We start from the raw sequence: 57671 nt of genomic DNA, 5'->3' as shown, positions 1-57671 counted from the left end.
GAGATTTTTCACTCACTACTGACTCCGCCTTTTAATGTCCCGTTCGGGATCATTAGTTTCGGACTTTCGTAAAACCGTGTACATTTTTTTAGATAGTTGTTTTAAAATTAAATTAAAAATCTGAAGGAAGACGAACCTAACAATCACGAAGAGGAGTATACCATGAAACCAACCATTTATGATGTAGCTAAGGAAGCCAATGTGTCGATTGCAACAGTATCCAAAATAATAAATAATACTGGAAGAATCAGTGAGAAAACGAAAAAAAAGGTCTTTGATATCATGCAAGAACTTGATTATCATCCGAGCAGTGTAGCTGCAGCGTTAACGGGAAAGAAAACGTTCACAATTGGTGTACTTGTTCCTGATATAGCTAACCCCTTTTTTGCTGAAGTCGCACGGGCTCTCGAAAACAATGCTCGGATAACGGGTTACTCGATGATATTGTGCAGCACAGATTATCATCGAGATCGTGAGCAGGACTATTTGGATCTCTTAATAAAAAAGCAAGTTGACGGCATTATCATAGCAACTGAACCAGTAGAGTTGAATGTACTGAAAAAGCTTAACAATCGGAAAATTCCTTTCCTAATGTTTTCAATTGGCCATCTAGCTTTAACTTCACAAGTTGTTACTACTGATGACTTAAAAGGGGGATATCTTGCGGGCCGATACTTATTAGAGAAAGGTCATCGAAATATTGCCATTATCACAGAAATCGAACGTGCCAGCGGTAAATTGAGATTAGACGGCTTTATTCAGTCACTTGTTGATGAAGGAATTAACATTGATAACACATTGGTTATCCAATCAAAATCTATCATTGAAGAAGCGAAAAAAGCTTCCCATCAAATATTTATGTTGGAGGAAAAGCCAACTGCCGTTTTTGCTTCTACCGATTTAATTGCTGCGGTTTTTATTAATGAAGCCCGGAAAGCAAAAATATCTATTCCGAATGATCTATCAATCATTGGTTTTGATAACACGATTCACGCGGAAATAACGGACCCAGGCTTAACGACAATTGCACAGCCTATTTCTGAATTAGCTCATTATGCTATTCATCAACTGCTGCAGTCGATTGAAAACCCCGCTCTTCCTAAGCATCGGATAATGCTTGCGCCAACAATTGTTGAGCGGGAGTCAGTAAGAGATTTAAATGAAAAAGATTCATCTAAACAAAGCTGATCGATGGTAACGGAAGCTTTCCATTAGCTTTGGGTTAAGCGCTTAACTAAAATTTTTTCAAAAATCAAAATAATTTTGAGATTGAAATAAGAATATGTATAATTATACTAGAGAAAGCGCTTAACTTTATTGTTCTACCATACATAAAAGGAGGATAAAGTAATGACATTGACTGTAGGAATTATCGGAGCCGGACGGATTGGGAAAATACATGTAGACAATTTGAGAAACATTCCCAATATCAGGGTGAAAAGTGTGTCAGATGTCGCAATTGTGCACCTTGAATCATGGGCAAGAGAGAAACAAATTGAAGTGTTAACCACAAATTATCAAGACATCCTGAATGATCCCGAAATTCATGCTGTATTTATTTGTTCACCGACTAATACACATACAGCCATTATTAAAGAAGCTGCCGCAGCAGGGAAACATATCTTCTGTGAAAAACCGATTAGTTTTACCGTGGAAGAAACCGAAGAGGCACTTGCTGCAGTTGAAAAGGCGGGTGTAAAGCTTCAAGTTGGTTTTAATCGCCGATTTGATCCTAATTTCCGCAAAATCCGCCAGCTCGTTAAAGATGGTGATATTGGTTCGCCACATATTTTACGAATAACGTCAAGGGATCCCGAACCGCCGGGTGTTGAATATATAAAATCGTCAGGTGGAATGTTTATGGACATGACCATTCACGACTTTGATACGGCCCGCTATATCATGAACAGTGAGATCGTGGAGGTAAATGCCATCGGGGCTGTGTTAGTGGATAAAGCTTTTGAAGATGCGGGAGATATTGATACAGCTATTATTTCTTTAAAATTCGCGAACGGAGCACTTGGAGTGATTGATAATAGCCGTCGTGCAGTTTATGGATATGATCAGAGGCTGGAAATATTTGGTGAAAAGGGGGCTGCGCAAGCGGACAACAACCGTGCTAATACAGTAGAGGTTTCAACTGCTGCCCATGTTTCAAAGGGAAAACCGCTGTACTTTTTCCTAGAACGTTATACCCAGGCCTATATTGACGAAGTAAAGGAGTTTACTAATGCCATCCTCGAGAATCAGCCAATTAGCTGTACGGGCTTTGATGGCTTGCAGGCACAACGCATTGCAGAAGCAGCAAAAAAATCGCTTGAAACCGGTCTGCCTGTTCAGTTTAAGCACGTTCAGCAATCAGCTGTTATCTAGTAACCTAGTTAAAATGTTTGCAATAACATAATATTTTTGAGGGAAAAGGATGGGAGAATATGAACCCGCTAGAATTACAAATGATGCCTTTCGTTCTGTGAGTAAGTATTGGGACCGTGTCACCCGTCCGAAGCAGTTAATGTCTACCATGCTGAATGCAATGCGTGTGTTAACCAATCCTGCTGAGAACGGTGCTGTAAAGATTGCGGAGCCGGAGAAAGAAGTATATGCGATGACGGGCGATGGCAGAAGTATCGGAAAAAGAAAGCATCCTGAAAGCATTTAAAAACAAACAATCAAATATTGAAAAAGCGCGTGCGTACTAAGGGGGTGGAGATACATGTTTGAGGGTAATCAAGTAAAATTGGCGATTGCGCCAATTGGCTGGACGAATGATGATATGCCTGAGCTCGGCGGTGACATCACATTTGAGCAATGCATCAGCGAAATGGCACTTGCCGGTTTTTCAGGAAGTGAGGTTGGAAATAAGTATCCGCGCAATACTGCAGTCCTTAAGAAAACATTGTCATTGCGTGGCTTGGAAATCGCAAGTGCTTGGTTTAGTGCTTTTTTAACCTCCAGACCGCTGGAAGAAACAGCGGAAGCTTTTAAAGCACACCGTGATTTTTTACTTGAAATGGGTGCAAAGGTCATCGTAGTTTCTGAACAAGGCAATAGTATTCAAGGACAAATGGAAACCGCATTGTTTGACAGGAAGCCTGTCTTTTCGGATGAGGAGTGGCAGCTTCTAGCCACCGGTTTGCAACATCTTGGTGATCTGGCGGCTGAAAAGGATATGAAAATTGTATACCACCACCATATGGGCACAGGGGTACAAACGGCAGAAGAAATTGACCGGCTAATGGCTGAAACGGATCCTGTGAAAGTGTCGCTTCTTTATGATACCGGCCACCTTGTGTTTTCCGGTGAGGATTATTTACAAGTTTTATATAAACATATTGATCGGATTCATCATGTACATCTAAAGGATGTCCGTATTGATTTGGCCAATAAGGTCAGAGAAGAGAAACTGAGTTTTCTTCAAGCAGTTAAAGCTGGAGTATTTACTGTTCCGGGAGACGGAGGCATAGACTTTAAACCGGTGTTCGAGGCATTGGATGCAGCTGGTTATAAAGGATGGATGGTAGTTGAAGCTGAACAGGATCCTCATTTGGCGAATCCTTTTGAATATGCAGTAAAGGCACGCCAATATATCCGTGAAACGAGCGGATTATAAAGAAGGAACTGATGAAATGGTAAAACGACATATGCACATGTTTCAAAGTGTTGGGCATGAAAAGGAGGTTTCACTAGATGTATGAAAAGCTTGGGGAGTTAAAACAAGGCTACACCACGATAACAGATATGGTTAACAAGCATCCTAATATGCTGCAGGATATCGGCATTTTCAATTTGGTAGAGGGAGAAGCAGAGGTTCTTTTAGACAGCGGAAAAGAAACGGCTATCCTGCTTCTTGAGGGAGCCGTTCGTTTAGAATGGAACGGGAATTTTCAGAAAGTGAAGCGCGATAATTTGTTCGAAGAAGACCCATGGTGTCTTCATATTCCAAAAGGGGTTGAGCCCTACCCTCTTTTCGCAATTATTTAACAAAACATTGTAAATAGAATCATAGGATTCGATTAAATCACTATTTTACCAAATTACTAGGAACTTTGATTTCATTATTATGAAATGGGGGAAAACATATGTCCAAAACTGTTCGGATTGGCATTATCGGAAGTGGTGGAATTGCCGGTAAACATGTAACTGCATACAAAAAGATGGCTGACGTTGAAGTCGTGGCTATAGCAGACGTGATTCCTGGAAAGGCGGATGAGTTTATCCAGAAATTCGATTTGAAGGGAGCTCTGGGTTTTGATAATTATAAGAACTTGCTAGAATTAAATTTGGATGGTGTCAGTATTTGTACACCCAATAATTCACACCATAGCGTCAGTATCGATTCACTGCAGGCAGAGAAACATGTTTTAGTGGAAAAACCGATGGCTATCACTCTTGAACAAGCTACTGAGATGGTAAGTGCCGCGAAAAAAATAGAAAAGATCCTGACGATTGGATTCCAGCCTCGTTATGATCCGAATATGAAGGAATTGAAACGAGTAATCCAATCTGGTCAATTAGGTAAAGTTTATTACATCCAAACAGGTGGTGGGAGAAGGTGTGGGATACCCGGTGGTACGTTTATCAGAAAGGAGTTGGCCGGTGCGGGTGCTCTTGCTGATATAGGATGTTATTCCCTTGACATGGCATTAAATGCACTAGGCTATCCAAAGCCTCTGACAGTATCTGCATATGCTTCCAATTTTTTTGGAACGAACCCGAAATACCATCCAGAATCGGATGCGTTTGAAGTGGAAGACTTTGGTGTGGCGTTGATTAGACTTGAGGGTGGAATAGCACTCAACTTTAAAATCTCCTGGGCGATGCATATGGACTCTCTCGGTCCTACACTATTTTTAGGAACGGATGCAGGATTAAAAGTGACACCAGCAGGTTCTGGACCATGGAGCGGAGTATGGGACGGTGGGATCGGGTCGATCACTATGTTCCATGATATTTTAGGACATCACACGGAAAGTCCCATTCCAGTTCAAAAACATCAAACTGATATTTTTTATGAAAAGGTTCGAGATTTTGTGGTAGCGATTCAAGAAGGAAAAGAAGCTCCAATCCCTGGTGAGCAAATTTTAATAAACCAGGCTATTATCGATGGTATTCTCCGGTCCGCAGCTATTGGAAGGGAAGTTGAAATTGATATTCCTACAATCAGAATGTAACTATATGTATGCAATTTAGAGAGTTGTATTTGTTAAAAACAGTTTATTCTATCACCTCTAGTGTACCAAAATCGGTTTTCTCCAAACTGTATTTTTAGTACATAAGAGGTGATTTTTATTTATAACATGATATAAAATATGATATATTTAATATACCAACTCTCTATTGACAGGATGATGTAACGATGGATATACCTTTGTATGAAAAAATTTTTGTTGATTTATTCAATCAGATTAAGTCCGGACAATTAAAACCGAATAATCGCGTTCCTTCAGAAAAAGAGTTAGCAGATCAGTATCATGTAAGTAGAATTACATCCAAAAGGGCATTAGAAAAACTTGCGCAAATAGGTCTTATTGAACGGATTCGCGGAAAGGGGTCCTTTGTAGCATCGTCATTACCAGATTTTGAAGTGTTAAAACAACCGATGTTGCAGGATCAAAGTGATGAAACGAGTGAAGAACCAATCGGATTGATAGGACTGATCGTGCCTGACTTTTTTTCAGAGTGGTACGGAAAAAAGCTTTTACAAAGTATTGAGAAGCGTTGTTCTGAGATGAAATATCATTTAATCATTAAGTTGACATATGGTGATCAGCACGAAGAGGAAAAAGCGATACACTCTCTCTTGCAGCAGGGGGTGGCAGGAATTATCGTTTATCCGGTAAGTGGACAACATTATACCGCAAACCTGCTAAAACTGGTTTTGGATGGTTTTCCGTTGGTGTTAATTGATAGATATTTGAAAGGAATACCTGGCTGTTCGGTAGTAACAGATAATAAAGCAGCTGCACAAGAACTAACAGATTATCTGCTAAACCTGGGGCATAAAAACATTGCATTTATTTCTCCGCCTGAGGAATATACGTCCTCGATCGAAGAGAGAATTCAAGGATATACTGCTGCTTATGTTCAGAAGAGATTAGGGATAAATTCAAATTATATATTAACGGAATTGTTTAGTACCTTAACATCATGTCAGCAATTAGATGAATTTGAGGAAGATGAGATTAAATTAAAACAATTTATACAGGAAAATCCAAAAATCACTGCGTTTGTTGCTTGTGAATACGGAATTGCTCTTGTCATTGCGCAAGTCTTGAGATCCCTGGGAAAACAGATTCCTGATGATTATTCTATTGCCTGTTTTGATCATCCCGATTACCATTACAATGATTATTTTTTTACACATATAAAGCAAGATGAAATGAAAATAGGACGAAAAGCGATTGAATTATTAATTGATCAGATAAAGAATCATAGTGTAGAGGTTAAGAACATAATAGATTATTCACTAATTGAAGGAAAGACAACATCATTATAAATTATCAAAAAAATTAGATAATTAGAAAAATAAAGATGACATATCTATTTGAGTATGTTAATATGTCAATATGATATTTAAACATAAATGGTATATTAAGTGATCCTTTCGATTTTAAAGTACAGATGTATAATTTTTTTTTCGAGAGAAATGAAAGCGATTGCATTTTGGTTTGTCAAAGAGGGCTACCTAGTCCTTCTTTACATAAAAAATGGTAAAAAGGAGTTGATATGGCTTTAATACTGAATGGTTTTAAGTGGTTAGAATTGATGTTTGTCTGCCACCGACATCTTATTTGAAAAATAATTTATGAGGGGGATTCAAATGAAATCTGTATGGAAAAAAGGCCTTAAAGTTATGATGCTCACAGCATTACCTTTATCTGCGGCAGCTTTAACAGCATGCGGAAATAGTCAGCAAACTTCAAGTTCAGCCACAAATCAATCATCGAATAATAAGGTCATTAAAGTAGCATATCAGCAATTTGGAGCACCGCCAATCTGGTCGGAAGAATGGTTGAAAAAAGCAAAGGCCGGTTTTGAAAAAGATCACAAAGGTGTAAACATTCAATTAGAGCCGATCCAAGCATCTGAAAACGATTTCTATACAAAGATCGATTTGATGATGAAATCTGAAGGTACCGCACCCGATGTTGTTACAGAAGATACTTTCCTCATCAATTCAGATGCTTCCGCAGGATACCTCTCTCCATTGAATGATTATGTAAACAAGTGGTCTGATTGGTCGCAGTTTAGCGATGCAATGAAAGCGGGAAGCACGGGTAGTGACGGTAATGTATATGGAGTACCTTACAGTACGGATACACGTGGGATTTGGTATAACGTGAATCTCTTCAAAAAAGCAGGGCTGCCAGTTCCATTTGCACCGAAAAACTGGGACGATGTTTTAACTGCAGCAAAAACAATTAAAGAAAAAGCCCCTGGTGTGATTCCGTTTTGGGCACAAGTAGGAAAAGCAACCGGTGAAGCAACCACCATGCAAACGTTTGAGATGCTGCTATACGGAACAAACGACACATTATATGATGATTCCTCTAAAAAATGGGTTGTGAAAAGTCAAGGATTCTTGGATTCTCTCAATTTCATTCACACACTCTATTCAACAGGCTTAGGACCGCAATTATCCCAAGTGTTGAATGGGCAGGCAGGAAATACAGAATCCCAACAATTGATGCCAAAAGAACAAATCGCTATGGCTCTTGATGGTAACTGGGTACCGGGATCTTGGCAAAAGGGCGGTGCTGCAGCTTGGCCAGATGGAACAAAAACCTATCAATTAGCAGCCATGCCGACACAAAATGGACAATCACCTGGTTTTACCTCCATGTCTGGTGGTTGGGCACTCTCCATTTCGAAATTGGCCAAAAATAAAGATTTAGCAGCGCAATTTATCGAATACGCTGTTAACAAAGAAAATGATCAGTGGTACGACGTACATCAAGGGAACCTATCGCCTCGTAATGACGTCGCAGCAGATCCTGACTATGCAAATGCACCAGGTCAAGCATTCGCCGCTGCAACTCAGTTTACAAAATTCACCCATTTCCGACCAGCTAACCCTCAATACCCATCTGTTTCTACAGCCATTCAAACGGCAGTAGAGTCCGTTGCTACAGGAGCAGCTACACCACAGCAAGCTATGGATCAATATGCAGCGGACGTTCAGCGTATTGTAGGAGCAAGTAACACCGTGACCAAATAATTTAGAGTACGAAGCAACGCTGGAATACTCCGGCGTTGCCGTTCCAATAAAGGAGGATAAGGTATGGAAGTGGTCGTTGAAAAAACCGTTACAAGGAAATCGCGCTCAAAACTGAAGGGAAACGATTCATTCCGAGCTGCCTTGTTTTTACTACCGACATGGCTTTTGTTGCTCGTTTTTTTCTTCCTCCCTATTGCTCTTACATTCTATTATGCTTTTACGAATATGTCGTTAACAGGAGCAGCCTCGGCACATACGCAGTTCATTGGATTCCAAAACTTCACCTCTATGTTTGCCGATCCAAGTTTTCGTATAAGCGTCATCAATACAATTGTGTTTTTGATATTATCAGCTATCATCGGACAACAGGTGCTTGGCTTAATTATTGCCTTGTTGATTAATGAGAAGAAGCAATGGTTCCGGAGTATTATCGGTACCTTGGTCATTGCGGGTTGGGTCACTCCTGAAATTGTCGTAGCATTCATTTGGTTTGCTTTTTTAAATGACCAAGGAACAGCAAACGTCATGCTAGGATGGCTTGGAATCAAGCCGATTCATTGGCTGACAAGTTTTCCAATGGTAAGTGTCGTTATTGCGAACATTTGGCATGGTACGGCGTTTTCGATGTTGGTATATCAAGCGGCTTTAGGCGATGTTCCAAAAGAAATCCAAGAAGCTGCAATGATTGATGGAGCAGGCGGTTGGCAGCGTCTATGGCGTATTACGTTACCGATGATTCGAAGTTCAATCGTGACGAACATGGTTTTAATCACACTACAAACATTAGGATTGTTTACGTTGATCTACGCCTTAACAGGTGGTGGTCCAGGGACGTCGACCGAAACACTTCCGATTTATATGTATCAAGCTGCATTTTCAAGTTATCAACTGGGGTATGGTACAGCGATTTCTCTAATTCTATTATTAATTGGCATTATTTTTAGTGTTGGTTACATCAAAGTATCCAAAGTTGATTTGTAAGGTGAAGGAGGGAATCTAGTGAAAACCTTGAAATGGAACAGATATGTAGCAGCACGAATAATACCATACATCATTTTGACTATCATAGGCTTATTATTTATCGTTCCGCTATTGTGGATGATATTTGCTTCGTTTGATGATCATGCATCGTTAACAGCAGCACTTCCCAAACAAGTGACATTGAATAACTTTGTATCGATCTTCCATAATCCAGCAAACATTCAGGCCTTTGCAAATGGAGTGGTTCTTTCATTAGGTCAAGCAATTCTTGTTGTAATCATCGCTGCTCTAGCGGCCTATCCGCTGTCAAGGTATCAATTAACCTATAAAAAACCATTTTTGTATACGATTTTATTTGCGACTGGACTTCCTATTACAGCGGTGATGGTTCCAGTATATGAAATGTTTGTGTACTTCAAATTGCAGGATTCAATCTTTTGGACCATGATTTTTCTGACGGCATCGTCTCTCCCTTATGCTATTTGGATTATGAAAAACTTTATGGATGCTGTTCCCTTGGAGTTAGAAGAGGCCGCTTGGGTAGACGGGGCTTCCATATTGCAAACGTTACGCAGAGTGGTAACACCTTTAATGCTTCCGGGAATCTTTACGGTTGGAATCTTTACCTTTTCAGGAAGCTGGGGTAACTTTTTTGTCCCATTCATTTTAATTCAAAGCCCAGCAAAATTACCTGCATCTGTAAGTATTTATCAGTTCTTCGGACAATACGGGATGGTCCAATATGGACAATTGGCCGCATTCTCGTTTATCTATACACTTCCAGCTGTCATCTTGTACATCATTTCACAACGATTCATGTCGACTGGATTTAACTTTAGTGGTGGAACCAAGGGATAAAGGTTCTAGGAGGAGATAACCATGTTTTGGACGGAAGAAAAATTAGCCGCACGTATCAAAGAATTAGATAGGTACCGGTATCGAGAAGTTGTTTCCATTAGTTCGTTTCAATCAATGGAGGATGAAGAGGGGGCAGTTGGGTCGCGTCCTCCATCTGAAGGTACTTGGCAAACTTTTCAAGTAGGTGATCGTTGGCAGGGACGCGACCGCTATCTATGGCTTCGTGTAAAGGTGGAGATCCCATCGGAGTGGCAGGGACGTACCGTCTTAGGTTTATTTGACTTCGGAAAAACAGGTGGAGGCGGAAATTCAGGATTTGAATCGCTGCTCTATCTTAATGGAGAGCCCTATCAAGGCGTGGATATGAATCATCAGGAAGTGTTTTTAGATGGAAAATTAGCAGGCACGACAATTGAGTTGTGTTTTAGGCTCTGGTCTGGACTTGAAGGTGGAGGTAAGCCGACAATCCAGGAACACCAATTGAAAACGGCTTTTATCGCATGTCTTGATGAAAAGGTAGATGATCTTTATTATACCGCAAGGGCGGCTTTAGAGACGGTTAAGTATTTAGAGGAGACTCAGCCTGAAAGGCAAACCTTATTAAAAGCATTAGACAAGGCTTTCTTATCGGTTGATTGGTCTTACCCAGGCACAGGAAGTTTCTATGATTCCCTCTATCAAGCACAATTGGGATTAAGTGAAGATATAGAGCAAATTCCGAAAAATTATCCTGTTACTGTAATCGCTATTGGACACACTCATATTGATGTAGCCTGGCTGTGGCGCTTGAAGCATACTAGGGAAAAAGCAGCACGATCGTTTTCAACGGTGCTCCGTTTAATGGAACAATATCCCGATTACGTTTTTTTACAAACCCAGCCTCAACTATATGATTATATTAAAAAGGATTATCCGGAAATTTTTAAGCAAATTGAAAAAAGAGTTCAAGAAGGCCGTTGGGAAACGGAAGGTGGAATGTGGCTGGAAGCGGATTGTAATCTAACATCAGGTGAATCACTGGTCCGTCAATTGCTGTTAGGTACAAAATTCTTCCGGGAAAACTTTGGGAAGGAATGTGAATATTTATGGCTTCCAGATGTATTCGGATACAGTTGGGCACTTCCGCAAATTTTGGTGAAGTCAGGCATTAAAACATTTATGACCACAAAAATCAGCTGGAGCCAATTTAATAAAATGCCCCATGATACCTTTAAATGGAGAGGAATCGATGGAACAGAGATTTTAACTCATTTTGTCACTACTCCTGAGGATGAATACTGGTTCTATACATACAACGGGCGAATTACCCCACGGTCCGTAAAGGGGATTTGGGAGGCATATCGTGATAAAGCTGTAAACCAAGAGTTATTACTTTCCTATGGATATGGAGACGGCGGGGGCGGCGTTAATCGTGAAATGTTAGAAATGAGAAGAAAATTAGATAAGATGCCGGGGTTGCCATCTGTTAAGACAGGCAGGACAGATGAATTCTTTAACCGCCTGCATGAAACCGTGAATAAAACAGACCAATATGTTCATACATGGGATGGAGAGCTCTATCTTGAGTATCACAGGGGAACATATACCTCTCAGGCATATAATAAACGAATGAACCGTAAAATGGAGCTGCTTCTACGTGAAACTGAATGGCTTACTACCTTTAACAGTGTTCTTTCAGGAAAATGGGAGGCATATCCTGCACAAGAATTAGAAGATAGTTGGAAAATTGTCCTGAGGAACCAATTCCATGATATCATTCCAGGATCATCGATTCGAGAGGTATATGAAGACAGTAAGCTTGAGTATGCACAAGCATATGAGTTGGCTTCTCATTCTTGGAATAATGCTTCTCAATCCTTGGCAGTAAATACTGGTCAGCAATCGATCACAATTTATAATTCTTCTTCGTGGAAGCGAAATGATACAGTTAAAATAAACACGAAAACAAACGGAGAATTATTGTGGAAGAAGGAGACAGGAGAGGTACTTGAAGCCCAACAAACGGCTGATGGAGAATGGCTCGTGAATATAGATCAAGTACCTTCACTAGGAAAAGGCTCTATTTTTTATGAAAAGGGACCAAGTGAAACTGCTTCATCCTTCAACGTTTCTGGCAATAGTGTTTCTTCCAACTATTATGAGATTTCGTGGAATGAGAATGGGCAGCTAACGAAAATATATGACAGGCAAAACTATAGGAATGTTTTAGCTCCTAATGCCCGTGGGAATGTGTTCCAGGTTTTTGAAGATAAACCGATGCAATATGATGCATGGGACATCGATATTTTTTATCAAGAAAAAATGAAAGAGATTTTGGCTTTACAAGAAAGCAAAGTCATTGAAAATGGCCCCATTCGTTGTGTGATAGAATTTTCATGGGCATACGCAAACTCGAGAATCAATCAGAAAATGGTCTTGTATGCGAACAATCCGCGGATTGATTTTGAGACAAAAATCGACTGGCATGATCGAAATCAATTGTTAAAGGTAGCATTCCCTGTAGAAGTTCGTTCAACAGAGGCTACGTTTGATATTCAATATGGAAATGTAAAACGCCCAACTCATTGGAATACCAGCTGGGATTACGCCCGCTTTGAATCAGTCGGTCATCAATGGGCTGACTTATCAGAAAGAGGATATGGAGTAAGCTTACTAAATGATTGTAAGTACGGACACGATATAAAAGATAATGTGATGAGGCTTACACTGTTAAAATCTGCTACTTATCCAGATATTGAAGCTGATCAAGGTGAGCATTTGTTTACCTATTCCTTATTGCCTCATAGTGGTAGCTGGTTTGAAGGAAATACGGTCCAGCATGCATGGGAACTAAATAATCCTTTGACATACGTGGAAGGCCAGACGCAAAGTTTTTCGTTGTTTAGCGTTAACGCACAGAATGTTATGGTGGATGCTGTTAAAAAAGGAGAAAACGACGATTGTGTTATTATCCGATTACATGAGTTTGCCGGTGAACGAGGCACAGTGGAGATAACGAGTGATTTCAATATAAAATCTTGGCAGGAAAGTGACTTATTAGAAAGATGCATATCAGAAAAAAGAGAGAATGAGGAATTTTCTTTTCACATTAAACCATATGAGATTAAGACGTTCATTGTCAAAATAGAATTGTAGAAAACATGCCAAAAAGGGGAGCCCCCTTTTTTGGAATAGAAGGTAGTTTGGGGGTGGGGAATATAATAGCATTATATGAAAAGGTTTACCGATCGTTAAAGCATGAAATCTTAGGTGGGATTTACAAACCTGGTGATCGGATTCCTTCAGAAAAAGAGCTGACAAACTCATTTAAAATTAGTCGAATTACTAGCAAGAAAGCGTTGGAGAAATTAGTTGAAGAGGGAATTGTGTATCGACAACAAGGTAAGGGAACGTTTGTTTCTCAATATAAAGAAGTTAATAATATATCCCCAACTACTTCCTATCGTAAACCTTTATTTGGTCTAATTGTAACAAATTTTGACGATAGTTATTCTTCCAAACTTATATCAAGTATTGAGATTGCATCGGAAGGACAATGTTTAATCATCTTAAAGCAGTCATTCGGTTTGCCCGAAAAAGAAGAGAAAATTATAAAAGAGTTACTCGAGTACGGAGTTGACGGAATGATTATTTATCCTGCTCAAGCAGAACACTTTAGCTCAGAAATTTTAAAAATGGTGGTGAATAAATTTCCATTAGTTTTAATTGACCGTTCATTTAAAGGAGTTGCTGCAACAGCTATTTCCACCGATAATGTCAATGCAGCAAAGATGGGAATGAATTATTTGTTTGAATTAGGCCATGAACAAATCGGTGTTTTATCACCAAGAACGATTGAGACCACAACAATTAAAGACCGTTTTGATGGGATTTTTCAGGCTTATGCTGAACGAAACTCAATGGTAAACCGTGATTTCTGGTGCACGAAATTAAAGAGTACCCTTTCAGTTCCTGGAGAAACCCTTGAACAAGATGTTGAAGTCATTACCAAGTATTTAAAGAAACACCCTGAAATTACGGCCTTATTTGCTCTAGAATATCATATCGCCTTACTGGCAAAGAGAGCTATAGAAAATCTCGGACGCCGAGTACCAGAAGATATATCGATCCTTTGTTTTGACGAACCAGGAAATACTTTAACAGGCTTTATTTTCACACACCTAAAGCAAGAAGAAGACCAAATTGGAAGTATGGCACTTACGAGACTATTAGAAATGGTCGATGGAGAATGGTCATATATAAAAGAGTACGTTCCCGCAAGTTTGGTAAAAGGAAATTCAACTTGCAGCCTTAATATGTAGGAAAACCGCTAAGTATGCTAATCGGTTTATAATAACTCCAATAAATCTCCCATTAAAACTAAAAAATTCCCTATCTATATTCCCCATTTAGGAGAGGGAAAAAGTCACATATTACTAAAAGGTAAGATGATTAACAAATAAGATAGTAGTAGCAAAATAGAATGGAGGAATAAAGTTTATGATTAATGTAGCCCTATTAAGTAAATGGCATGTTCATGCAGAAGATTATGCAAAACAAGCAACAAAAAATGAGTTACTTTCTATTCAAATGGTGTGGGATGAAGATGAAAAAAGAGGCAGGGAGTGGGCAGAACAGCTGGGAGTGCCATTTGAACCGAATTTACTGGAGGTTCTAGCCAATTCATCTATTGATGCAGTAATCGTAAACACCCCTACGAATCTACATAAAGAAGTAATTATTGCTGCGGCTAAGCAAAAAAAGCATATTTTTACTGAAAAGGTGTTAGCACTTTCCACTCAGGATTGTGATGAGATTTTTGCTGTCGTTGAGGAAACAAACGTTCAGCTCATGGTGTCTTTACCGAGATTAACAGAACCTTACTACCTCTATGCACAGGAAGTGGTGGACCAAGGGCTGATTGGAAGTATGACGGGAATTCGCTGCCGCCTTGCTCATAATGGGGCTGTACCTACACAGGATAAGACTACCGGATGGCTGCCTGCTCATTTCTTTAACCGTGAACAGTGCGGTGGTGGTGCTTTAGTGGATTTGGGGGCACATCCGATTTATTTGACGAACCGGCTCGCAGGAAAAGCAAAAGCTGTAACAGCAAGATTTCAACACACAAATGGTTATGAAGTTGAAGATAATGCAGTGGTTCTTGTGGAGTATGAATCAGGGGCACTAGGAACAATTGAAACGGGATTTCTATCTTTTGGAAGTCCGTTTCAACTTGAAGTTTACGGAACGGAAGGAACGTTGCTGATCAAGGATGATCAAATTCGTATTAAAAGTAGTCGGATACCGAAAGAGGGATGGGTCGTTCCGGAAGGATTGCCAGCCCGATTGAATTCAGCGATGGACCAATGGGTACAGGCAATAAATGGGGATGCTGTACCATCCATTACAAGAGAGGATGTACGTAATTTAACTCTTATTAACGAAGTTTCTGCGTTATCCAATGAAATAGGTTGTAGAGTGGTAGTTTCTGAATTAGAAAATCAGTAATGAGACGATAACAAAAGTGTAAAATTTTTTGAGGTAAATTAGAGAATAAGAGATTATGAAGAGGAGGAACCATTGATGTCAAAAAAGGTTAAAGTAGCAATTATTGGCTGTGGAGGTATTGCAGGCGGCAAGCATATGCCGAGCCTTGCAAAATTAGAAAATGTAGAAATGGTGGCATTCTGTGATGTTATTGCTGAACGAGCACAAAAAGCGGCAGCTGATTTCGGAACTCCTGATGCAAAAGTATACGAAGACTACAAGGAGCTATTGAAAGATTCCACCATCGATGTGATTCATGTTTGTACGCCGAACGATTCACACGCAGACATTTCCATAGCGGGGCTTGAATCAGGGAAGCATGTTATGTGTGAAAAACCTATGGCTAAAACAGCTGCTGATGCCAGGCGCATGGTAGAAGCAGCGAAACGTAAAGGTAAGAAATTAACCGTCGGCTATAACAACCGTTTCCGCCCAGACAGCCGATATTTAAAGGGAGTCTGTGAAGCAGGAGAACTTGGTGAAATCTACTTTGCTAAGGCTCATGCCATACGAAGACGTGCGGTTCCAACCTGGGGGGTGTTTTTGGATGAAGAAAAACAAGGCGGAGGACCGCTTATCGATATCGGAACACACGCATTGGATTTGACACTTTGGGCAATGAACAATTACGAACCTAAAGTGGTACTGGGAAAGTCACATCGTAAATTAGCAGAAACGGAAAATGCTGCTAATGCCTTTGGTTCGTGGAATCCAGAGGAATTTACGGTGGAAGATTCTGCATTTGCCATGATCCAAATGAAAAATGGTGCAACCATCGTTCTTGAAACAAGCTGGGCTTTGAATATTCTTGATGAAAAAGAAGCCAAATGCACACTTTGCGGAACGCTCGGTGGAGCAGATATGGACAACGGTTTGCGTTTTAACGGCGAAAAGAACAGTCGCTTATATACGAACAGTGTCATGTTAAATACTAGCGGAGTTGCCTTTTTTAATGGGGAAGCTGAAAGTGATGCTGAACTGGAAGCAAGATTATGGATTGAATCGGTTGTGAATGATACGGATCCTGTTGTCTTGCCTGAACAAGCTGTTGTTGTTTCTGAAATTTTGGAAGCTATCTATGAGTCTTCTAAAACAGGAGAAGCTATTTACTTCTGAAAATTGTATACCTGATTATATAGGATCATGTCTATGGATGGGATATCCCTTTCACAAGATAGCACCATGAAATAGAACAAATCGGAGAGTCTTTTGCATCCCATGAGTCATTACAGATATAGAGAATTAGCGAAGTCATTTGTGATATTTTCAAATGACTTTTCTTATGTTTAATCAACAACTAAACATTATCGATAATGGATCGATGTACTTAACAAACTCTTTAAGTTCGGTTATGTTGTTTGAATTTTATCATTTTCATTTGATTTTGTTTGTTTTTGATAAAAATTAATTTCAGTAATTAATATTTATGCATACAAAGGAATTGTTAATATGTCAGCTTAATTGAAGTTATAATAAGTAGCTTAATGAATCAAGGTACTTACTTGAACATTGTAATTAAATGACTTGGAAGCAGGGGTGTATCCTATGAGTTTATTTGAAAAAAAGTTATCAGATTTAAAAAGTCAAGAACCGCAGGGTTATTGGGGAGAACGAATTCTATCACAACTTGAATATGCAAATCAACTATTTAAAATGAATAAACATGAGGATCTATCACTGCTTGAAGCAACAGTAAGTTTCCTGGTTGATAAAGTAATAGAGGAAGGAACAATCACAAAAGGTACGGCGTTGGAGGCGGAAAAATATATTCACAAGCTTTCACCCATTGCGAAAGAATATAAAATGATTTGTGCATCTCATGCCCATATTGATATGAACTGGATGTGGCCGTGGGATGAAACGGTAGCGGTTACCATTGAAACGTTCCGGACTATGCTTGACCTGATGAAGGAATATTCTGAGTTCAAATTTTCGCAATCGCAAGCATCAATCTACCAGATTGTTGAAGAGTACGCGCCATTGATGCTTGCAGAAATAAAGGAAAGAGTAAAGGAGGGTCGATGGGAAGTCACTGCTTCTCATTGGGTAGAAGCGGATAAAAATATGCCAAATGGCGAAAGTTTATCTCGACATTTATTATATACCAAACGCTACCTTTCTAATTTATTAGAAATTGATCCCCAAACGTTAAATATTGATTTTGAACCGGATACGTTTGGCCACAGTGTGAACGTGCCAGAAATTTTGTCAAACGGAAACGTAAAGTATTACTATCATTGTCGCGGCTATGAAGGTCATCATCTATATAGGTGGTACGCACCTTCAGGAAGTTCAGTAACCGTATACCGAGAACCCGTATGGTACAATGCAGAAATCGATCCGTCAATGGCACTCTACGTACCGGAATTTTGCCAGTCACATAACATTGATACAATGTTAAAAGTTTACGGGGTAGGCGATCATGGAGGCGGTCCAACTCGGCGCGATATTGAGCGAATCATCGATATGAATACATGGCCAGTTTTTCCGCAAATCCAGTTTGGGACATTCGGAGAATTTTTTACATTGGTTGAGAAGATTTCTGGGCAATTACCAAAGGTTGAGGGTGAACTGAATTTTATATTTACTGGTTGCTATACCTCCCAAAGTCGAATAAAAATGGCAAATCGAGTTGCAGAAGCAACATTAAATGAAGCAGAAACATTTTGTACGCTTTCAACATTGACCGATCATTCGGATTATCCGAAGAACTCATTTGAAAAGGCATGGCGAAACGTATTATTTAATCAATTTCATGATATTATCCCGGGGTCTGGAATTGTTGACACAAGGGAGTATGCCATGGGTTTATTTCAAAATACAATGGCGATAGCTAATACGAACAAAAGTTTAGCACTTCGTCAGATTGCTTCGCAAATTGATACATCAGAATTAGTTACGGCTCATGAATCAATTGCTGATTCTGTTTCTGAAGGGGCTGGAGTTGGATTTGGAATTAAAGAATTTAAAAACATGCGGGCAGAAAGAGGTCGGGGAAAAACTCGTATCTTCCAATTTTTCAATAGTTCTGCGACTGCACGTCAAGAAGTTGTGGAAGTGACGGTGTGGGATTGGAAAGGAAATACGAAAGCTATTGTCTTCAAAGATGGTACTGGTAACATCACAGATCATCAGTTGCTCGATGAAGGATTTAATCAATACTGGGGACATGATTATATTCGTGTTCTGGTCAAAGTTCATGTTCCGGCATGCGGCTATAGTACATATGTCATGTCTGAACGAGAATATGGAACACAACTTGAATATCCGGAACAACCCCGTGTTGATCAGGTAGACCAGTTTGTGCTGGAAAATGATTTGATCAAGGTTACCTTTCATACAAAAAATGCGACAATTGTTTCATTGATCAATAAAAGTACCGGAGAAGAATTTATTGACCCCAATCGTCCTGCAGGCGTATTTAGATTTATTGAGGAAGACAATAAAAAAGGAATGACCGCGTGGTGGGTAGGGAGGTATATGAATGTTCGGGAATTACATCAGAGCGTTAAAATCAAACTCCTTTCCAATCGTTCGAACAACTTAAGAGAGGGTATCCAATACGAAATGGAATTTGAAAACTCTAGTCTAAAAGTTGAAGTCACCTTGGACCATGGTAAAGCACGTCTGGATTATCATGTAGAATGTGATTGGCATGAAATAGGTAAACAGGGAACGTGTATTCCACAACTCAATTTTTATGTACCTATAGCATACAATTGCCATTCTTACAGATATGATGTTCCGGCAGGTTCCATTGATCGTGGAGAACTAGACATGGATGTACCTGGAAATGGCTGGATGTTAGGCGTTAACGAACAAGGCGACAAAAATTCCGTAATGATTTTGACTGACAGCAAGTACGGTTTTCGTGGCCAAGATCATTCAATGTCGGTAACCTTAATCAGGAGTTCATTTGATCCAGACCCATATCCTGAACAAGGAATTCATCGCTTTAAATTGGCGGTTGGCATCGTTTCTTCCCAATCGAATAAAGATTTGATTGAGTATGCATATCATTATAATCATTCATTAAACGTTATTTCAGATGTTGCCCATAAAGGTACACAACCATTATCTAAAAGTTTTGTAGAACTCTTAGAAGGAAGTGTGGCTATTTCAGCGGTTAAAATCGCAGAGGATGATAAAAATAAGTTAATCCTCAGGCTATATGAAACTGATGGTGCACAGACGAGTGCAACGTTGTATTTTCCTAATAAATCTGTAGATTCTGTGAGTCTTGTTAATGTAAATGAAGAAAGACAAGAACGAAATTCTAAACCTTTAGTACAGAAAAATCATGTGACCGTAGCAATTCATCCGTATCAACTAATGACATTATGTATAGAATTTAAAAATTCTTGAATTTTTTGATAGACTCATAACTTCTCGAAAAAACCAATTAAGGTCCGTGAAGTTCAGTGTGATATTTTAGGGATACTCTACATTCAAACTTCTATGATTCTTTTACGATTAAAAACATATGGATTTTGTATCATTGATAGATCTTTTGATTTTGGACACGAGGAGATGAAAATAATTGTCAATAACTTCTAGGTTTAATCGATTATTTGGATCAGATGGAAAATGTTTTGATGTTGCCATTGATCATGGATTTTTTAATGAATATAATTTTCTTTCTGGAATTGAATCTATTGAAAAATCAATAGAAGTAATCGTTCAATCGAATCCGGATGCTATTCAACTTAGCCCGGGTCAAGCAAAAATTCTTCAGAAAATCCCTGGTAAAGATAAGCCGTCACTTGTATTACGTTCAGATATTGCGAACGTGTACGGGAATAAACTACCTATCTATCTTTTTAGTCAACTCATTGATCGGCCAGTTGAACAAGCTTTAACTTTAGATGCAGCATGTATTGTAGTCAATTTGTTTTTCATTCCGAATCAACCAGAATTGTATCATCAATCTATTAGAAATATTTGTAAATTAAAACCGAATTGTGAACGTTATGGCTTACCATTAATGGTAGAACCTTTAGTCATGCTTCCAAACGATCATGGTGGATACATGGTGGATGGGGACCTTACGAAAATTGTACCTTTAGTTCGTCAGGCAGTTGAATTAGGGGCTGATATTATTAAAGCTGATCCCTGTGATAATGTAGAAGAATACCATAAGGTTATTGAAGCAGCATCGGGTAAACCTGTTTTACCACGTGGCGGCGGCAGGGCTTCCAACGAGGAAATCCTTTCGAGAACCTATCACTTAATGCAGCAAGGTTCTTCTGGCATCGTGTACGGACGAAATGTGATTCAACATGAAAACCCATCTTTAATGACAAAAGCATTTATGGCAATTGTTCATGAGAATGCAACACCAGAGCAGGCATTAGCAATTTTAAATAGGAAGGAGGCAGTATTATGAAAGCGGTTAAGTTTGGAGTGATCGGCTGTGGATTAATGGGCCGCGAATTTGCAAGTGCCGTTTCAAGATGGTGCCATCTGTTAAATATGGAAGTGAAACCGGAAATCATTGGAGTATGTGATGCCAATTCTACAGCAATGGACTGGTTTAAGGAACAATTACCTTCTGTACGGTTCACACCAACTGACTATCATGAGCTTTTGAAGAATGAGGAAGTTGATGCGATTTACTGTGCGGTTCCACATAACCTTCACAAACAAATTTATATAGATATCATTCATTCCGGAAAACATTTGCTTGGTGAAAAACCTTTTGGTATTGATCAACAAGCAAACATGGAGATACTAGCTGCAGTAGAACAAAATCCTACTGTTATTGTTCGTGGTTCTTCCGAAATTCCATTTTTTCCAGGTGCATTTCATTTGTTTGAATTAGTGCGTGATGGATTTGTTGGTCAGATCATTGAAGTGGAAGCGGGTTTTTGGCATAGCAGTGATTTAAATCCGGAAAAACCAATTAATTGGAAGCGTCGAATTGAAACAAATGGAGAATATGGCTGTATGGGTGATTTAGGAATGCATGTGCTTCATTTGCCTCTTCGTCTAGGATGGAGGCCCAATTCAGTAAGAGCACTGCTTTCAAATTTAGTTAAGGAAAGACCAAACCAAGCCGGGGAAATGGTCCCGTGCAAAACTTGGGATAACGCTATTTTAGCTTGCGACGTGAGAACAAATACCCAAGAATTTCCTATGGTGCTTTCCATGAAACGAATTGCTCCAGGTCATGCAAATACCTGGTTTATTAGAGTCGCAGGAATGCAGGGTTCTATAGAATTCTCAACTAAAAATCCAAAACAACTCAGGACCATGAAATATAAACCAGGTGGACAACAAGCTTGGAATATCATTGATGCACCTTATGAAAGTGCTTATCGTTCTATTACTGGCAGTATCTTCGAGTTTGGTTTTTCTGATTCCATTCTACAAATGTGGGCTGCTTTTTGCGATGAAGTTGTAAATGGTAAGTTTAATCAATCCCTACATTGTGTAACACCTCAGGAGACGGCTGAAAGTCACGCAATTTTTACCGCAGCACTTGCATCTCAAAAATCTGGTCAAACGGTTCAAATTGATTATGGACTCAAAAGTCATGTTGTCTAATAAATCGGAAGTTATTGTTGCTGGACATATTTGTTTGGATATCATACCGGATCTTTCTATACATCAAAGTCCTGAACGGATGTTTGTTCCAGGTCGATTAAGTGAAGTAGGGGGCATTCAACTCTCTACGGGGGGAGCCGTATCGAATACAGGATTATCTCTTCATTATTTAGGTGTTCCAACCCGGTTAATGGGGAAGGTCGGAAATGATCAATTTGGCGAAGTCATTTTAAATCTATTAAAACAAATTAATCCCTCTTTAACTAGCGGGATGATTAAAGCAAAAGGGGAACATAGTTCATACTCTATCGTACTAAATTTCCCAAACGTTGATCGTATTTTTCTTCATTGCCCTGGTACTAACCATACCTTTTCTAAATCCGATGTAGATAGTATTAAATTGGAAGACAACCTTCTTTTCCATTTTGGCTATCCTCCATTAATGAAGAGAATGTATGAAAATAATGGAGAAGAATTAGTAGAATTGTTCCAAAGCGTTAAGAACAAAAATGGTATCACTTCTTTAGATATGGCCTTGCCGGATGCGGATTCTGAATCCAGTAAAGTAGATTGGAAGAGGTATTTAAGCATTGTGTTGCCATACGTGGACATTTTTTTACCGAGTCTAGAAGAAATTCTATTTATGATAAGACAAAATAATTATGAAACGATATTGTCTGAAAATCCAGGGGAATCAATCGATAAAATAGTTCCAATCAATGTTATTCAAGAAATAGCTGAAGAACTGCTAGATATGGGCTCTAGAATTGTAGCAATCAAGTTGGGAGAGATGGGAATCTATCTTAGAACTGGAGATGAGGAAAAAATACATCATCTTTCCGAACAATTGGAAGGTATTGCACAACAATGGGTAAATCGTGAATTATGGATGCCTTGTTTTAAAACTAAAGTGGTAGGTACTACAGGTGCCGGTGATAGTACGATTGCAGGCTTTTTAATGGGAATTTTAAAGAATCGTTCACCAATAGAGGTACTGAATGCTGCGGTTGCTGTTGGAGCATGCTGTGTGGAAAAAGCGGATGCTACAAGTGGAATCCTCCCATGGGAACAAGTACAAGAGCGCATTGATAATGGTTGGGAGAAACTTCCTGTTACACGAAGTCTTGAGGGATTTACTTGGAACAATGAGTATAACGTCTGGATAGGACCGAAGGATAGTAGGCAGTTGATGCCATAATTACAACAAATGAGTTAGTTGAAAAAATTGAAAGCGATATTAAAGACCTGACTTAAATAGAACTTATTTTAGTTTAAAGGGGGAGAATAATCTGAAGACTTTAGAACAAATTGTTTTGCAAACGATTGAAATATTGGACCAAGCAGGGATTGTATTGACGGATCCAGAAAAGGAAAATGTGGAAATTGCGGAATTTGGTTTAGGACACCTACATGTAGAAGGATTGCAGCTAGTTACTTATGTGAATAATGATCGATACTGTGCCAAGGATTTAGTATTATTTCCAAAACAAACCTGTCCGGAACATTTGCATCCACCTGTAAACGGTGAACCAGGAAAAAAAGAAACTTTCCGTTGTCGCTGGGGTACTGTATACCTATATGTAGAAGGAGAACATACTTCAGAGATACAAGGAAAGATTCCAAAAGGTAAGGAAGAATATTATACGGTTAAGCATGAAATTATCCTAAATCCTGGAGAACAATATACAATCCCAACGAATACGAAGCATTGGTTTCAAGCAGGTGAAAAGGGGGCAATTGTGTCTGAGTTTTCGAGTACCAGCAGAGATGAAGCTGATGTTTTTACTGATCCAAATATAATAAGATAATAATTTAAGTTTAAGGCTTAATCTTTTTTTCACAGAATTATTTTGTAGCCAGAGATCTAAAATTAGATCTCTGGCATTTGGTCGTGATCATATGTCTTTGAATTTCCAAATATTCATTCTGGAAAAAATTGACTCTTTAAAATTTTCAGAATTTAATTAACCTATCAGATAGGTAAACAGTCGTAAAGCTGTAAAAAATAAGACTATTAGAAGGTGCACGTCTATGAAAAGCATTAAAAAAGTGTCTTTACATGAAATGATTGCAGAAGAAATTAAGAAATACATAAACGAGCATCAATTTAAAAGGGGCAATAAACTCCCTTCTGTGGGTGAATTAACAACCATTTTAAGTGGAAGCCGATCAAGTATTCGCGAAGCCCTAAGATATCTTGAAGGGATAGATGTCCTTGAGGTGCAAAACGGGAAAGGGATTTTTGTAAAAGATGGTGATGCATTAAAAATAGAAGCTAATATTCTATTCAATATCCACCATTTGATCTGTTTTCTTTTCCAGGATATAGCGGTAAGCGGAAATTTGAGTCATATGCCGATATTCCTCAATCGTCTTTGCTTCCGGGAAGTAGTATTTCATCAATTGGACAAAGGGCTGCGGAACACGGTCACTTACAAAGGTGTGATCCAATTCAGTCGGTTCATCTTTACGTTTAGTTATCTTTTGATTTTTAGTTTTTAAAAGATTAATGGTTTCTTTATGGTGGTCCAGTATTTCTTCTTTGGGTGGTTCATTCGCGGGAAAACGATTAAACACCATAAATTACTGGACTGGGACCCGTTTTTTCGTACTGTTTCATAGACAGTGAATATTCCTAATTCTCTTACCTTGATTATCATCCGTTTAAAAGTGGAACGGGAAATTCCGTTATTGTTGTATTCTTCATTAATCGCTTTTAATACAGTGCCTATTTTGGCATTGCAGACACCCGGGACTTTTGCAGCAAAGCGGACTAAACGTTTTAATCCTGCCAATTCTCCTTTTGAAAAATCATAATAAGATGAAATTTTAATTAGTGCCAGATGATTGAAATAATTGATTGTCATTGGCACTTTTTTTGTTACAAATGAAAAACTATTTAAACCCCTTGTAACATCAATCCAATTTTTTAAGTGGTATAATTTGAATCAAGAAAAACGCCGACCAGCTTAATTGTGTCCTTACATTTAATTTAAGAAGGGTAGTATATACTTTTGGTATGTGAGTTTATTCACATATAAAATCATGGATTTTCATTTTTATCTCCTTTATGAGTCAACATCCGTGATCCATACTAGGATAGAGGAGGAGTACTATGCATAAAAGAATTGATTGGTTAGATGTCGGAAAGGGATTGGGAATTCTTCTGGTCATGATTGGTCATACAAATATTCCAGCCCAGATAAAAACGTATATCTATACATTCCATATGCCATTATTCTTCTTTTTATCAGGATACTTATTCAAATTAAATAAATTTCCTAATTTAAGAGTCTTTTTATCAAAAAGGACAAAGTCATTGATCTTTCCCTATTTGTGTTTTTCCTTTGTTGCCTATATTTGGTTTGTTCTCTTATACAACTTTGGACAAGTCGATTATCAGCATAATCTTTTGATGCCATTATTAGGTTCTTTCATCGCTACAAGAAAATCTTTTTGGACCGTTCAGAGCGGACCCCTATGGTTTGTGAATTGTATACTTTGTACAGAAATGCTCTTTTACTTCATCTCGAAAATAGGGCGTACAAAAAAGGTAATAGGAATCTCCTTGATTTTCATTTCTGCTCTTGGATGTGTTTATAACAAAATGGTCGGAAAACCACTTCCGTGGAGTATCGATGTTGCCATGATCAGCGTTGGATTTTATGGACTGGGGTTTTTATATAAAGAATACCGGGAGAAATTAGAGCGTTTTATAAATTTCAAAGCTTTTCTTCTTCTTCTTATCATAAATATTGTAACTGGCTATCTAAATTTTGTTCATTCGGGGGAAAGGGTAGATTTCTATAATAGTAGTCTAGGTAATATCTTCCTGTTCTATATATCCGCACTATCCGGTATAGGAGCATTTGTCATCCTCATCAAACGAATGAAAAAATATAAAAGTCTCCAGTTTATTGGAGAAAATTCATTCATTTATTTAGCCTTGCACCAAAAAATTGTCTTTGTTTTATTTAACCTGGTTATTCAAAATACCCTATTAAATTCTGAAAAATTATTAGGAATCCCAATCATAAAAGGCTCACTTTACACCCTTTTGGCCGCTCTTATTATAGTACCGGCAGTGTATTCCATCAATCATTATTTTCCTTTCATGCTGGGGAAATCAAAGAAGCGAAACACAAGGCAGTTGTTAGAAATGTAAATTTCTTAGATTTATCCTTTATCTATTCATTCAGTTAAGCAACAAATAAAGGAAAATTCAATTTAACATTCGAACCGAAGTCTTTCGGTGTCTTTATTTAATCATAATAATATTATGTAAACTATTATTTTACTCCTTTTATGGTAAAATAAATAAACGAATTTTCTTGATACCTTATTACTATCCAGTATTAATTTTCTTTGAGATAATATAGAATAGTTCTGTTATAACACCGTTAATAAAATAAGATGATGGACAAGGTTTAAAAATTTGAATAAAAAAAGCGTGGGGGATAAAAAGTGACTTATCGACTTAAAAATGATTTTAAAATGTTTACATTAAATTCAAACCGCGAGCTGGCAGGAGAGATGGCAAAGCTTTTGGGCTGTGAGCTAGGGAAATGCTCAGTCACACAATTTAGTGATGGGGAAATCCAAATTAGTATCGATGAAAGTGTGCGAGGAAGTGATGTCTATTTAGTTCAATCCACTTCAGAGCCAAATAATGAGTATATTATGGAGCTTCTTATCATGCTTGATGCCTTGAAACGAGCTTCAGCCAAATCGATTAACGTTGTTATGCCTTACTACAGCTATGCCCGCCAAGATCGAAAAGCAAGATCTCGGGAGCCGATTACAGCTAAACTAATTGCCAACCTTTTAGAAACGGCAGGAGCTACCAGGGTGCTTACCATGGACTTTCATGCTCCGCAAACTCAGGGCTTTTTTGACATACCGGTGGATCATTTAACGGGTATTCCAATCCTTTCAGAGTATTTTGAGAAAAAAGGATTAGAAGATATCGTCATTGTTGCACCGCATAATGGCGGTGTAGTAAGAGCAAGAAAAATGGCCGGTATTTTACATGCCCCAATTGCCTTAATTGATCGACGACGCCCTGAACACGATGAGTCCGAAATCATGAACATCATTGGAAATATTGAAGGGAAAAATGCGATTATTATCGATGATTTAATTGATACAGCGGGAACCATTACAACCGGAGCCAATTCTTTAATCGAGAAGGGGGCAAAAGCGGTATATGCTTGTTGCACGCACGCTGTTCTCTCCGGGCCGGCGATTAGTAGAATAGCTTCTTCGTCAATTGAAGAATTAGTGGTGACGAATACAATTAAGCTAACGGAAGAAAAATTGATCAATAAAATTACTGCTTTATCCGTAGCTCCATTGCTTGTCGAGGCAATTGATCGTATTCACAATGAAAAAGCAGTAAGTCCTTTATTTGAATAAGTTTTCATACTACAAGTTTCTTAAAAAAAGGGTCTTAGACATCTTATAAAAGATGTCTTTTTTATCGTGGATTTGTTGTAAAAATAGAAAAGGGAAAAGCACCCAAATAGAGTGCTTCCCTTGTGAATCCTATTTACTTACTGAATAAGCTTTTTACACCTTTATAAATCAAGACTAGTGAGAAGACTAGGACTGTTAGTATGCCAAGAATATTTGAAACCGGTGAAACGCTTTCAAGAAATGAACCAGCTAAAGGAACTTTAATAAGTGCAAAACCAGAAAAAATTGTAGCAAGGAATAAGAAAATCCGATTATCCATTTGTCTCTCCTCCTTCCTATGTGATTGATAAATTATATGACATTACTATTACAAATATGTCAGTTGTGTAATAAAAGTTATATATTATCGCAAAATGAGAATACATATTAGATTACTAATTCGGTTAGGATGTCTCGTCTGGCTATTCTTTTTCTAAAAGTTATGTAGGCACAATAGAATCGCAGAACAAAAAAAGAAACATTAACGTAAAAAAGACTTAACCCCTTGGTTAAGTCTCTATATAAATTGATTAGCTTATTTCTCCTTAAAGAGAAATAGTCGAAGCAGCCTATTATTTACTCCTTTCCTAATTATTTTCGATTATATACTATCGAAAAGGATTATCCTTTTAATCCTTTTGTTTCGATCAATTTACCAGTATGAAGTTGTGGATTCCTTTTATGGGTAAGCCCCTTCACCATCCCCTCATGATAAAAATGGTTTGGTTGCGATCACCTGGACCGATAAAATCTAATGCGGCAGGAGAAAATACGGTAACTTTTCTTTTAACTCCCTCCAAAAGAATTCGGATTGGCTCAAAAACTTCATTATCCTGAAAGACATAGCCTCCCAAGAATATCCTCTTTTTGACCCTCCCTCCGAAGATAGCCATATTTTTCTTATTATTAGTGTTAACTGCAACAAGCGCTTTCGCTTCCTCTTTAAGTTGCAATGATACTTGCTTTGTTTGTAAAACTTCTTCTTCAATCGAAGCGACGATTCCGATTTCACGGTTATTTAACACCAAGACGAAGTTATATCCTGATTCCGTTTTCTTTTGCACAACAACCACTTCATCTGTTATATACGTGACGAAATCTTCGGATTTATTCGTGGGTGAGTCATGAGAGGGTTCTTTTTTCTTGATGACTCGATAAAATGCTTTTGCTCCAATTTCTTCATCTGTGAAGTCAAAGGGTTTTATACTCTGTGTGCGTACGAGGTACAAATTATTAACCTTTTCTTTGTTGTTTAATTGGACACATAAAGCAACATCTTCTTTCACCACCTTTCCCTCGCCGCTCGAGAGCATAGGGGCATTCATTTTCATTCCTGGAAATTGAACGAAGATGTAGCTGCAGTTATTCTTAGGTTGTACATCCAGAAGTCTCATAAACTCACAACCTTTCCGATTGGTTACAAGGTTATTTTCCTTGTAGGAGTATAATTCAACAACTTTTCTTTTCTTTCCTGTATGAGTATGAACAGTTTTCATCGTCACTTTCTTATGAAATGTGATATTTCCTGCCTTATGTTGAGTAATTATGAGCAAATCTACTATCGAAAAACATGATTGAAAAAAGTTTTTTGTCGATTCATTCGTAAGAATCCCATTTTTAGAGGATGCTGATTAAAAGATTGAAATAAAGGAGAGCCGTTTTTTTTGTGAAAAGCGGCTTTTTCGTGTTTCAGACAACCTCCATATGAAACATGAGCCCATTTCATACATATAATGTTTTGAGGGACTCAATGTAAGGAATTATCGTTTGTCTTTGACAATGGGAATTACTCCAACTTAGAGCTGCACCCGGAATACCATTCCTCTTACTGCAATACCTGCTGAGAAAACCGAAGCTGCTGCCAAAATTAAGGAGGCGGGAATGGACTCATCAAAAAAACAGGAGGGGATAAATATGAAATTCACGATACAGTATATACCACTAAATAAAATTAAACCTGATTTATCGTTGAAAATTTCGGAGCACATTAAGAAGCTTCAGAGATTAATGTGGGACTGTATGTTTGTTTTGGTTGTAAGAAAAAATAAGAAAGACGACAGCTATATTATTGTTAGCGGCCAAGATCGATTCGAAAGCCTTCGAAAACATACAAAAAGTATTTATGCACCATGTATTGTTGATAAAAGCACTTCGTCCGGATTTACCTCTTGGTTTTATCGTTTACGGAATAAACAACCTATGGATGATTTTCCTTTAATGCCGAAAAGCTGGTCAATCGTTCGATCCTTTATGAAACAAGAGCCCAGTTTTAGAAATTTATCACGATCCCAACAAATAAGAGTGCTTATTTTGGCAGTTAGATATAAGAAAACGGTCATTTCCTCCATGAAAACGATGGTGAATGAAATGCTAAGAAATTATGAGTAGTCGATCCTATTTAAGAGCCGCCAAAAAGAAAAAGCCAGGTTAATGCCTGGCTTTTTGGCTTACTATGATGTATTTGAATTTATGATGTTGGTTGTCCAGAAACTTCCTCCTTTTTATTGACCGGCATCTGAAGTCTTTAAAAGATCTTTAATGACTAACTGGAAGTGGATCGATAGAATAACAGCTAGCCATACATAAATAAAAATGGATTAACAAACACTACCTTACAAAAGGTGGTGTATTAATGCAAAAAGGTAATCAAAATTCTCCTCAGGAATTTCAAAATAAGGGGAATACAAATGAAAAAATGAATAAAAATATTGAAGTGGACTTAGATAATAATGATATTCGGGCAGAAAGCGCTATTATTAACGGTGGCGGCGATCCAAATCTTTCTCCTGATGCAGGAAAACCTTAATTTAGGATGTCAAAAGTACCAAAACGAAGATTACAAAGGAGGGAATTGAAAATGGACAAAGAAAATCAATATGTTGCAGCTTCACTTTCGACGAATTTGATAAATGAAATTCAATCATTAGAAGAAAAGTTAAGTGAGCAAACTCATAAGAAAGTAGTGGTTATCGCTTACGAAAATGATAAAAATTAGGTATGAAATAAGATTCTCGAGGAAAGAAATTTAAAATCAAAAGTTTGGTTTATTTGCTAATAGTTGAAATTAAGGTTAGGACTTCCATATAGGAGGTTCTATTTTTTGTTGATCCCAATTGGGGTCGCTTTAAAGTTACCGTTAGTTGTTTCAAATTCACAATAAGCTCAGCGAAGCAGTTGTCAAATCAACTGTTAAGAAAAGGCCATTTATCGGAAGCTGAAATTTATTTTAAAAAATATATAAACGGCTGAAATTTATAAATGGAAAACAAGTTGGAAAATAACAGATATTTTAAAAAGAGAATATTAAGCTTTATGGTTATAAAGATGTTTTTTCAAGATTATATATAAATATATTTTAATAGCTTAACGTAAATACAGTATGTATATGTACTTTTAGCGTGATATCCTAACTGATGTTTTCATGTGTTCGGTAATTTATTTTTATTCCATTAGGATTTCGTTTATCAAAGCTTAGATTTTTAATTTAGGTGAAGTATATTGCAATAAATATATAAGAGACCATTAAGTAGAGGTGATAGTATGAAGGAGGAATTAATTAAAAATGCCGATGCATGCTATCAGCTGGCTGAGCAGAAGGCTGCTCATTATTTTAAATCACTTTATGTTCTGGTCTCAGAAAAGGCGTATATCCCTACTCTAACAAAAGATATTCAATCGTGGAAAACCAACCATATTCATCCTCATCCATTATTATCCTTTTTTTCGCGTGGAAAGGGAAAACCTGATTCCCGTGGGTATTACAATTATATCCGATGGTTGGATTATACAGGTAAACTAGATCATTATCTTGATCGTAGTATCTCCTATCTTTTCATGCGGGACCTGGGCAAGGCACTGGACACACCCGATACACAGACAAGGGTTCGACGTGTAGTTGACAGTTTAAAAAAATCCCTAACTCGTTCTACCGCAACAGACAAAGGAGACAAAACTGAGACCACCAGCATGGCCCGGTTGTACCGGTATGCTCAGAGGGAAAGCATTGAATCCACCATGATCTGGCTGATTAACAAACTAAAGACTGTATCCTCCAATATTCCAAAAGGGATGGAGGCAGAACAAGCCCAGCGAAAACTAATCAAAATCATTGCAGGGGTATTTATGCACGTGGTAGTAGAGATGGACGATGAGATATCGCCTGAAGAACGGTCTCGGAAACTTGATGCAGCTATAAGGCTAGGCTATTCATATGGTCTGACCTATCCCTTTATTGATGATCTTCTTGATTCAGAAGTCTTGTCCGATAAAGAGAAAAAACAATATTCCAATTTGATACGTACCACGCTTATCACAGGAGAAGTTCCGGAATTGAGTGAGTGGCCCGGAACTAACTTGAACCTGATCCGATATATTCATTCGGAACTCCGTGATGCTTTTGAGTATATAAGGGCCCATCAGCGGCCTGAGACAAGAAAAAATTTTTTCGAGCAATCTTATGTGTTTTTTCATTCTCAGGAAGTGGACCGGGTAAAGGATCTATCTAATGCAAATTACTCCAATGAAGAGCTTTATATCCCGATCATTTTAAAATCCTCTTCTTCCCGATTGATTGTCCGTTCGGTAATCAGTGCCCCTCTTGATGAGGACTTTAACAATCGAACATTCTTTTATGGCATTTACAACCAGCTGGCTGATGATTTTGCCGATATGTTTGATGACATGAAGGATGGTGCCGTAACCCCCTATACTTATTATATGAAATATCATGATAAGCGTGGGGACCTTATAAATCCCTTTGAACTATACTGGGCGGTCATCTCCAATTTGATCCATAATGTGTATCACTCGGATACCAAGACCTGTGAGGTGATTCTGGACCGTGCCATAAATGGTTTAAAACGATTTAAAGAACGAATGGGAACAAAAAAATACAATGAAGTTATGCAACTATTTGCTTCTGGAATTCCGGAATTTAATCGTGTCATCCAAACGATGGTTCGAAAAGCAGATGATGTGGATTTCTTTGATAAACTCCTTCGGGATCATATGATCACCATTCTGAAAAATGAACGGAAGGAACAGGAAGATTTTATAGATACGATCGAAACCGTACGCAATCAGATTAACAACATCTTAATGATTCCTAAAATCGATCAACTTTCTTTGATGAAAGAGCCAATCATTGATGCGGCAAATTACAGTCTGGCAGGTGACGGAAAGCGATTGAGGCCCATCATGACATGGGTCATGGGCGTTAACGAATATGGATTAAATCCGTCTTCAATCGTCCCGCTGCTAAGATCATTAGAATATATGCATACAGCATCCCTAATCTTCGATGATCTGCCATCCCAGGATAATGCGTCCACCCGTAGGGGTCGTGCAACCTTACATCAGGTTTATAACATTGCTATCGCGGAATTGACCGGTCTCTTTCTGACCCAGAAGGCGATTGAGGAACAAGTATCACTTGACCAGTTTGATTCAAAAACGGTGCTTAATTTGATACAATATTCGACTCAAGTTACAGCGGCTATGTGTAACGGACAAGCGATGGACTTGGATTCCAAAGGGAAACCCTTGACACTGGAACAGCTGAATATAATGTCCTTTTATAAAACCGGGATCGCATTCGAAGCTTCTCTCATCATGCCTGCCATTCTCGCCAAGGCAGAAGCGTTCGAAAGGGAAGCTTTGAAAAAATTCGCTCATCATGCCGGCATTGCGTTTCAGATTAAAGATGATCTGCTTGATGTTGAGGGAAATCAAGCTTTACTCGGAAAACCCATCGGCAAAGATGCTGAAAACAACAACACGACTTTTGTGTCAATCTTAGGTCTGGAAGGTGCTAGAAAAGAAATGTGGGAACATTACTGTCTTGCAATGGAAACGTTGCAAGAGGTGCCGCGCAATACCGCTTTTCTGAAGCATTTAATGAATCATATTGTGAACCGCGACCATTAAGAGTTTGTCATACCTTAGGATACTCCTTCGCTAATAAGCCGCAATAAAGGCAAGAACGGTAACCATAAAGGGAAAATATGGATCTATCAATAAAAAAGCAATGCGAATTCAGATGTGAATTGCATTGCTTTTTAAGTTTTGAGAAAGGATTTTTTTGAAAAAAAGGGTGATTCCAAATGTTGTAATAAGGTTTAGCATAATTGACGCCAAATGGTAGTGCTATTAACGACTGAGTTATTTTCAATAAATGAGTAGGCTGCATTTGTGATTGCTTGTGATAACGTTTCGCCAGTTGCCCGTACGTCATTAAAGGAAACCTCTGAAACGCCATTTGTTTTATAGGTATATCCAAACTTTTTTAACTTTTCAACGATTAGCATCGCATGATCAAGGTTTTGCTCGGGTTGAAATTCTGATTCATGAATGAAAATTCCCTTTTCATAATCATACCATCTATCCCACCTATTTAATTTCCAACCCAGTATTCTACGTGCGATTGAGTCTGTTTTATTCATTTTCGTTTACCCCTTTTCCCAAGTTTTTTTACATATCCGCTTGTTTTATTATAGAACAGATTAAGTTTAGTTGCTTTTATTATATAACAGAATGTGAATAACGACTACAATTTAATTGTGTATTTTTTTGCCAAGGTAAAAAAGATGTTTTTTCCAAGGCAAAAAGGATGCCCCTTTGAAAAATGGCATCCTTATATACATAATAGGTCTGTTCCATCGATCATATTTAATACGTTCGCTTAAGGAGAGATACAAAAAATGTCGTTTTCGCAATGTTTAGGAAAACAGCCTACCTAAATAGTGATTTATATCACATATGTATTTATTATTTTCACTATAATGAAGTAGACAATATTATTTTCATGAAAAAGAGGGGATAGACGATGTCTATTACATTAGGCCAGGAAAAAGTTGATGAACTGGTAGAACGCTTTTATGAGAAGCTTCTAAAGAACTCCTATTATATTTCAATGTTTGAACAAAGGAACGTGGATATTGAATTGCTCAAAAGTAGACAAAGAACGTTTATATACCGCCTAGTAACAGAAGATTCATCTCAAGACCAAGAGAATCATGTTTCAAAGGTTAAAGAAAGACATTCATTTCAGATGGCTCCTGAAAGAGCTGAAATATGGATGAGCACCATGAAAGAGACCATGGACGAAATGACACTGGATGATACCATTAAGGAAAATTTAGTAGGAAAAATAGAGTTTTTAATGACTAAGCTAATTTAATAAGTAATAGGCTAGTTGGTTAATAATGTTTTATACCAGAAAATTCTATACAAATAAAACAATAGTTCTTGAAGGTTAAAAAAACACTTGGAATACCCCAAGTGTTTTTGTTTTCATTATGGAATCATATGTCCAGCCAAACGGTAAAGGTCATACCATTCTTTTCGAGATAACGGTAAGTCTGAACCCTTACATGCATCCGCTAACCGTTCTTTATTGGTAGTTCCAAGGACCACTTGAATATTTGCTGGATGGCGGGTGATCCAGGCAGTAGCTATAGCGGTATCTGTGACCTCATATTTTATTGCAAGTTCTTTGATTAAGTCATTCAATTCCGCATAGTTTTCATAATCCCCAAGGAAAGGACCGTCAAAAAATCCTTTTTGATAAGGAGACCAGGCTTGAACGGTAATATCTTTAAGGCGGCAATAATCTAAAACACTGCTGTCACGGTTTATGGATTGGTCTATGCCCATATTTAAAGCAATTCCTGAGTCGATAATAGGTGTATGTACAATACTCAACTGTAGCTGATTTACGACTAGTTTTTGCGGAATGTATTTTTGTAACAGTTCTATTTGCATAGGGGTATGATTGGATACACCAAAATATTTCACTTTCCCACTACGATGAAGTTCTTCAAATGCTTCTGCTACTTCAGTCGGTTCCACTAAGGTATCTGGACGATGGAGAAGGAGAATATCTAAGTAATCTGTTTGCAAACGGTTTAATATTGCCTCTGTTGAAGATATTATGTGTTCTTTCGAAAAATCGTACATTTTTTCTGGCGGTCGTATACCACATTTGCTTTGTATAATCATCTTTTCACGGATTGATGGATTCATTTGGATGGCATCTGAAAATAATGTTTCACACTCCCCGGCACCATAAATATCCGCATGATCAAAGAAATTAATTCCTTCTTCCAACGCTGTCCGAATTAACACCTCAATATCTGGTTTTGCCAGCTGTGTCAAACGCATGTTACCCATAACAACATTGGATACATTTAAATCCGTATTAGCAATCTTGAAATATTTCAAATTCATTCCCTCCTTTTTTTTCCTTCTTAAATGTACCTTATATCTAATTTCAACAGCAAGTTTAAACCAATGATTAATTTAAAATTATATAGGAATGAAGGAGGAATTTCTCCCAAATGGTTTCCCTTCATAATTTATGAACTAATGCTGTTAAAAGCTTGGTTTTTAGTTTAATAGAATGTTAAAATAAAGGTTGTTTTGTTTGTTAATTTGCCACGGTGTAGAAATGTAAGTAATAACCAGGTAAATGAATCAAATTCTATAAACTACTACCACTGTCTTACAAAGGCAAAATAAAAGAGTCGTAAATAACTATGGTCAGGGGATTGTTAGCAAAGTAATTAATCTAAAAGTTAGCTAACTTGTATATTGCTAATCAATGTCCCATCACTGTAACATTAGCAATAATAAAAGGTACGGGGGTGAAAAAATGGATTACGGACTTTATGTTATTTTGGGATTGTTTGCGATCTCTATGATGGCAGTTTCAGTTATGTTTAATAAAATGATGAAAGAAAAATAATAAAAAAACGGCACTTAAAATATCGGGTTCACTTCAGAGGTGCAAACATTAAATTCATACGGAGGAACACAGGGCACATAGGAAAATGTCGTGTGTTTTTTTGTTGTTATAGCAAGGTATCTATATACTTTAACGAACTTTTTCACCAATGAATATCACAGTGTAATTCTAAAGGATAGAAATAATTATTGGACATTATGCGAATTTGAGGTGATTTAAGGCAGGTTTGTTCAATAAGGGGAACTCAAAACAAAAAAAGGAAATCATTTTGATTTCCTTTAACAATTAAAGTTTCTATTTCAATGAAATTTTAGTGGAAAAGTGAAGAGCCAATATAAACGGCTGTGCCCCACATAACAATAGCTGAAATTTTATTTAAAACCGCTAGATGTCCTCCTGATTTATCCATTTTTCCTACGATCCTTCCTGTTATGCCCAATCCTGCAAACCATACCCACGAAATGAATATACATGCAATTGCAAATGCTACTTTATCGAACCCTGTATATTTAATGGAACTTGTTCCAATTACACCAATTGTATCCAAAATTGCATGTGGGTTTAGTAAAGACACAGACAAGGCAAAAGATATTTGTTTTTTTGGTGGTAATGATGAACCTGGTTCTTGTCCATTTCGAGGTTTCGTCCTCCATACAATAAAACCCATGTAGAGTAAAAATAAAATACCAATGACAAAAAGAAATGTTTTGATCCAATACGAACCAAGTACAACTACCGACACGCCTAAGACTGCGATTGAAATAAGCAAAGTATCACAAATGGATGCGGTAATAATTACAGGCAGGGCCCTCACGAAATTGGGCTGACTTGCACCTTGATTGAACACAAAAACATTTTGAACCCCTAAAGGCAGGATTAAGCCGAATGCTAAGATCATGCCGTGCATTATCGCTTCTAACATATTACTCCCCCTGAAAGATAATAACTGTATTGTAGTAGATTTGATTAAACACGTCTCCAACCAATTGGATGGAATCCTACCCAACCAATCATTTATAATGAATCTAAAAGTGATAGGGGTGTACCTATTGTCAGAAAATGACTTTACACTAAACAAATCCTCCTTGATTCCACTCCATCAACAAATATACGAATTTATGAAGAGAAAAATAATGAACGGTGATTCCATATATGGGTGATTTTATTATTTTTGAGGAGTTAATACGTGTCATTACAGATGTAATTTCACGAACTAATTTTTACCAAAATCATATGCTATAATATGTAGTACTCCATAAAAAAAGACAGTGACTCAATCGGCACGGTCTAAAAACAGCTCTAGAAGTGAATAAGTAATCCATCCTCGTCTGCAAACACAGGGTGGATTATTCTTTTTGTTTATTTCGTCTACACAAGTGGACATCACCTAACTACTTATTTTTTAGTTAAAGATGAGAAATAGTTAATTACGGTAATTGTATCGTTTTAATGTGCTCTAAATTCCGATATACCGTTTCCCCATCAGCTGTTATCAGAGACATTTTGTTATTTTGAACCTTTTGGATTAAGCCTATTTTTTCAGTATTGTCTCCACCATCTAGAATAACTAGTTGATTTTCTAATTTTTTCAACTGCTCATCAAAAGATCTTGCTAAAGAACTGGGTACAGACGTAAGGGGTAATTTTTGATTGTTTAAGGAATACGGCGTTGTATTTACTGGATACGGAATTAGCCATTTTACATGCTTCATCGAAATAAACATTGTTTTGTAAGCAGGGGTGTGAAAGACAAAATAGTCGTTCATAATACTCGTTAAATAGCCATGAATGGCTTTATCCCCTGTCACGTAAACCTTGACAAACAATCCTTTAGCACTCATTAATATTTTACGATAGGATATTGCATCAGATTCAATTGGTTTTTCTGAAGGAGGATCATAAGAGGGATCTTCTTCCTTAATTCTGATCTCTTTCAATCTCTGAATATGAACAAAGGGAATGTAGAGAAAGGAATTGGTCCTTCCTTCGTATATAACAATGATGTCCAACCCAGAATCGATAAGGATTCCCATGTGAAAACTGCCTCCAGAAATTTCAACCTCAATATTTTTTCCTTTTAAATCTACAAAATCAATAAGCATCTTCATTCTCCTTTTTCATCAAAAAGTGTTATCTTATTAAAACTCCGGCAAATAGCGAAGAAACCCAATAATATAAAACAACCAAAGTAAACAATACGGTAGGCGGGATCACAACAGCTGTGATTTTAATATATTCACCCCAAGTGATTCTCACTTTTCCACGCTTGACAATGTGCATCCACATCAGCGTAGCCAGCGTTCCCATTGGAAGAAGTAACGATCCCATGTCACTGCCTACAATGTTAGCCAGATAGGCGATTTTCAAGGAAAGTAGATCTAGATGCATATGCGTTAACGTGAGTGTTCCAACCATAAGGGCTGGGTGATTATTAAATATATTGGATGTTACGGTTAGTAGTACGCCCATCACCACACTGGCATGGAGCAGGCTGCCCGAAACGATTGGTTGCATGAATCCGATCAACCAAGTGGTTAAACCAATGTTATTGAGACCGTAAATGATGGTATACATACAAAAGGCGAAAATGATAATATACCACGGCGTTTTTTTCAGCATATCGGCAGGAGAAATTTTTAAATAAGCCCATCTCCATCCTAAAAGAACAAGCGATCCAAAAACAGCTACGAGTGAGACTGGAATAGCAAAAAACGAAGCGACAAACAAGCTGACACGGACAGCGAATACGAAGAGTAGGACGTTTCGCATAAACCTTGAACGAGCTTTCTCCGAAGCATGTTTAAGACCTTGAGGACCTGGTTTAAGCGGATGGTAAGAAGGGAGTGAAAGACCCGATACCTTAGTAGGAATGGTTTTTGGTAAGATTTTGCGAAAACGAAGGAACAGGAGCCCAACTAGGAGTAATAAACCAAGCGTTGCAGGAACAAACATCATCGCCGTATGCATATACAAAGTCATATGCACGATTTTCAGAGCGACGAGATTTACAATATTACTTACACCGATTGGAGCACTCGAAGCGGTTGCAATTAAACCTCCAGACAGCAAATACGGAATTTTTTGATGGTTTTTTAAGCCCATATTGTTTAATAACATGACTAAAATGGGGGTTGTGATCAAAATACTTCCGTCGTTATTAAAAAGGAGTGTCATGAGAAAACATAGAAGATTGACATACCAGAATAATCGAATGCCTGACCCCTTTGCTTTTTCGGCGAGCTTCTCTGCCACCCAGTGAAAGAACCCAAAGCTTTCTAAGACAATCGCCATAACGATGGTTGCCATGATCGTAATCGCAGCTCCGCTGATTGTATCTGTAATGATTCCTAGGTCTGATAATGAAACGCTTCCACTGAGTACGACAATTAATGCTCCTATCGCAGCAGGTATGGCTTCATTAATGCCTTTAGGTCTCCAAAGAATCAATCCGAGGGTACCCAAAAATGTTAATATAGTTATCCAAAACATTAGATATTTTTTCTCCCTTCTTCTAGCTAGTTTTTCATGATGTTTTCATGAGACGACCTTCCCGCTCAATGAGTTAGACCACTTGTGTCCCCCCCTTCCATCTATCCCTCTTGTGATGTTGTACTGTATTTATATGTATCACGAATAAGTCAGGCTTTAGGTTTGTACCCGTTTTTCCATAATTCCGCTTGAATCTATCAACAAATGCCTCCAATAGAAATCATGATTAATACAGCAAAAAACAAACTTGATGATTAAAAATCACAGTAGTTTTTGCACGAAGTTTTGATGAATTTAAAATTTTTTTTGTTTTATAAACCCCTGCCCTACCATTTGACTATATTTATGAATTAACTATATTAGGAAATTTTCCTATTGTGGATCGTAGTTTAAATGAATCAAGAGGAACCTATGAAAGGAAGAAAATAATGGATAAGAAACAATTGGAAAAATGGATAAAAGACATAAAAGTTCAGAATATGATCAATGCAGACGTGGAAGTTGTTAATAAATCACCAATGCTGATGATAGGTAAAGGGCGTCAAGGAGCTGTTTTTCAGTTTTCGGACGATATTTGTGTGAAAGTATTTGGAAATGTCGAGGATTGTGATCGGGAATATTATGCCCTATCCCTAGGACAAAACACGAATTTACTGCCACAGGTATATGCAAAAGGGTCACTCTATATTGCAATGGAAATTGTAAGAGGAGTGGACCTACGTGAATACTTGCAATCACAGCCATTGACAGAAGAACTTTCTTATAAATTGATCCAAATGTTAGTTATGTTTAAAGAAATCGGTTTCGAACGGATTGATCATCATAAACGGCAAATTTTCTTACAACCAGATGGTAATTTGAAAGTAATTGACGTGGCGAGGACTGTTTGGCGTGATCGGGTATATCCCTATCCGAGAAAGTTGCTAACTTCATTAGGAGAAGAAAATAAGGCATTGTTTTTATCACATGTTCAAACACTAGAACCCGAATTATATAATGAATGGCTGCATTATATCCGCATGGAAGAAATATCCCATCAAATTTACCAAATACTACTCCCACAAAAAAGTGATAAAAAAACTTTGAAAAAACTAAGTCAAAAGCTGTTAACAACAAAGGATGAGGAAAACTATGTTGTAATGCTAGAAGGCTTAGCACACAAAGTTTTCAAAGAAGAATGGGTAAAAACAATGATAGCACGCGGATATGATATCAATAAAGTAATGGAAAAAATTGATAAGTATTGGGATGAACACGAACAGGATGGACCCTATACTCGAGATGGACGAAGCAAAAAGGGAAAGGATTCCCGTGGAGAAAAAGAAAAACAGCAACGTCATAGAAAATATAATGGAGAGGAAAAACCATTTGAAAGTGTAAAATATCGTGAAACTGGAAAACATCGTTAAGGTAAATAACGGTTATACCCTCTAAATTCTGACCTACAAAATAAGGTTTGAATTTATGAGGAGGTGCCCAAAAATAGCGAGGAGAACCAATATGAAAGTACTTGTAATCTGGCGACTGCTTACGGTTGGGGGAGTAAATGCCGGTTGGCGTAATCGCTCGATTTATTTTAAACAACATGGTATTCATACAGAATTTCTGTATACAACAGATCATGGAGGGCTCCACATTATGCAGGATATTGCTCCCGTTTATTTAACTAAAGATAAACAGGAGATTATTAAAATTATTAAGGATAACGCTTATGATGCAATTATTGTTGTGGACACAGGTGCGGCCTACAAATGGATTCGAAAAGCAAAATATCAAGGTCCTGTAATTGTGGAAGCTCGAACTCCTGAGCTCATAAAGCTCAAACCTCATTTAATATCATTCCAAGGAATACAACCAGAATTGATAATCGTTCCTTCACAGTATCAAAAACGATTAGTTTCCATACTGACGGATGATATCCCCATCAATGTTATATACAATGGTGTAGATACATCGTTTTTCCGTGCATTAGCGACCGATGAAGTTGATTTCAACAGTACGCCCACAATACCTAAAGATAAAAAGATTATCGGATGGATCGGAAGATTAGACAAAAGAAAAAACTGGAAAATGTTGCTGGAAATTGCAAAGGTGATAAAAAGTGAACGAGACGATGTTGAAATATGGTTGATTGGCGGGGCGCAAAGTGTACAAAAGGAAGAATTTGCAGCCGAATGGCAGGAGGAGGAACTCACCGATATTGTTAAATGGTTTCCGGTTATTCCTTATCAGCAAATGCCCCATGTCTATGCGAAAATTCGTCACTCAGGTGGCTGTACACTCGCAACCACAAAATCAGAATCCTTCGGTAACACCTTTATTGAATCAATGGTTTGCGGTGTTCCGGTTGTTGCATCAAATATGATGCCCATCACGGAATTGGTGGTTCAAGGAGAGGATGGTTTACTCTATCATGGAGAAAATGTCCAAGATGCCGTCAAGCAAATATACAGTATTATAGATTTTCCAGAACTTCATCAACAGATGTCAGAGGCAGCCATGGAACGTGTACACCAAAATTTCGCTATTGAAAAGGTAGCAGATCGTTATATCGAATTGTTAGAAAAAATCATTCAGAAAGAAAACGGTAGTAGTGATGAGGTGATTGGCCCATGAAAGAGCCTATTGCATATCGTAAAAAAATGGAAGGGAAATCGAATGCGCATCTAATAACTTTTAATGATGGAAGAGACTATGTGGTGAAATATTTACAACCTGGCTTTGAAAAATCCCTAGCAAATGAATGGGTTTCGTATTGCTTAGGCCGTTACCTTGACCTCCCTATTCCGTTTGCCCAATTAGTGGAAATTCCACGGGAATTTTCTTCACAGGTACCTGGTATAGAACATTTAACTTATACTCAAAATCAATTCGCTTCGTTGTATGTGCGCGATTGTATCGACGGCCATCAAGTTTCTGCTGACCCATACATTATCAATCATCAATCGTTAGCCGGTATCATTTTATTTGATTACTGGCTTTGTAATCTAGACCGTACCCGCAAAAACATTCTATTGCAAGAAAAAATGCCGAATTTCTTCCATTTGCAGATCATCGACCATGCGGAAATTTTCGGATCTTACAATTGGGTTCAATCTGATTTAGAAAAACTCCCAGTCGATATCATGAAGAGTGCAACCCACCAATTAATGGCACGGTGTATCGCTGACGAGAAGGATTTTACGGAGCAGTTGGAACTCATTCAAAGCATTCCAACTCTATTAATTGAAGAAATTGTTTCTCTAATTCCTGACGATTGGATGGTTTCTCCAGAGGAAAAGAAGGTCATGGTCAAAAAGTTGTTAAGACGGCGTGATAAAATTCTTCCAGAGCTAATAGAGAAATTCAACAAAAAAATATATCGACCATTACATGATAATCATGATTAACTCCCTTATCCGGTCGGGTAAAGGAGTTTTTTTTTGCACTTTCAATAGGTCTGTAACAAGGGGTCGAAGTCTGATTGGCTTGGCAGCAAGAAATTTACTGCCTTCCTTTTTAATTAAGAGTATTATTCTAAACCATTAGGTATCTGCAGTAACAGGACGATTTATCCTTGCATATAAAAGAATAAGGATTTCAAGAAGGGAGGCAGCATATGAAAATTCGAAAGGCCATTATTCCAGCAGCAGGTCTAGGGACTCGTTTTTTGCCAGCTACAAAAGCTCAGCCTAAGGAAATGCTGCCGATTGTTGATAAACCAACGATTCAATATATCGTAGAGGAAGCAGTTGCTTCGGGGATTGAAGAAATTATTATCATCATCGGCAGAGGAAAAAGGGCAATAGAGGACCACTTTGATAAATCCTATGAGCTGGAAGATACACTCTTAAGAAAAAATCAGCTAGAAGTTTTAGAGGAAGTTCAGAAAATATCCAGTTTAGTAAATATCTATTATGTACGCCAAAAGGAACCGAAGGGGCTAGGACATGCTATTCTTTGCGCAAAAAACCTTATCGGCAGTGAGCCGTTTGCTGTTTTGTTAGGGGATGATCTTGTAATATCAGAAACTCCTTGTTTAAAGCAAATCATCAATGCTTTCGATTATTACAACAGCTCCATCGTAGGAGTTCAGACTGTGCCGGAAGATGAAGTAAGTAAGTATGGAATTATCAAACCAAAAGGAACGAATATCGAACCAAACCTTTCCTATATCGAATCTTTAGTAGAAAAGCCAAAAAGAGAAGCAGCCCCTTCTCAATACGCGATAATGGGGCGTTATGTTTTAAAACCAGAGATTTTCGAAATATTAGCAAGGCTTCCAGTTGGTCAAGGAAATGAATTACAGCTTACAGATGCCATTAATGAGCTAAATAAGCAGCAATCAGTATTAGCCTTTAATTTTGAGGGAAGACGGTATGATATTGGAGATAAAATTGGCTTTATTAAAGCAACGATCGACTTTGCTTTAAATAGGGACGATTTACGAGAAGAGGTACTTTTCTTTTTACGGGATTTAATAAAAAAGAATACCTTAGATATTGAAGCAGGAGTTTGATTGATATGAAAATAGCTGTTTTAGGTACAGGCTATGTCGGGCTATCTACTGGTGTTTGTTTGTCAGAAATAGGCCATCAGGTCACTTGCATCGATATAGATGATCAGAAAATTTCTCGTCTTCAACAGGGGATTTCTCCAATCTATGAGCCAGGTCTAGAGACTTTACTTGTTAAGAATACAGGAGCGGGTAGACTTATATTTACCACTTCACATAAAGATGGGGTTGAGGGTGCAGAAATCATTATCATTGCGGTAGGAACACCACAAAGACCGGATGGTGGAGCAGATTTATCGTATCTTGAGCAAGCAGCAAAGGATATTTCTGGTCATATTGAAAAAGGCACTATTGTCGTGATTAAAAGTACAGTACCAGTTGGAACGAATGAATATATTAAAAAAATTATCGAAGAAAAGTGTAATAAAGAGGTTATGATGGTATCAAATCCAGAATTTCTAAGACAAGGCTCAGCTATTCACGATACAATGAATGCGGACAGAATAATTATCGGTTTTGAAAATAAAGAAGCGGCGGAAAAGGTACAAGAAATGTATCGTCCATTGCAGGTGCCGGTAATATTCACAGGCTTTAGAAGCTCGGAAATGATTAAGTATGCTTCCAATGCTTTTTTGGCGACAAAAATTAGTTTTATTAATGAAATTGCGAATTTATGTGAAGCGGTTGGAGCAGATGTGGAAGATGTCGCCAAAGGTATGGGGAAGGATAAAAGGATAGGAGAAGCATTTTTACAAGCGGGAATTGGCTATGGCGGATCCTGTTTTCCTAAGGATGTTAAAGCATTGCTGCATACTGCCGGACGGTATGGTGTAAATTTCTCTATGTTAAAAGAAACTATCTCGATTAATGATTTTCAAAAAGAGGTTCTTGTCAAGAAAGCGATAAAGCGATTTGGAGAATTAAAAGGAAAAAAAATTGGGATACTTGGTCTTCCTTTCAAGCCAGAAACTGATGATATGAGAGAAGCCCCTTCCATCAATATTGCACAATCATTAACCAATCTAGGAGCAGAAGTAGTAGCCTATGATCCAGTAGGAACCGAACAAGCCAAAAAAATTATAGGTGATACAATCCAATATGTAAGCTCAGTCTTTGATGCTGTTTTAGGTGCAGATGCATTATTTATTGTGACAGAATGGAAAGAGTTTACACAGTTGGATTTAGCCAGTTTAATGAAAAAAATGAAATATCCGATTATTTTTGACGGTAGAAACTGTCTTGAAGAAGATAGAATTAGACAATGCGAGAAAATTGAATATTATCCAATTGGTAAACAATCTATTCTTAGTGGAGAGTATTAATAAACTATATTCTAATCATCAAATGGTAATTGTCCATGAAACATTTGCGGGACCACCATAATCCTTAACGGGGCTGCTCTTTATCAAATAATTTAAAGTGAGAATAAATTCTAGCTAAATATCCATTTCCTAGTTGGAAATTTAAAAGGGAAATTGTCATTTCAGACAATTTCCCTTTTAATTTATAGGCTCTGTTAAACTTGGTTGTTGATTTCCGCTCCTGGCGCTCGCTTTCCGCGGGGAGGTCCGAGAGCCTCCTCGGCGTTTAGAGATAAGCGGGGTCTCCCGTGACCTCTCTATCCCGCAGGAGTCGAGCGCCCTCCGCTCCAATCAACAGTTGTAAAAAATCAACATTCGCCTTTAACACAGCCAATTTATAAAACCTCCTTATTTTTTATAGTATTTTTTGTACCAGTCTACAAAATGAGTTAAACCTGTTTCAATGGTTGTTGTAGGATAAAACCCCACATCTGCCTGCAAATCGGAAATATCTGCGTAGGTCTCCTTTACGTCGCCTGGTTGCATTGGTAAAAATTCAATTTTTGCTTTTTTTCCAATTAGTTTCTCTAAAATGTTAATGAAATCCATTATTTTTATAGGATGATTGTTACCAATATTATAAATTTTGTATGGGGCATAGCTTGAACTTGGATCAGGATTTTCTCTATCCCAATTTTGGTTATTTTTCGGTGGATGATCGAGTAATCGGATGATTGCTTCAACAATATCATCAATATAGGTAAAGTCTCGTTGCATGTCTCCATGATTAAACACTTTTATGGTTTTCTCTTCCAAAATGTTTTTAGTAAAAGAGAAATAAGCCATATCCGGTCTTCCCCAAGTACCATAAACCGTAAAGAAACGAAGACCTGTAGTTGGAGTATTAAATAAATGACTATACGAATGGGCCAATAATTCATTTGCCTTTTTAGTAGCTGCATAGATACTTACAGGATGATCAACTGGGTCAGTGGTGGAAAATGGGATGTGGGCATTTGCGCCATAAACCGAACTAGATGATGCATAAATCAGGTGCTCGACCTTATATTGTCTGCATGACTCTAAAATATTCATAAACCCAACCAGGTTTGAATGAACATAAGCATATGGGTTGTCAATGCTATAACGCACTCCAGCTTGAGCAGCTAAGTTTATAACAATACTGATCGTTTTTTCTTCAAATAGTTGATTTAATTTTTTTCTATCAGTTATATCTATTAAATGGAATTCAAATTGCGGGTGATTTTCTAGTATCTTTAGTCGGTCTTTCTTTAAAGCAACATCGTAATAGTCATTAAGATTATCGACACCTATTACATGATAATTCAGATCTAACAAACGCTTTGATAGATGGAAACCAATAAATCCTGCCGCACCCGTCACTAAAATGTTCATTGTATTTTTATCGTCCCATCAGGATTTAGAGGAATAGGTGTCTTTGTCCATTTTTTATACGTTTTAGGATCGATTGACTTCACTTGTTCTAAAAAAGAATCTAAAAATTGCCTTTCCTGAAGGTTGTAAAATAGCTCAAGAGGTCTATTCTGTTTAAGTTTGAACGGGAACACATGATCCACTAATTTAAACCCCTTGCTTGTTACAATAATATGCCTTAGCGGAGCATCAATATGTTTATAACCTGATTTTTTCATGGTTGTTAGAATAGATAATAGCCGCCTTGTGATATCTTCTGTAAGTTTCGATTGTTGTTTTAAAAATGTATTTAAATCTGGTCCTGGTAGATTTTCCATTAAAATATAATTGGATCCTGTTTCAAAGACCTTCGGGATAAAAGGTAAGCCTTTATTGGATAAAAGAACCTCTTTTTCATATTTAGCATGTAGTGGATTCTGGTAAATTTTTACGCATTGATCTTCAGATACGCGGTAAAAAGCACCGTGAAACTCTGAACCGATATACGTTTGTGTCATCGGATAATCGATTTTTACTCTCTTACCTGATTTCCCAGAGGTGACCACAATTGTCCTAAAGTCTAAATTGTTTTGTTCAAAAAATTTCATCCATTTTTTGTAGGTCTTCGGTTCTAACTTTTTTACTTGGTCTAAGAATGAATCTTTTAATAGCATGAAATTTAAATCCCTTAATAGTTTTAATGGAACAGGATGATTTCTTTCGGAGGATTTGGCGTGGTCTATGACTTTAAGTTCTTCGTTTTTAGTGACAAATATATGTCTTAGAGTAAATTCACTATGATCGGTGCTCTTTCTAATTTCCTTAAATATATAGAGAAGTTTTTTTACGATGGATTCAGGGATATACGTGCAATTTCTTAAATATTCTTTTAAAGTTGGAGCATTAAAATATTCCATAACCACATAATTTGACCCTGAATCAAAAACTTTAGGCATAAAGGGGAGGTGTCTTCCAGCTTTAAGGGCTTCTGCTTCCCTTTTGGCATTTCCCGGGTCTGCATAGATTTTGACGCATTTATTTTCTGAAAGTTTAAATACAGCACCTTGAGCGCCATTTCCTATTAGTGAATAGTTAGTTGGGTTATGAATCTCTAAAAATTCTTCACCTTTGGTTACAGTGATAGATTGAAAATCCTTCATCGTTTACCTCCTATCAGTTTATCATAATATTTAGCTTGCTGCAGAAGCTGTTTATTAAGATCAAAGTCTTGTTCGACTTTTTGACGAGCTGCAGCTGTATAAGTTTCCCATAGTGCCCTATTGGTTAACATATATTCAAGAGCATCTGCCAGTTCATCAACGTTGTTCTCTTGTACTAACACACCCTCTTTGTTATTTTTGATCAATTCAGGAATGCCTGCATGATAGGTTGAGATCACGGGTACACCAGTCGCCATTGCTTCTTTTAATGTATTTGGAATACCTTCTAAATCTCCATTAGAAGCTTCTAAGCTGGCAGCACAAAATAGGTCGGCCTTAACTAATTGTTCTCGCACTTTATCTTTAGGAAGATGATTTAATAGCTGAAATGAATCTCCCAGATTAAGCTGAGTGGCCAAAGATTTAATATATTCTTCAAGTTCCCCTCCCCCAATAATGGTAAGAGTGGCATTTGGGAATTTATTTTTTATTTTTTGAAAAGCTTTCATTAAGATATGGTGTCCCTTTTTCTCTACCAATCTGCCAATAGATAAAATATTTTGTGAACCATTATTAGGTGGAGTCCGGTATTGGAATTGGTTAAGGTCAACTCCGCCATATAATACTCTAATCTTTTTCGAAGGGCATCCCCAATCCTTTATCCTAGCCGCTAAGTATTGACAAACTGGGAAAAAACACTCGCCTTCTTCAAAAAGCATCTTCATGTGCTCTAAATAGCCAACCGGCTGATTGGCTAGTGTTGCATCCCTGCCTCGTATACTGGTTACTAACGGAAGTTTTGTTTTTTCTTTAAAAGGGAGTAACAATATGCCTAATTGTCCGTGGTGAGCATGTAAGAGGGAGATCTTATTTTTTTTGACGAATTCTTTCGGTGAGAAAATTTCATTAAGATAATAAATCTTCTCATTAAAAAGGGAGAGATTTACCATATACTTAGGTTCTCGTACCAAATGAATATAATCATAGCCGGGGACCTCTCGAATTTGTGATATATATTGGGTAGGGTCAACTCTTAAATTTAAATGGATAACTTTACGCAAATAAATTGGCTCCTTTCATTTATGGTAAGTAACTTTATGAATCTTTTCAAATAGGGTATGCATATTTGAAAAGATAAGCTTGGACAAAACGGAAAGAAATATATGGTTGATATAACCAACTTTGCAGGTGTTCCAACGTACAGTTTTATGTACTACTAACAAAAATATTTAGAAAGTAAGGATTGAAATTTAGATAAATTTTTAAAAATAAACGCCTGTCTTATACATAAACTTCACGTCCTCATACGATATAGAAATAAAAAGGTTCAATGATCTTCCATGGTTTAATATAAGAACAGAAAGAGGTAATTTCATGGATTTTTATTCACCAGCTAAGATTAAAGAAGCTGTACGTGGGGCTGAAAGTTTAGGTTTAAGCTATTTTATTGACCAAGACCCAATAGGTGGTCAATGTTCCAGACGTCTATCGAGCCAAGGTTCGAGCCGTAAAAAGAGGGATTAAACTATGAGTATTGGTATAGCGGTTATGGGATTGTTTATTGGGTTTTTAGTCGGTTTAACAGGAGTAGGGGGGGCTGCACTTTTAACTCCTATTCTTATAATGTCAGGGATTCATCCTTCTATCGCAGTAGGAACGGATCTTGTTTATAACTCCATTACGAAATTGTTTGGGGTCTTTCAACATTGGAAACAAAAAACAATTAATTTCAAATTAGCAAAATACCTTGCAATAGGAAGCGTCCCAAGTGCAACTGTGCCCATTATAATTCTGCAGTTTTTCGAGTTTTCCAATCATAATCAAGAACAAATTATTAAGCAATCACTTGGTTATGTCCTTATTTTAGTCGCTATAGCTATTTTGATTCGAACTTTTTTTGATAAAAAAATAAGACCGAACCGCTGGCAATTAAAATCGGTAGAAGAAAAACGCGGATTAACTATATTTATCGGTGCTGTCTTTGGTTTTATTGTAGGGCTCACTTCGATTGGATCAGGTTCTTTATTTGCTCTTGCTATGTTATATCTATACCGTTTGAGCGCATCCGAATTAGTTGGAACTGATATTGCCCATGCCTTTTTATTAGTGACAGTTGCAGGATTGCTCCATGCAAATGCTGGAAGTGTAAACTACGTCCTGGTAGGAAATCTTTTAATTGGATCGATTCCAGGGGTTCTTTTAGGAAGCACTTTATCTGCAAAAGTTCCTACTAAACTTCTCCGTATAGTGGTGGCTGCAATCATTATTATTAGTGGAATAAAACTTATTGGTTAACTGTAAAAAATACTTTAAAAAATTAACGAAAGAGATAATTGAAGTTTGCTCTATAAGAATAAGTTGAACTGTTATGCGTAAGGGATCGGACCTTCTCAAACGTCGAGAGGCGCTTTTTATATTCCATTCACTAATTCCATTATTTCATGATTTTCGTAATTAACAGCTTCCACAAAACCCTGGTTCCATAATCCATTCCAAAATCTCACATTTCCTTCATATCCATGAGTATTAAACAAAAAAAAATGTAGAAAACGATTAATATCCTCAACTAATGGATTACTACCTAATACAGGAACTGCTGCCCATATAATTGGCTATTCAAAAAATTCTGCTCTTCATGAGTATATGGAGATTATGATTACTGAAAATATATCTTTGGTGTCCCAAACCAATCACTCTATGCACTCATAAGATAATACCATGAAAAAATGAATGAAATTTCAACTAATTATCACATCGAGGTGCATGAGATGAAGCTGTATTGTTATTAGGAGGTTCGGGGAAACGATTGTGGCCACTTTCCAATGATTCTAGATCAAAACAGTTTTTAAAATTACGAGCTAATTGAACAGTTTAAAACGCTTCCAAAAATAAGCTTTGATTATGAAATTGTGGAAAAAGCTGAGCGGATTGCCGTTTATCCATACAATGATTTTTGAAAGGACCTGGGCTCATGGAATACATTAACCGATCAATTGCAAACAAAAATCATCGGTAAAGGCTCTATGAGTGAGGATTGTATCAATACCCATTTAATAAATGAATTAGATATTCCAGTAATTGTCTTGGGTGCATCAAATCTTATAGTAGCAACAAGTCCGGATGGCATTCTAATTTCAGATAAAGAGAAGAGTCACCAAATCAAAGAGTTGGTAACAGATTTCAACCAACGGCCGATGTTTGAAGAACGTCGGTGAGGGTGGTATCGTATCCTGGAATATAAAGAAAGCCCTGATGGAATGGAAGTATTAACAAAACGGCTATGCATATTTGCGGGGAAAAACCTTAGCTTTCAATACCACCATAAGAGAAATGAAGTATGGGTGGTCGTACAGGGAGAAGGAGAATTTGTTCTGGATGGTGTCTTGTCTTATGTAAAACCAGGTGATGTACTGAACATACCAGTTGGCGGGAAGCATGGAATCAAAGCCATTAAAGACCTTGAAATTATTGAAGTTCAGTTTGGAAGTAAACTTGATGAAGAAGATATTGTACGGTTGTTTATTTCTTGGGAAGAGCTAAAGAAAACAATTGGAAAAAAATGAATTATTATAACCAATATATGGACGTTGATAAATGTATTGTCAATAAATCATATTTGGATTCCGTTTATATATGTAATTTTATTACTTGGCAGGGTAGGATCAATTATCTTGGCAGTATCGAAGAACAAAAGGCGTGATTTTTAGCTTTGGCCTGCATAATGGAAGATGCTGTACAAAGCTGATTTTAATAGAATAATTGGAAGGGGATAGTTTTTTGCAAAGACAGAATATCTTTCATCAATCTTTTGAAGTGACTAAAGAACAGCGTCAGGCTTTACATGGACATAAAAGTTATATTCTTTGGTTCACCGGTTTATCAGGATCCGGAAAGTCAACAATTGCTAATATTATAGAGCGAAAACTCCATGAACTTGGAATATCCACATATATTCTGGATGGCGATAATCTTAGGGAAGGGTTAAATCAAAACCTTGGATTTAGTCAAGAAGATAGGAAGGAAAACATCCGCCGAACTGGCGAATTAGCTAAATTATTCGTCGATAGTGGGATTGTGGTAATAACCACACTTATCTCTCCATATGCAGAGGATAGGAAGGAAATTCGAAAAAGGGTAGCAAAGGGTGAATTTATTGAGATTTATGTAAAATGCCCCTTAGAAGTGTGTGAAAAACGTGATACAAAAGGGTTATATAAAAAAGCAAGGAAAGGAGAACTTACTAATATGACCGGGATTTCAGCTCCATATGAGGTGCCTGAAACACCTGAAATCGTAATTGAAACCTCTCAATATTCAAGTGAGGAATGCGGACAGGAAATCATCAACTATTTGAAAATAAATGATTATTTAACTTATTAGACTTGTATTTTATGTATTTACATGAATCTTATTCTATCGATTATTGGGGGATGAGTGAAAGTGGAAACAACTCCTATTAAACCACATGGGGGTAAGCTGGTTCAACGTGAACTAACAGGAAACGCACGTGAATTATGGATCAAAAGGGCGAAAACACTTAAGTCACTTACTATTTCAAAATGGAGTATTTCTGACATTGAATTGATTTCAAATGGAGGGTATAGTCCACTTATCGGATTTTTAGGGAAAGAGGATTACCAATCCGTCCTTAAAAATATGCATTTATCAAACGGATTACCTTGGACAGTACCAATTACGCTTCCTGTGACGAAAGAAGAGGCCAATCGGTTCATTATAGGAGAACAAGTTGCCCTTTATGGGGAGAATGGAAGCCTTTATGGTGTCATTCAGTTAGAAGAAATATATGAATATGATAAAATGGAAGAAGCCCAACTCGTTTATCAAACAGTAGATCCTAAACACCCCGGGGTAAAAAAACTTTTTGACCAAGGCGATGTGTATCTGGCAGGGGCTATTTTTCTGTTAAATAGACCCAAACATTCAGAATTTGAACAATATTATATGGGGCCAACGGAAACACGAAAAATGTTCGCTGACTTAGGATGGAATACCATTGTGGGATTTCAAACGAGAAATCCAGTTCACCGCGCTCATGAATATTTGCAAAAGACCGCTTTGGAAATGGTTGATGGGCTGTTCTTAAATCCTCTAGTTGGAGAAACAAAAAAGGACGATGTCCCGCCCAGTGTACGGATGGGAAGCTATGAGGTATTACTAAAAAACTATTACCCCTTAGATCGGGTCCGGTTGGTTATTTATCCGGCAGCAATGCGTTATGCAGGTCCCCGTGAAGCTGTTTTTCATGCATTAGTCCGGAAAAATTATGGATGTACTCATTTTATTGTAGGCCGTGATCATGCAGGTGTGGGGAATTATTACGGATCATATGATGCACAGAAGATTTTCCGTCAATTTGATTCTACTGCAATTGGTATTAAACCATTGTTTTTTGAACACAGCTTTTACTGTAAAAAGTGTATGAATATGGCCTCTATGAAAACATGCCCTCATTCCAATGAAGAAAGACTAATTTTAAGCGGCACGAAGGTAAGAGAACTCCTCCGGGCTGGTAAAACCCCGCCGCCGGAGTATACACGCCCTGAAGTGGCAGAAGTGCTTATTAAAGGCATGAGACAAAATGAATAAGGCTGAATTATTCCCACTTAGCTCAGCTGAAAGTTGGGATTCCAGGGTATAACCTCTACCGAGATTAAGTAGGACAAGTTATCCCTGTTATCCAACTCCTTTTTTTGATATGAATGGGAGCATGATGTTATCTGTCATGAAGTGTTTTCATCAATAAAAAGTCCATCGGATATGATAGTATCTCCTCTAGGCAAAAACCCTTGTAAGTGGGTGTTACACTATACTTGGAGGGGATTTTATCATGGTTTTATAAGGACAAAAAATTTATTCTTTATGAGGATAGCTTATAAGATGCTGCAGAAAAATACCTTCTTCTATTCTGGCAAGATATTATATCTTAACACATTAAGATTGTTTTACTAGACTTTTAAATTGTAAACCTTTTCATAGACATCAAGCGTTTTTTGTGCGCATTCCTCCATGAAAATTTTTTAGCTTGTTCCAGGCCGTCTTTACTCATTTGGATTAATTGATCAGGTTTACTTAAGGCTTTTTCAATGGATTCGGCCAAGGCATAATTATCATGCGGGTTGATTAACACGGCTGCGTCACTAGTTACTTCCGGGATTGAGGTTAGGTTAGAAGCAATAACTGGTGTTCCAACAAGCCATTGCTTCTAATGGGGGTAAACCAAAACCTTCATACATGGAAGGGTAAACAAATAGGTCGGCTGCGTTATATAAATATGGAAGGTGAGTCACTGGAACAAAATCGGTAAAAATAATTCTATCCTCGATTTTTAAGGTCTCTATTAGCTTTATTAAATTTTTATAGCTACGGTTCCGCTTTCCAACAATTACAAGTTTATAATCTTCAGCGATATCTCTTCGTATGTTCCAAAACGCTATAATGAGCCCAAGTACATTTTTACGATGTGAAAGACCCCCGATATATAATATATAACGAGAGTTAAATCCGTATTATTGTTTGACAAAGTTCTTCGCTTTATTTTTTTCGATCGGTTGATAAATGTCCTCAGCGGCTTCATAAATGATTGCAATTTTTTCGTCTGGCAAGTTAAAATACCGTTGAATGTCACGCTTGGAGAACTCCGAAACGGTAATGATCAAGTCGCATTGTTCCATTATCCGGGGCATCTCATTTTGAAAGATTAAAAGATATTCTGAACTGGAGGTTTCAGGATAGATGAAGGGAATAAGGTCATGAACAGTGGCTACTTGCTGGCAGTGTTTTGTTTTTGGCAGTCCGATACCATTTTGGGGTACATGATATAAATCTATTTTTTCTTGTGCAACTCGTGTGGGAATGCGAACCTCTTCCCAAAATCTGTCTTTGTTTAATTCGATACTTTGAAAAACTTCATATTTACAAGGAATAAGGTTTTGAAATTCATCACCAGGCCAAAAGAAACGATACTCATTTCTTTTATCAATCGAATATAGGGCTTTGACAAGCTGGTACGTATATGTGCCAATGCCTGTTCCTCGGTACCAAATAGCGCCTCTTGCATCCAAACCTATTTTCATAGTGGCACTCCTTTTTTCTGTAGTAAAACACTTACTTCTCTAGTGTTTTAATAAGTGCCTAGCACTCTTTTCAAATTGTTGCAAGAACCGTTTACGACTCTCTTGATGTTTTTCCCAACTAAGTAGCCTTCTTTCCAGTCTTTCTATATTTGTACTTTTTTCAACAAAATAAAAATAGCCCGATTCGTAAAAGTACTGAGGAAAACGAAGAATTTCATGGATTAATCTTTCTTCTCCTTCATACGGTTGGGCAACTTTGTAATAATTTTTTTCCTCCTTATTTAGAAAGTGCCAAGCATATCATTACGATTAGTAAAAGAACTACTAAAGATCTTGTAGAATGGACAGGAATCAATAAAAAAAAGATCTCTATTATTTATCAAGGGATAGATCCTCATTTTAAAAGAATACCTAAGGAAACAGCAAAGGAACTCATGAAAAAGCATTTTGATGTAAATCACCCATATATTTTTACGATGGGAAGGCAAGTATATCATTCCATACTAAGTTAATTTGGAGGTTAATAAATGAACGAAAATAAAATTTACATTTTTCAGCATATACCAAAAACGGCAGGTTCTACTTTGCAGAGTATTCTGAAAAAACAATACGATTCAGAAGAATTATATATTGCAAATAGAGGAGAGATGATGATATCAAAACTAAATGATTTATCAAAAAATGAATGGGAAAAAATAAAATGTCTAAATGGTCATGTCCTATTTGGCATTCATGAGCATTTATCCAATAGGCCTTTTGAGTATTACACAATGCTGCGTGATCCAGTGGAGCATGTGATATCTGAATACTATTTTATACTTCGCAAGCCGAATAATTTGTCTCATAATATCGTGAAAAACATGAGTTTTGAAGAGTTCATTACGTCCGAACAATTTAAGGGACGTACTTCCAATAGACAAACTTTTTTTGTCTCGGGAGGAGTTCAAAATGATATAAACCTGGCTAAAAAAAATCTAGAGAATTATTATGCGGTTGTAGGCATTACAGAGATGTTTGAAGAGTCATTGTATTTAATTGTTCAAGAATTAGGCTGGAAAAATTATCGATACAAAAAGAGAAATGTTACAATAAAGCGCCCCTTAAGAGAAGATTTTCCTGAAGAAGTTATAGAAATCATTATGAAAAATAATAAGTTAGATATTGAATTATATAATTTTGGAATGCAGCTGATGGAAGAGAAGATTCAAAACCTAAGCCCTGAATCAAAAAAAAATATGGAACATTTCATTGCTAATACGGAAAAGAAATAAAATACCCATATTTTGCAAATGGTGATTTCACTATGTTCTATGGAATGGCTGTGCCCCACATAACAATAGCTGAAATTTTATTTAAAACCGCTAGATGTCCTCCTGATTGATCCATTTTTCTTATGATCCTTCCTGTTATGCCCAATCTTGCAAACCATACCCACGAAATGAATATACATGCACTAGCAAATGCTACTTTATCAACCCCTGTATATTTAATGAACTTGTTCCAATTACACCAATTGTATCCAAAATTGCATGTGGGTTTAGTAAAGACACCAGACAAAGCAAAAGATATTTGTTTCTTTGGAGGTAAAGATGAACCTGGTTCTTGTCCATTACGAGGTTTCGTCCTCCATACAACAAAATCCATGTAGAGTAAAAATAAAATACCAATGACAAAAAGAAATGTTTTGATCCAATACGAACCAAGTACAACTACCGCCACGCCTAAGACTGCGATTGAAATAAGCAAAGTATCACAAAATGGATGCGGTAATAATTACTGGCAGTGCCCTCACGAAATCGGACTGACTTGCACCTTGATTGAACACAAAAACATTTTGAACCCCTAAAAGCAGGATTAAGCCGAATGCTAAGATCATGCCGTGCAGTATCGCTTCTAACATTTTATTCCTTCTGAAAGATAGTAACTGTATTGTAGTAGATTTGATTAAATTCGTCTCCAACCAATTGGATGGAATCCTACCCAACCAATCATTTATAATGAATTTAAAAGTGATAGGGGTGTACCTATTGTCAGAAAATGACTTTACACTAAACAAATCCTCCTTGATTCCACTCCATCAACAAATATACGAATTTATGAAGAGAAAAATAATGAACGGTGAATGGACGGTTGGAACGAAAATTCCTACTCAACGAGATTTAGCAAAGAATTTTAATGTGAATCGAAGTACCATTGTTTATGCTCTTGATGAGTTATCAGCTGATGGGTTAATCGAATCAAAAGTTGGAAAGGGTACGTTTGTTGTCAATAATACTTGGAGCTTACTTGCTTCAATCCCTCCACCGGATTGGAATAGTTACGTTAAGTCGGGATCTTACCAGCCCAATATAAAAACCATCCAAGAAATT

55 protein-coding genes and 1 pseudogene (1 of these 56 running past the window's edge) are annotated in these 57671 nt (G+C 37.4%); 41 read left to right on the top strand and 15 right to left on the bottom strand.

The window, feature by feature from the left end; all coding sequences use genetic code 11:
- The first annotated feature begins 162 nt into the window (after positions 1-162).
- From J2S10_RS17070 to J2S10_RS16975, 20 genes are all read left to right on the top strand, one after another.
- A complete protein-coding gene (locus tag J2S10_RS17070; protein WP_307409930.1) occupies positions 163-1188 on the top strand; it encodes a LacI family DNA-binding transcriptional regulator in 1026 nt (341 codons plus the stop codon).
- A gap of 162 nt (positions 1189-1350) precedes the next feature.
- Complete coding sequence (gene iolG / locus J2S10_RS17065; RefSeq protein ID WP_307409929.1) at positions 1351-2373, top strand: inositol 2-dehydrogenase; 1023 nt, start codon at positions 1351-1353, stop codon at positions 2371-2373.
- Positions 2374-2422: 49 nt separating this feature from the next.
- Positions 2423-2659: a hypothetical protein gene (locus J2S10_RS17060; protein ID WP_307410068.1), complete on the top strand. Its 237-nt coding sequence runs from the start codon at positions 2423-2425 to the stop codon at positions 2657-2659.
- Between the two features lie 54 nt (positions 2660-2713).
- A complete protein-coding gene (gene iolE / locus J2S10_RS17055) occupies positions 2714-3610 on the top strand; it encodes a myo-inosose-2 dehydratase (protein WP_307409927.1) in 897 nt (298 codons plus the stop codon).
- Between the two features lie 77 nt (positions 3611-3687).
- Positions 3688-3981 (top strand): 5-deoxy-glucuronate isomerase, encoded by a 294-nt coding sequence (locus tag J2S10_RS17050; protein ID WP_307409925.1) that lies wholly within the window; start codon positions 3688-3690, stop codon positions 3979-3981.
- 98 nt (positions 3982-4079) lie between these two features.
- Positions 4080-5171, top strand: a complete 1092-nt coding sequence (locus J2S10_RS17045; protein WP_307409922.1) for a Gfo/Idh/MocA family protein — start codon at positions 4080-4082, stop codon at positions 5169-5171.
- Between the two features lie 185 nt (positions 5172-5356).
- Complete coding sequence (locus tag J2S10_RS17040) at positions 5357-6496, top strand: GntR family transcriptional regulator (protein ID WP_307409921.1); 1140 nt, start codon at positions 5357-5359, stop codon at positions 6494-6496.
- 324 nt (positions 6497-6820) lie between these two features.
- Positions 6821-8218, top strand: coding sequence for an extracellular solute-binding protein (locus tag J2S10_RS17035; protein WP_307409919.1), 1398 nt, complete (start codon positions 6821-6823; stop codon positions 8216-8218).
- Between the two features lie 63 nt (positions 8219-8281).
- Positions 8282-9199: a carbohydrate ABC transporter permease gene (locus J2S10_RS17030; protein ID WP_307409917.1), complete on the top strand. Its 918-nt coding sequence runs from the start codon at positions 8282-8284 to the stop codon at positions 9197-9199.
- 18 nt (positions 9200-9217) lie between these two features.
- A complete protein-coding gene (locus J2S10_RS17025; RefSeq protein WP_307409915.1) occupies positions 9218-10057 on the top strand; it encodes a carbohydrate ABC transporter permease in 840 nt (279 codons plus the stop codon).
- Positions 10058-10078: 21 nt separating this feature from the next.
- Complete coding sequence (locus J2S10_RS17020) at positions 10079-13192, top strand: alpha-mannosidase (RefSeq protein WP_307409913.1); 3114 nt, start codon at positions 10079-10081, stop codon at positions 13190-13192.
- 53 nt (positions 13193-13245) lie between these two features.
- Positions 13246-14358 (top strand): GntR family transcriptional regulator, encoded by a 1113-nt coding sequence (locus tag J2S10_RS17015; RefSeq protein WP_307409911.1) that lies wholly within the window; start codon positions 13246-13248, stop codon positions 14356-14358.
- A gap of 178 nt (positions 14359-14536) precedes the next feature.
- Positions 14537-15547, top strand: a complete 1011-nt coding sequence (locus tag J2S10_RS17010; protein ID WP_307409909.1) for a Gfo/Idh/MocA family protein — start codon at positions 14537-14539, stop codon at positions 15545-15547.
- Between the two features lie 75 nt (positions 15548-15622).
- Complete coding sequence (locus J2S10_RS17005; RefSeq protein WP_307409907.1) at positions 15623-16702, top strand: Gfo/Idh/MocA family protein; 1080 nt, start codon at positions 15623-15625, stop codon at positions 16700-16702.
- Positions 16703-17131: 429 nt separating this feature from the next.
- Entirely contained in the window at positions 17132-19951 is a 2820-nt protein-coding gene (locus J2S10_RS17000) for an alpha-mannosidase (protein ID WP_307409905.1), read from the top strand.
- A 175-nt stretch (positions 19952-20126) separates the two neighbouring features.
- Complete coding sequence (locus tag J2S10_RS16995) at positions 20127-20972, top strand: class I fructose-bisphosphate aldolase (RefSeq protein WP_307409903.1); 846 nt, start codon at positions 20127-20129, stop codon at positions 20970-20972.
- A complete protein-coding gene (locus J2S10_RS16990) occupies positions 20969-22132 on the top strand; it encodes a Gfo/Idh/MocA family protein (protein ID WP_307409901.1) in 1164 nt (387 codons plus the stop codon). Before J2S10_RS16995 ends, J2S10_RS16990 begins: the two co-directional genes overlap by 4 nt.
- Entirely contained in the window at positions 22122-23330 is a 1209-nt protein-coding gene (locus J2S10_RS16985) for a carbohydrate kinase family protein (RefSeq protein ID WP_307409899.1), read from the top strand. Before J2S10_RS16990 ends, J2S10_RS16985 begins: the two co-directional genes overlap by 11 nt.
- A 109-nt stretch (positions 23331-23439) precedes the next feature.
- Positions 23440-23940, top strand: coding sequence for a D-lyxose/D-mannose family sugar isomerase (locus tag J2S10_RS16980; protein WP_307410062.1), 501 nt, complete (start codon positions 23440-23442; stop codon positions 23938-23940).
- 223 nt (positions 23941-24163) lie between these two features.
- Positions 24164-24634: a FadR/GntR family transcriptional regulator gene (locus J2S10_RS16975; RefSeq protein ID WP_307409897.1), complete on the top strand. Its 471-nt coding sequence runs from the start codon at positions 24164-24166 to the stop codon at positions 24632-24634.
- Here the strand turns inward: J2S10_RS16975 and J2S10_RS16970 are convergent.
- A complete protein-coding gene (locus J2S10_RS16970; RefSeq protein WP_307409895.1) occupies positions 24631-24927 on the bottom strand; it encodes a hypothetical protein in 297 nt (98 codons plus the stop codon). The two genes, J2S10_RS16975 and J2S10_RS16970, sit on opposite strands and share 4 nt — an antisense overlap.
- A 320-nt stretch (positions 24928-25247) precedes the next feature.
- On the opposite strand from J2S10_RS16970, the gene J2S10_RS16965 reads away from it, so the two are divergent.
- Positions 25248-26297: an acyltransferase family protein gene (locus J2S10_RS16965; RefSeq protein ID WP_307409893.1), complete on the top strand. Its 1050-nt coding sequence runs from the start codon at positions 25248-25250 to the stop codon at positions 26295-26297.
- A gap of 299 nt (positions 26298-26596) precedes the next feature.
- The gene (locus tag J2S10_RS16960) at positions 26597-27547 is read left to right on the top strand and encodes a ribose-phosphate diphosphokinase (protein WP_307409891.1); all 951 of its coding nucleotides are present in this window, start codon (positions 26597-26599) and stop codon (positions 27545-27547) included.
- A gap of 133 nt (positions 27548-27680) precedes the next feature.
- On the opposite strand, the gene J2S10_RS16955 is transcribed toward J2S10_RS16960, so the two are convergent.
- Together J2S10_RS16955 and J2S10_RS16950 are read right to left on the bottom strand one after the other, a co-directional pair.
- The gene (locus J2S10_RS16955) at positions 27681-27866 is read right to left on the bottom strand and encodes a hypothetical protein (RefSeq protein WP_307409889.1); all 186 of its coding nucleotides are present in this window, start codon (positions 27864-27866) and stop codon (positions 27681-27683) included.
- A 415-nt stretch (positions 27867-28281) separates the two neighbouring features.
- Entirely contained in the window at positions 28282-29082 is an 801-nt protein-coding gene (locus J2S10_RS16950) for a hypothetical protein (RefSeq protein WP_307409887.1), read from the bottom strand.
- A gap of 418 nt (positions 29083-29500) precedes the next feature.
- Here J2S10_RS16950 and J2S10_RS16945 point away from each other — a divergent pair, with 418 nt between their 5' ends.
- The 4 genes from J2S10_RS16945 (at position 29501) to J2S10_RS16930 (ending at position 33511) form a co-directional block, all read left to right on the top strand.
- Positions 29501-29974, top strand: a complete 474-nt coding sequence (locus J2S10_RS16945) for a hypothetical protein (protein ID WP_307409885.1) — start codon at positions 29501-29503, stop codon at positions 29972-29974.
- 244 nt (positions 29975-30218) lie between these two features.
- Complete coding sequence (locus J2S10_RS16940) at positions 30219-30392, top strand: hypothetical protein (protein ID WP_307409883.1); 174 nt, start codon at positions 30219-30221, stop codon at positions 30390-30392.
- A gap of 51 nt (positions 30393-30443) precedes the next feature.
- Complete coding sequence (locus tag J2S10_RS16935) at positions 30444-30581, top strand: hypothetical protein (RefSeq protein WP_307409881.1); 138 nt, start codon at positions 30444-30446, stop codon at positions 30579-30581.
- A 545-nt stretch (positions 30582-31126) separates the two neighbouring features.
- A complete protein-coding gene (locus J2S10_RS16930; RefSeq protein ID WP_307409879.1) occupies positions 31127-33511 on the top strand; it encodes a polyprenyl synthetase family protein in 2385 nt (794 codons plus the stop codon).
- Between the two features lie 191 nt (positions 33512-33702).
- Here the strand turns inward: J2S10_RS16930 and J2S10_RS16925 are convergent, their stop codons facing one another.
- On the bottom strand, positions 33703-34026 hold the full coding sequence (locus J2S10_RS16925) for a BC1872 family protein (RefSeq protein WP_307409877.1): 324 nt from the start codon (positions 34024-34026) through the stop codon (positions 33703-33705).
- A 383-nt stretch (positions 34027-34409) separates the two neighbouring features.
- Here J2S10_RS16925 and J2S10_RS16920 point away from each other — a divergent pair, with 383 nt between their 5' ends.
- Entirely contained in the window at positions 34410-34763 is a 354-nt protein-coding gene (locus tag J2S10_RS16920; RefSeq protein WP_307409874.1) for a protoglobin domain-containing protein, read from the top strand.
- A 116-nt stretch (positions 34764-34879) separates the two neighbouring features.
- Here J2S10_RS16920 and J2S10_RS16915 read toward each other — a convergent pair whose 3' ends face one another.
- From J2S10_RS16915 to J2S10_RS16900, 4 genes are all read right to left on the bottom strand, one after another.
- Positions 34880-35806 (bottom strand): aldo/keto reductase, encoded by a 927-nt coding sequence (locus J2S10_RS16915; protein ID WP_307409872.1) that lies wholly within the window; start codon positions 35804-35806, stop codon positions 34880-34882.
- Positions 35807-36639: 833 nt separating this feature from the next.
- Positions 36640-37251 (bottom strand): LysE/ArgO family amino acid transporter, encoded by a 612-nt coding sequence (locus J2S10_RS16910; protein WP_307409870.1) that lies wholly within the window; start codon positions 37249-37251, stop codon positions 36640-36642.
- A gap of 505 nt (positions 37252-37756) precedes the next feature.
- A complete protein-coding gene (locus J2S10_RS16905) occupies positions 37757-38437 on the bottom strand; it encodes a DUF2642 domain-containing protein (RefSeq protein WP_307409868.1) in 681 nt (226 codons plus the stop codon).
- 22 nt (positions 38438-38459) lie between these two features.
- Positions 38460-39818: an arsenic transporter gene (locus J2S10_RS16900; protein WP_307409866.1), complete on the bottom strand. Its 1359-nt coding sequence runs from the start codon at positions 39816-39818 to the stop codon at positions 38460-38462.
- Between the two features lie 428 nt (positions 39819-40246).
- Between J2S10_RS16900 and J2S10_RS16895 the strand changes: the two genes are divergently transcribed.
- The 5 genes from J2S10_RS16895 (at position 40247) to J2S10_RS16875 (ending at position 45635) form a co-directional block, all read left to right on the top strand.
- Complete coding sequence (locus tag J2S10_RS16895) at positions 40247-41227, top strand: serine/threonine-protein kinase (RefSeq protein WP_307409863.1); 981 nt, start codon at positions 40247-40249, stop codon at positions 41225-41227.
- A gap of 91 nt (positions 41228-41318) precedes the next feature.
- Positions 41319-42434, top strand: coding sequence for a glycosyltransferase family 4 protein (locus J2S10_RS16890; protein WP_307409861.1), 1116 nt, complete (start codon positions 41319-41321; stop codon positions 42432-42434).
- The gene (locus J2S10_RS16885) at positions 42431-43207 is read left to right on the top strand and encodes a HipA family kinase (RefSeq protein ID WP_307409859.1); all 777 of its coding nucleotides are present in this window, start codon (positions 42431-42433) and stop codon (positions 43205-43207) included. The genes J2S10_RS16890 and J2S10_RS16885 overlap by 4 nt, the downstream gene beginning before the upstream one ends.
- Positions 43208-43416: 209 nt before the next feature.
- Positions 43417-44316 carry a UTP--glucose-1-phosphate uridylyltransferase GalU gene (gene galU / locus J2S10_RS16880; RefSeq protein WP_307409857.1) on the top strand — a complete coding sequence of 300 codons (900 nt, stop codon included), beginning with the start codon at positions 43417-43419 and terminating at the stop codon, positions 44314-44316.
- Positions 44317-44321: 5 nt separating this feature from the next.
- Positions 44322-45635 (top strand): UDP-glucose dehydrogenase family protein, encoded by a 1314-nt coding sequence (locus J2S10_RS16875; protein WP_307409855.1) that lies wholly within the window; start codon positions 44322-44324, stop codon positions 45633-45635.
- Between the two features lie 387 nt (positions 45636-46022).
- Here J2S10_RS16875 and J2S10_RS16870 read toward each other — a convergent pair whose 3' ends face one another.
- The 3 genes from J2S10_RS16870 to J2S10_RS16860 are packed head-to-tail and all read right to left on the bottom strand — an operon-like array spanning position 46023 to position 49269.
- Entirely contained in the window at positions 46023-47030 is a 1008-nt protein-coding gene (locus J2S10_RS16870) for an NAD-dependent epimerase (protein WP_307409853.1), read from the bottom strand.
- Complete coding sequence (locus J2S10_RS16865) at positions 47027-48208, bottom strand: hypothetical protein (RefSeq protein ID WP_307409852.1); 1182 nt, start codon at positions 48206-48208, stop codon at positions 47027-47029. Before J2S10_RS16865 ends, J2S10_RS16870 begins: the two co-directional genes overlap by 4 nt.
- Positions 48205-49269, bottom strand: a complete 1065-nt coding sequence (locus J2S10_RS16860; protein ID WP_307409850.1) for a glycosyltransferase — start codon at positions 49267-49269, stop codon at positions 48205-48207. The genes J2S10_RS16865 and J2S10_RS16860 overlap by 4 nt, the downstream gene beginning before the upstream one ends.
- A 313-nt stretch (positions 49270-49582) precedes the next feature.
- On the opposite strand from J2S10_RS16860, the gene J2S10_RS16855 reads away from it, so the two are divergent.
- The 6 genes and pseudogenes from J2S10_RS16855 to sat all read left to right on the top strand — a co-directional run bounded on the left by J2S10_RS16855 (position 49583) and on the right by sat (position 53815).
- Positions 49583-49732 carry a CotG/ExsB N-terminal domain-containing protein gene (locus J2S10_RS16855; protein ID WP_307409848.1) on the top strand — a complete coding sequence of 50 codons (150 nt, stop codon included), beginning with the start codon at positions 49583-49585 and terminating at the stop codon, positions 49730-49732.
- A 3-nt stretch (positions 49733-49735) separates the two neighbouring features.
- The gene (locus J2S10_RS16850; protein WP_307409846.1) at positions 49736-50503 is read left to right on the top strand and encodes a sulfite exporter TauE/SafE family protein; all 768 of its coding nucleotides are present in this window, start codon (positions 49736-49738) and stop codon (positions 50501-50503) included.
- Positions 50504-50987: 484 nt separating this feature from the next.
- Positions 50988-51074: a sugar phosphate nucleotidyltransferase gene (locus tag J2S10_RS27500; protein WP_370876231.1), complete on the top strand. Its 87-nt coding sequence runs from the start codon at positions 50988-50990 to the stop codon at positions 51072-51074.
- Positions 51064-51771, top strand: a pseudogene (locus J2S10_RS16845) (phosphomannose isomerase type II C-terminal cupin domain); the annotation flags it as partial. The gene J2S10_RS27500 and the pseudogene J2S10_RS16845, both read left to right, overlap by 11 nt.
- A 214-nt stretch (positions 51772-51985) precedes the next feature.
- Positions 51986-52588 (top strand): adenylyl-sulfate kinase, encoded by a 603-nt coding sequence (gene cysC, locus J2S10_RS16840; RefSeq protein ID WP_307409844.1) that lies wholly within the window; start codon positions 51986-51988, stop codon positions 52586-52588.
- Positions 52589-52642: 54 nt separating this feature from the next.
- Complete coding sequence (gene sat / locus J2S10_RS16835; RefSeq protein WP_307409842.1) at positions 52643-53815, top strand: sulfate adenylyltransferase; 1173 nt, start codon at positions 52643-52645, stop codon at positions 53813-53815.
- Between the two features lie 578 nt (positions 53816-54393).
- Here the strand turns inward: sat and J2S10_RS27495 are convergent.
- A complete protein-coding gene (locus J2S10_RS27495) occupies positions 54394-54714 on the bottom strand; it encodes a glycosyltransferase (RefSeq protein WP_370876230.1) in 321 nt (106 codons plus the stop codon).
- Positions 54715-54735: 21 nt separating this feature from the next.
- The gene (locus J2S10_RS16830; RefSeq protein ID WP_307409840.1) at positions 54736-55302 is read right to left on the bottom strand and encodes a glycosyltransferase; all 567 of its coding nucleotides are present in this window, start codon (positions 55300-55302) and stop codon (positions 54736-54738) included.
- Positions 55303-55451: 149 nt separating this feature from the next.
- On the opposite strand from J2S10_RS16830, the gene J2S10_RS27490 reads away from it, so the two are divergent.
- Both J2S10_RS27490 and J2S10_RS16825 read left to right on the top strand, forming a co-directional pair.
- Positions 55452-55814, top strand: a complete 363-nt coding sequence (locus J2S10_RS27490; RefSeq protein ID WP_370876226.1) for a glycosyltransferase — start codon at positions 55452-55454, stop codon at positions 55812-55814.
- A 15-nt stretch (positions 55815-55829) separates the two neighbouring features.
- Entirely contained in the window at positions 55830-56573 is a 744-nt protein-coding gene (locus J2S10_RS16825; RefSeq protein ID WP_307409838.1) for a sulfotransferase family 2 domain-containing protein, read from the top strand.
- Positions 56574-56610: 37 nt separating this feature from the next.
- Here J2S10_RS16825 and J2S10_RS16820 read toward each other — a convergent pair whose 3' ends face one another.
- Positions 56611-57021 (bottom strand): hypothetical protein, encoded by a 411-nt coding sequence (locus J2S10_RS16820; RefSeq protein ID WP_307409836.1) that lies wholly within the window; start codon positions 57019-57021, stop codon positions 56611-56613.
- Positions 57022-57052: 31 nt separating this feature from the next.
- Positions 57053-57202, bottom strand: a complete 150-nt coding sequence (locus J2S10_RS16815; protein WP_307409834.1) for a hypothetical protein — start codon at positions 57200-57202, stop codon at positions 57053-57055.
- Between the two features lie 127 nt (positions 57203-57329).
- Here J2S10_RS16815 and J2S10_RS16810 point away from each other — a divergent pair, with 127 nt between their 5' ends.
- Positions 57330-57671: the 5' portion of an aminotransferase-like domain-containing protein gene (locus J2S10_RS16810; RefSeq protein ID WP_307409831.1), read on the top strand. 1110 nt of this gene lie beyond the right edge of the window; the window shows 342 of its 1452 coding nt (coding positions 1-342); its start codon is at positions 57330-57332; its stop codon lies beyond the right edge, outside the window.

This window comes from Neobacillus ginsengisoli (genome assembly GCF_030813055.1).
This window is presented reverse-complemented; position numbering and strand designations above follow the sequence as displayed.

Bases quoted from the DNA above. Each gene is read 5' to 3' on its own strand.
- J2S10_RS17070 (WP_307409930.1), top strand. From the start codon at position 163: ATGAAACCAACCATTTATGATGTAGCTAAGGAAGCCAATGTGTCGATT.
- iolG (WP_307409929.1), top strand. From the start codon at position 1,351: ATGACATTGACTGTAGGAATTATCGGAGCCGGACGGATTGGGAAAATA.
- J2S10_RS17060 (WP_307410068.1), top strand. From the start codon at position 2,423: ATGGGAGAATATGAACCCGCTAGAATTACAAATGATGCCTTTCGTTCT.
- iolE (WP_307409927.1), top strand. From the start codon at position 2,714: ATGTTTGAGGGTAATCAAGTAAAATTGGCGATTGCGCCAATTGGCTGG.
- J2S10_RS17050 (WP_307409925.1), top strand. From the start codon at position 3,688: ATGTATGAAAAGCTTGGGGAGTTAAAACAAGGCTACACCACGATAACA.
- J2S10_RS17045 (WP_307409922.1), top strand. From the start codon at position 4,080: ATGTCCAAAACTGTTCGGATTGGCATTATCGGAAGTGGTGGAATTGCC.
- J2S10_RS17040 (WP_307409921.1), top strand. From the start codon at position 5,357: ATGGATATACCTTTGTATGAAAAAATTTTTGTTGATTTATTCAATCAG.
- J2S10_RS17035 (WP_307409919.1), top strand. From the start codon at position 6,821: ATGAAATCTGTATGGAAAAAAGGCCTTAAAGTTATGATGCTCACAGCA.
- J2S10_RS17030 (WP_307409917.1), top strand. From the start codon at position 8,282: ATGGAAGTGGTCGTTGAAAAAACCGTTACAAGGAAATCGCGCTCAAAA.
- J2S10_RS17020 (WP_307409913.1), top strand. From the start codon at position 10,079: ATGTTTTGGACGGAAGAAAAATTAGCCGCACGTATCAAAGAATTAGAT.
- J2S10_RS17010 (WP_307409909.1), top strand. From the start codon at position 14,537: ATGATTAATGTAGCCCTATTAAGTAAATGGCATGTTCATGCAGAAGAT.
- J2S10_RS17005 (WP_307409907.1), top strand. From the start codon at position 15,623: ATGTCAAAAAAGGTTAAAGTAGCAATTATTGGCTGTGGAGGTATTGCA.
- J2S10_RS17000 (WP_307409905.1), top strand. From the start codon at position 17,132: ATGAGTTTATTTGAAAAAAAGTTATCAGATTTAAAAAGTCAAGAACCG.
- J2S10_RS16990 (WP_307409901.1), top strand. From the start codon at position 20,969: ATGAAAGCGGTTAAGTTTGGAGTGATCGGCTGTGGATTAATGGGCCGC.
- J2S10_RS16985 (WP_307409899.1), top strand. From the start codon at position 22,122: ATGTTGTCTAATAAATCGGAAGTTATTGTTGCTGGACATATTTGTTTG.
- J2S10_RS16975 (WP_307409897.1), top strand. From the start codon at position 24,164: ATGAAAAGCATTAAAAAAGTGTCTTTACATGAAATGATTGCAGAAGAA.
- J2S10_RS16965 (WP_307409893.1), top strand. From the start codon at position 25,248: ATGCATAAAAGAATTGATTGGTTAGATGTCGGAAAGGGATTGGGAATT.
- J2S10_RS16955 (WP_307409889.1), bottom strand. From the start codon at position 27,866: ATGGATAATCGGATTTTCTTATTCCTTGCTACAATTTTTTCTGGTTTT.
- J2S10_RS16950 (WP_307409887.1), bottom strand. From the start codon at position 29,082: ATGAAAACTGTTCATACTCATACAGGAAAGAAAAGAAAAGTTGTTGAA.
- J2S10_RS16945 (WP_307409885.1), top strand. From the start codon at position 29,501: ATGAAATTCACGATACAGTATATACCACTAAATAAAATTAAACCTGAT.
- J2S10_RS16940 (WP_307409883.1), top strand. From the start codon at position 30,219: ATGCAAAAAGGTAATCAAAATTCTCCTCAGGAATTTCAAAATAAGGGG.
- J2S10_RS16935 (WP_307409881.1), top strand. From the start codon at position 30,444: ATGGACAAAGAAAATCAATATGTTGCAGCTTCACTTTCGACGAATTTG.
- J2S10_RS16930 (WP_307409879.1), top strand. From the start codon at position 31,127: ATGAAGGAGGAATTAATTAAAAATGCCGATGCATGCTATCAGCTGGCT.
- J2S10_RS16925 (WP_307409877.1), bottom strand. From the start codon at position 34,026: ATGAATAAAACAGACTCAATCGCACGTAGAATACTGGGTTGGAAATTA.
- J2S10_RS16920 (WP_307409874.1), top strand. From the start codon at position 34,410: ATGTCTATTACATTAGGCCAGGAAAAAGTTGATGAACTGGTAGAACGC.
- J2S10_RS16910 (WP_307409870.1), bottom strand. From the start codon at position 37,251: ATGTTAGAAGCGATAATGCACGGCATGATCTTAGCATTCGGCTTAATC.
- J2S10_RS16905 (WP_307409868.1), bottom strand. From the start codon at position 38,437: ATGAAGATGCTTATTGATTTTGTAGATTTAAAAGGAAAAAATATTGAG.
- J2S10_RS16900 (WP_307409866.1), bottom strand. From the start codon at position 39,818: ATGTTTTGGATAACTATATTAACATTTTTGGGTACCCTCGGATTGATT.
- J2S10_RS16895 (WP_307409863.1), top strand. From the start codon at position 40,247: ATGGATAAGAAACAATTGGAAAAATGGATAAAAGACATAAAAGTTCAG.
- J2S10_RS16890 (WP_307409861.1), top strand. From the start codon at position 41,319: ATGAAAGTACTTGTAATCTGGCGACTGCTTACGGTTGGGGGAGTAAAT.
- J2S10_RS16885 (WP_307409859.1), top strand. From the start codon at position 42,431: ATGAAAGAGCCTATTGCATATCGTAAAAAAATGGAAGGGAAATCGAAT.
- galU (WP_307409857.1), top strand. From the start codon at position 43,417: ATGAAAATTCGAAAGGCCATTATTCCAGCAGCAGGTCTAGGGACTCGT.
- J2S10_RS16875 (WP_307409855.1), top strand. From the start codon at position 44,322: ATGAAAATAGCTGTTTTAGGTACAGGCTATGTCGGGCTATCTACTGGT.
- J2S10_RS16870 (WP_307409853.1), bottom strand. From the start codon at position 47,030: ATGAACATTTTAGTGACGGGTGCGGCAGGATTTATTGGTTTCCATCTA.
- J2S10_RS16865 (WP_307409852.1), bottom strand. From the start codon at position 48,208: ATGAAGGATTTTCAATCTATCACTGTAACCAAAGGTGAAGAATTTTTA.
- J2S10_RS16855 (WP_307409848.1), top strand. From the start codon at position 49,583: ATGGATTTTTATTCACCAGCTAAGATTAAAGAAGCTGTACGTGGGGCT.
- J2S10_RS16850 (WP_307409846.1), top strand. From the start codon at position 49,736: ATGAGTATTGGTATAGCGGTTATGGGATTGTTTATTGGGTTTTTAGTC.
- J2S10_RS16830 (WP_307409840.1), bottom strand. From the start codon at position 55,302: ATGAAAATAGGTTTGGATGCAAGAGGCGCTATTTGGTACCGAGGAACA.
- J2S10_RS16825 (WP_307409838.1), top strand. From the start codon at position 55,830: ATGAACGAAAATAAAATTTACATTTTTCAGCATATACCAAAAACGGCA.
- J2S10_RS16815 (WP_307409834.1), bottom strand. From the start codon at position 57,202: ATGTTAGAAGCGATACTGCACGGCATGATCTTAGCATTCGGCTTAATC.